General features: G+C 71.5%; 56 protein-coding genes and 4 pseudogenes (1 of these 60 only partly in view). 33 read left to right on the top strand and 27 right to left on the bottom strand.

Annotated elements, in window-relative coordinates; genetic code table 11:
• Window positions 1-123: 123 nt before the first annotated feature.
• Entirely contained in the window at window positions 124-1,236 is a 1,113-nt protein-coding gene (locus RM590_RS13885; protein ID WP_311704827.1) for an IS630 family transposase, read from the bottom strand.
• 47 nt (window positions 1,237-1,283) lie between these two features.
• Between RM590_RS13885 and RM590_RS13880 the strand changes: the two genes are divergently transcribed.
• Window positions 1,284-1,961, top strand: coding sequence for a transposase (locus RM590_RS13880; protein WP_311704826.1), 678 nt, complete (start codon window positions 1,284-1,286; stop codon window positions 1,959-1,961).
• A gap of 66 nt (window positions 1,962-2,027) precedes the next feature.
• A pseudogene (locus RM590_RS13875) lies at window positions 2,028-2,165 on the top strand (IS5-like element IS4811 family transposase); the annotation flags it as partial.
• A 138-nt stretch (window positions 2,166-2,303) separates the two neighbouring features.
• Here RM590_RS13875 and RM590_RS13870 read toward each other — a convergent pair.
• The 12 genes from RM590_RS13870 to RM590_RS13820 all read right to left on the bottom strand — a co-directional run bounded on the left by RM590_RS13870 (window position 2,304) and on the right by RM590_RS13820 (window position 15,626).
• Window positions 2,304-2,792: an Rv0361 family membrane protein gene (locus tag RM590_RS13870; RefSeq protein WP_449657242.1), complete on the bottom strand. Its 489-nt coding sequence runs from the start codon at window positions 2,790-2,792 to the stop codon at window positions 2,304-2,306.
• Window positions 2,793-2,909: 117 nt separating this feature from the next.
• Complete coding sequence (locus tag RM590_RS13865) at window positions 2,910-3,422, bottom strand: hypothetical protein (protein ID WP_311704824.1); 513 nt, start codon at window positions 3,420-3,422, stop codon at window positions 2,910-2,912.
• Between the two features lie 145 nt (window positions 3,423-3,567).
• Complete coding sequence (locus RM590_RS13860; RefSeq protein ID WP_311704823.1) at window positions 3,568-4,362, bottom strand: sensor histidine kinase; 795 nt, start codon at window positions 4,360-4,362, stop codon at window positions 3,568-3,570.
• A 378-nt stretch (window positions 4,363-4,740) separates the two neighbouring features.
• Entirely contained in the window at window positions 4,741-5,766 is a 1,026-nt protein-coding gene (locus tag RM590_RS13855; protein ID WP_311704822.1) for an arabinan endo-1,5-alpha-L-arabinosidase, read from the bottom strand.
• Entirely contained in the window at window positions 5,763-6,725 is a 963-nt protein-coding gene (locus tag RM590_RS13850; protein WP_311704821.1) for an AbfB domain-containing protein, read from the bottom strand. The genes RM590_RS13855 and RM590_RS13850 overlap by 4 nt, the downstream gene beginning before the upstream one ends.
• Window positions 6,726-6,754: 29 nt before the next feature.
• The gene (locus tag RM590_RS13845; protein WP_311704820.1) at window positions 6,755-8,275 is read right to left on the bottom strand and encodes a family 43 glycosylhydrolase; all 1,521 of its coding nucleotides are present in this window, start codon (window positions 8,273-8,275) and stop codon (window positions 6,755-6,757) included.
• 278 nt (window positions 8,276-8,553) lie between these two features.
• Complete coding sequence (locus tag RM590_RS13840) at window positions 8,554-9,594, bottom strand: porin PorA family protein (protein ID WP_311704819.1); 1,041 nt, start codon at window positions 9,592-9,594, stop codon at window positions 8,554-8,556.
• Window positions 9,595-9,827: 233 nt separating this feature from the next.
• Entirely contained in the window at window positions 9,828-10,607 is a 780-nt protein-coding gene (locus RM590_RS36010; protein WP_394813860.1) for a type 1 periplasmic-binding domain-containing protein, read from the bottom strand.
• Window positions 10,489-10,911: a LacI family DNA-binding transcriptional regulator gene (locus RM590_RS13835; RefSeq protein WP_311704818.1), complete on the bottom strand. Its 423-nt coding sequence runs from the start codon at window positions 10,909-10,911 to the stop codon at window positions 10,489-10,491. The genes RM590_RS36010 and RM590_RS13835 overlap by 119 nt, the downstream gene beginning before the upstream one ends.
• Window positions 10,912-11,010: 99 nt before the next feature.
• Window positions 11,011-11,340, bottom strand: coding sequence for an ABC transporter permease family protein (locus tag RM590_RS13830; RefSeq protein WP_311704817.1), 330 nt, complete (start codon window positions 11,338-11,340; stop codon window positions 11,011-11,013).
• A 567-nt stretch (window positions 11,341-11,907) separates the two neighbouring features.
• Window positions 11,908-12,561, bottom strand: a complete 654-nt coding sequence (locus RM590_RS13825; RefSeq protein WP_311704830.1) for an ABC transporter permease subunit — start codon at window positions 12,559-12,561, stop codon at window positions 11,908-11,910.
• Window positions 12,562-12,893: 332 nt separating this feature from the next.
• Window positions 12,894-15,626, bottom strand: coding sequence for an exo-rhamnogalacturonan lyase family protein (locus tag RM590_RS13820; protein WP_311704816.1), 2,733 nt, complete (start codon window positions 15,624-15,626; stop codon window positions 12,894-12,896).
• Between the two features lie 456 nt (window positions 15,627-16,082).
• On the opposite strand from RM590_RS13820, the gene RM590_RS13815 reads away from it, so the two are divergent.
• Window positions 16,083-16,277 (top strand): hypothetical protein, encoded by a 195-nt coding sequence (locus RM590_RS13815; protein ID WP_311704815.1) that lies wholly within the window; start codon window positions 16,083-16,085, stop codon window positions 16,275-16,277.
• A 66-nt stretch (window positions 16,278-16,343) separates the two neighbouring features.
• Complete coding sequence (locus RM590_RS13810; protein WP_311704814.1) at window positions 16,344-16,664, top strand: SGNH/GDSL hydrolase family protein; 321 nt, start codon at window positions 16,344-16,346, stop codon at window positions 16,662-16,664.
• Window positions 16,665-16,715: 51 nt separating this feature from the next.
• Here RM590_RS13810 and RM590_RS13805 read toward each other — a convergent pair whose 3' ends face one another.
• Window positions 16,716-17,180: a MarR family winged helix-turn-helix transcriptional regulator gene (locus RM590_RS13805; RefSeq protein WP_311704813.1), complete on the bottom strand. Its 465-nt coding sequence runs from the start codon at window positions 17,178-17,180 to the stop codon at window positions 16,716-16,718.
• Between the two features lie 65 nt (window positions 17,181-17,245).
• Between RM590_RS13805 and RM590_RS13800 the strand changes: the two genes are divergently transcribed.
• The 12 genes from RM590_RS13800 to RM590_RS13745 all read left to right on the top strand — a co-directional run bounded on the left by RM590_RS13800 (window position 17,246) and on the right by RM590_RS13745 (window position 29,654).
• Complete coding sequence (locus RM590_RS13800; RefSeq protein ID WP_311704812.1) at window positions 17,246-17,746, top strand: SgcJ/EcaC family oxidoreductase; 501 nt, start codon at window positions 17,246-17,248, stop codon at window positions 17,744-17,746.
• Between the two features lie 165 nt (window positions 17,747-17,911).
• Window positions 17,912-18,703, top strand: coding sequence for a DeoR/GlpR family DNA-binding transcription regulator (locus RM590_RS13795; protein WP_311704811.1), 792 nt, complete (start codon window positions 17,912-17,914; stop codon window positions 18,701-18,703).
• Between the two features lie 189 nt (window positions 18,704-18,892).
• On the top strand, window positions 18,893-20,389 hold the full coding sequence (locus tag RM590_RS13790) for an FGGY-family carbohydrate kinase (RefSeq protein WP_311704810.1): 1,497 nt from the start codon (window positions 18,893-18,895) through the stop codon (window positions 20,387-20,389).
• Window positions 20,382-21,851 carry an FGGY-family carbohydrate kinase gene (locus tag RM590_RS13785; protein WP_311704809.1) on the top strand — a complete coding sequence of 490 codons (1,470 nt, stop codon included), beginning with the start codon at window positions 20,382-20,384 and terminating at the stop codon, window positions 21,849-21,851. The genes RM590_RS13790 and RM590_RS13785 overlap by 8 nt, the downstream gene beginning before the upstream one ends.
• Before the next feature lie 28 nt (window positions 21,852-21,879).
• Window positions 21,880-22,926: an NAD(P)-dependent oxidoreductase gene (locus RM590_RS13780; RefSeq protein ID WP_311704808.1), complete on the top strand. Its 1,047-nt coding sequence runs from the start codon at window positions 21,880-21,882 to the stop codon at window positions 22,924-22,926.
• On the top strand, window positions 22,923-23,540 hold the full coding sequence (locus RM590_RS13775) for a histidine phosphatase family protein (protein ID WP_311704807.1): 618 nt from the start codon (window positions 22,923-22,925) through the stop codon (window positions 23,538-23,540). Before RM590_RS13780 ends, RM590_RS13775 begins: the two co-directional genes overlap by 4 nt.
• A 12-nt stretch (window positions 23,541-23,552) precedes the next feature.
• Window positions 23,553-24,617: an ABC transporter substrate-binding protein gene (locus RM590_RS13770; protein ID WP_311704806.1), complete on the top strand. Its 1,065-nt coding sequence runs from the start codon at window positions 23,553-23,555 to the stop codon at window positions 24,615-24,617.
• Between the two features lie 11 nt (window positions 24,618-24,628).
• The gene (locus tag RM590_RS13765; protein WP_311704805.1) at window positions 24,629-25,423 is read left to right on the top strand and encodes an ATP-binding cassette domain-containing protein; all 795 of its coding nucleotides are present in this window, start codon (window positions 24,629-24,631) and stop codon (window positions 25,421-25,423) included.
• Window positions 25,416-26,669, top strand: coding sequence for a sugar ABC transporter permease (locus tag RM590_RS13760; protein WP_311704804.1), 1,254 nt, complete (start codon window positions 25,416-25,418; stop codon window positions 26,667-26,669). Before RM590_RS13765 ends, RM590_RS13760 begins: the two co-directional genes overlap by 8 nt.
• Before the next feature lie 253 nt (window positions 26,670-26,922).
• A complete protein-coding gene (locus RM590_RS13755; RefSeq protein ID WP_311704803.1) occupies window positions 26,923-28,230 on the top strand; it encodes a glycoside hydrolase family 30 beta sandwich domain-containing protein in 1,308 nt (435 codons plus the stop codon).
• Between the two features lie 203 nt (window positions 28,231-28,433).
• Complete coding sequence (locus tag RM590_RS13750; protein ID WP_311704802.1) at window positions 28,434-29,156, top strand: VOC family protein; 723 nt, start codon at window positions 28,434-28,436, stop codon at window positions 29,154-29,156.
• Window positions 29,157-29,198: 42 nt separating this feature from the next.
• A complete protein-coding gene (locus RM590_RS13745) occupies window positions 29,199-29,654 on the top strand; it encodes a hypothetical protein (protein WP_311704801.1) in 456 nt (151 codons plus the stop codon).
• A 60-nt stretch (window positions 29,655-29,714) separates the two neighbouring features.
• Here the strand turns inward: RM590_RS13745 and RM590_RS13740 are convergent, their stop codons facing one another.
• The gene (locus tag RM590_RS13740; protein ID WP_311704800.1) at window positions 29,715-29,960 is read right to left on the bottom strand and encodes a hypothetical protein; all 246 of its coding nucleotides are present in this window, start codon (window positions 29,958-29,960) and stop codon (window positions 29,715-29,717) included.
• A gap of 215 nt (window positions 29,961-30,175) precedes the next feature.
• Here RM590_RS13740 and RM590_RS13735 point away from each other — a divergent pair, with 215 nt between their 5' ends.
• The 6 genes and pseudogenes from RM590_RS13735 to RM590_RS13710 all read left to right on the top strand — a co-directional run bounded on the left by RM590_RS13735 (window position 30,176) and on the right by RM590_RS13710 (window position 35,873).
• Window positions 30,176-30,574: a hypothetical protein gene (locus RM590_RS13735; RefSeq protein WP_311704799.1), complete on the top strand. Its 399-nt coding sequence runs from the start codon at window positions 30,176-30,178 to the stop codon at window positions 30,572-30,574.
• Window positions 30,575-31,090: 516 nt separating this feature from the next.
• Window positions 31,091-31,354 carry a hypothetical protein gene (locus tag RM590_RS13730; protein WP_311704798.1) on the top strand — a complete coding sequence of 88 codons (264 nt, stop codon included), beginning with the start codon at window positions 31,091-31,093 and terminating at the stop codon, window positions 31,352-31,354.
• A 116-nt stretch (window positions 31,355-31,470) separates the two neighbouring features.
• Window positions 31,471-31,747 (top strand): annotated as a pseudogene (locus RM590_RS13725) (ISL3 family transposase); the annotation flags it as partial.
• A gap of 369 nt (window positions 31,748-32,116) precedes the next feature.
• Window positions 32,117-33,334 carry an MFS transporter gene (locus RM590_RS13720; RefSeq protein ID WP_311704829.1) on the top strand — a complete coding sequence of 406 codons (1,218 nt, stop codon included), beginning with the start codon at window positions 32,117-32,119 and terminating at the stop codon, window positions 33,332-33,334.
• A 151-nt stretch (window positions 33,335-33,485) separates the two neighbouring features.
• Window positions 33,486-34,970, top strand: a complete 1,485-nt coding sequence (locus RM590_RS13715; protein WP_311704797.1) for a tetratricopeptide repeat protein — start codon at window positions 33,486-33,488, stop codon at window positions 34,968-34,970.
• Between the two features lie 132 nt (window positions 34,971-35,102).
• Window positions 35,103-35,873: a calcium-binding protein gene (locus RM590_RS13710; RefSeq protein WP_311704796.1), complete on the top strand. Its 771-nt coding sequence runs from the start codon at window positions 35,103-35,105 to the stop codon at window positions 35,871-35,873.
• A gap of 110 nt (window positions 35,874-35,983) precedes the next feature.
• Here RM590_RS13710 and RM590_RS13705 read toward each other — a convergent pair whose 3' ends face one another.
• Window positions 35,984-36,364, bottom strand: a complete 381-nt coding sequence (locus RM590_RS13705) for a hypothetical protein (protein WP_311704795.1) — start codon at window positions 36,362-36,364, stop codon at window positions 35,984-35,986.
• A gap of 66 nt (window positions 36,365-36,430) precedes the next feature.
• On the opposite strand from RM590_RS13705, the gene RM590_RS13700 reads away from it, so the two are divergent.
• The 3 genes from RM590_RS13700 (at window position 36,431) to RM590_RS13690 (ending at window position 38,628) form a co-directional block, all read left to right on the top strand.
• Complete coding sequence (locus tag RM590_RS13700) at window positions 36,431-37,354, top strand: SDR family NAD(P)-dependent oxidoreductase (RefSeq protein ID WP_311704794.1); 924 nt, start codon at window positions 36,431-36,433, stop codon at window positions 37,352-37,354.
• Between the two features lie 481 nt (window positions 37,355-37,835).
• Window positions 37,836-38,183 (top strand): hypothetical protein, encoded by a 348-nt coding sequence (locus RM590_RS13695; protein WP_311704793.1) that lies wholly within the window; start codon window positions 37,836-37,838, stop codon window positions 38,181-38,183.
• A 46-nt stretch (window positions 38,184-38,229) separates the two neighbouring features.
• Entirely contained in the window at window positions 38,230-38,628 is a 399-nt protein-coding gene (locus tag RM590_RS13690) for a nuclear transport factor 2 family protein (RefSeq protein WP_311704792.1), read from the top strand.
• A gap of 21 nt (window positions 38,629-38,649) precedes the next feature.
• On the opposite strand, the gene RM590_RS13685 is transcribed toward RM590_RS13690, so the two are convergent.
• From RM590_RS13685 to RM590_RS13665, 5 genes are all read right to left on the bottom strand, one after another.
• Window positions 38,650-39,759 (bottom strand): serine hydrolase domain-containing protein, encoded by a 1,110-nt coding sequence (locus RM590_RS13685; RefSeq protein WP_311704791.1) that lies wholly within the window; start codon window positions 39,757-39,759, stop codon window positions 38,650-38,652.
• A 324-nt stretch (window positions 39,760-40,083) separates the two neighbouring features.
• The gene (locus tag RM590_RS13680) at window positions 40,084-40,227 is read right to left on the bottom strand and encodes a hypothetical protein (RefSeq protein WP_311704790.1); all 144 of its coding nucleotides are present in this window, start codon (window positions 40,225-40,227) and stop codon (window positions 40,084-40,086) included.
• Window positions 40,228-40,237: 10 nt separating this feature from the next.
• On the bottom strand, window positions 40,238-40,777 hold the full coding sequence (locus RM590_RS13675) for an ATP-binding protein (RefSeq protein ID WP_311704789.1): 540 nt from the start codon (window positions 40,775-40,777) through the stop codon (window positions 40,238-40,240).
• An 85-nt stretch (window positions 40,778-40,862) separates the two neighbouring features.
• Window positions 40,863-41,444 (bottom strand): GNAT family N-acetyltransferase, encoded by a 582-nt coding sequence (locus RM590_RS13670; RefSeq protein WP_311704788.1) that lies wholly within the window; start codon window positions 41,442-41,444, stop codon window positions 40,863-40,865.
• Between the two features lie 101 nt (window positions 41,445-41,545).
• Window positions 41,546-41,995, bottom strand: coding sequence for a hypothetical protein (locus RM590_RS13665; RefSeq protein WP_311704787.1), 450 nt, complete (start codon window positions 41,993-41,995; stop codon window positions 41,546-41,548).
• 190 nt (window positions 41,996-42,185) lie between these two features.
• On the opposite strand from RM590_RS13665, the gene RM590_RS13660 reads away from it, so the two are divergent.
• Complete coding sequence (locus RM590_RS13660; protein WP_311704786.1) at window positions 42,186-43,694, top strand: helix-turn-helix domain-containing protein; 1,509 nt, start codon at window positions 42,186-42,188, stop codon at window positions 43,692-43,694.
• Window positions 43,695-43,762: 68 nt separating this feature from the next.
• Here the strand turns inward: RM590_RS13660 and RM590_RS13655 are convergent, their stop codons facing one another.
• Entirely contained in the window at window positions 43,763-45,634 is a 1,872-nt protein-coding gene (locus tag RM590_RS13655) for a protein-arginine deiminase family protein (RefSeq protein ID WP_311704785.1), read from the bottom strand.
• A gap of 130 nt (window positions 45,635-45,764) precedes the next feature.
• Here RM590_RS13655 and RM590_RS13650 point away from each other — a divergent pair, with 130 nt between their 5' ends.
• The 5 genes from RM590_RS13650 to RM590_RS13630 are packed head-to-tail and all read left to right on the top strand — an operon-like array spanning window position 45,765 to window position 49,339.
• Window positions 45,765-46,874, top strand: coding sequence for a sensor histidine kinase (locus tag RM590_RS13650; RefSeq protein ID WP_311704784.1), 1,110 nt, complete (start codon window positions 45,765-45,767; stop codon window positions 46,872-46,874).
• A gap of 26 nt (window positions 46,875-46,900) precedes the next feature.
• Window positions 46,901-47,539 (top strand): response regulator transcription factor, encoded by a 639-nt coding sequence (locus tag RM590_RS13645; protein ID WP_311704783.1) that lies wholly within the window; start codon window positions 46,901-46,903, stop codon window positions 47,537-47,539.
• A 38-nt stretch (window positions 47,540-47,577) separates the two neighbouring features.
• Entirely contained in the window at window positions 47,578-48,153 is a 576-nt protein-coding gene (locus RM590_RS13640) for a TetR/AcrR family transcriptional regulator (RefSeq protein WP_311704782.1), read from the top strand.
• Window positions 48,154-48,167: 14 nt separating this feature from the next.
• Window positions 48,168-48,857 carry a DUF4865 family protein gene (locus RM590_RS13635; protein ID WP_311704781.1) on the top strand — a complete coding sequence of 230 codons (690 nt, stop codon included), beginning with the start codon at window positions 48,168-48,170 and terminating at the stop codon, window positions 48,855-48,857.
• 2 nt (window positions 48,858-48,859) lie between these two features.
• Window positions 48,860-49,339, top strand: a complete 480-nt coding sequence (locus RM590_RS13630; RefSeq protein ID WP_311704780.1) for a nucleoside deaminase — start codon at window positions 48,860-48,862, stop codon at window positions 49,337-49,339.
• A 19-nt stretch (window positions 49,340-49,358) separates the two neighbouring features.
• On the opposite strand, the gene RM590_RS13625 is transcribed toward RM590_RS13630, so the two are convergent.
• Together RM590_RS13625 and RM590_RS13620 are read right to left on the bottom strand one after the other, a co-directional pair.
• On the bottom strand, window positions 49,359-50,051 hold the full coding sequence (locus tag RM590_RS13625) for a type 2 periplasmic-binding domain-containing protein (RefSeq protein ID WP_311704779.1): 693 nt from the start codon (window positions 50,049-50,051) through the stop codon (window positions 49,359-49,361).
• 88 nt (window positions 50,052-50,139) lie between these two features.
• Window positions 50,140-50,652 (bottom strand): annotated as a pseudogene (locus RM590_RS13620) (extracellular solute-binding protein); the annotation flags it as partial.
• 160 nt (window positions 50,653-50,812) lie between these two features.
• Between RM590_RS13620 and RM590_RS13615 the strand changes: the two are divergent.
• Window positions 50,813-51,037 (top strand): hypothetical protein, encoded by a 225-nt coding sequence (locus RM590_RS13615; RefSeq protein WP_311704778.1) that lies wholly within the window; start codon window positions 50,813-50,815, stop codon window positions 51,035-51,037.
• Between the two features lie 97 nt (window positions 51,038-51,134).
• On the opposite strand, the gene RM590_RS13610 is transcribed toward RM590_RS13615, so the two are convergent.
• Together RM590_RS13610 and RM590_RS13605 are read right to left on the bottom strand one after the other, a co-directional pair.
• On the bottom strand, window positions 51,135-52,637 hold the full coding sequence (locus RM590_RS13610; protein ID WP_311704777.1) for a glycoside hydrolase family 43 protein: 1,503 nt from the start codon (window positions 52,635-52,637) through the stop codon (window positions 51,135-51,137).
• A gap of 95 nt (window positions 52,638-52,732) precedes the next feature.
• Window positions 52,733-53,523, bottom strand: a pseudogene (locus RM590_RS13605) (cellulose binding domain-containing protein).
• 202 nt (window positions 53,524-53,725) lie between these two features.
• Between RM590_RS13605 and RM590_RS13600 the strand changes: the two are divergent.
• Entirely contained in the window at window positions 53,726-54,223 is a 498-nt protein-coding gene (locus tag RM590_RS13600) for a hypothetical protein (protein WP_311704776.1), read from the top strand.
• A 134-nt stretch (window positions 54,224-54,357) separates the two neighbouring features.
• Here the strand turns inward: RM590_RS13600 and RM590_RS13595 are convergent, their stop codons facing one another.
• Window positions 54,358-55,541, bottom strand: partial view of a PH domain-containing protein gene (locus RM590_RS13595; protein WP_311704775.1) — the 3' portion only. It continues 382 nt past the right edge of the window; 1,184 of the gene's 1,566 nt are visible here — the last part of the coding sequence; its start codon lies beyond the right edge, outside the window; it ends in the stop codon at window positions 54,358-54,360.

Raw genomic sequence — 55,541 nt, 5'->3', positions numbered from 1 at the left:
TCCGGCAGGTCACCGCCCTCACCAAGCCCCAGAAGGACCTGCTGGCCAAGCTCGACGTCCCCACCCCGAAGCAGATCATCGCGCTCGAACCCACACCCCGCTGACCAGCACGAACACCAGCGCCTAGTGTCCTGCGCCGGTAATCCGTCGGCAGAAGTGGGCGAGGGAGTCGAGGATCTCCTCGGCGGTCTTGGTCCAGATGAACGGTTTGGGATCTTTGTTCCAGTTCTTGACCCAGGCGCGGATGTCGGCTTCGAGGGCCTGGACGTTCTTGTGTGCGCCGCGGCGGAGCATCTGGTCGGACAGGAAGCCGAACCAGCGCTCCACCTGGTTGATCCAGGAGGAGCCGGTCGGGGTGAAGTGCAGGTGGAACCTCGGGTGCCTGGCCAGCCATGCCTTGATCGCGGGAGTCTTGTGGGTTCCGTAGTTGTCGCAGATCAGATGGATCTGGAGGTGAGCGGGAACCTCCTTGTCGATCCTGATCAGGAACTTCTTGAACTCCGCTGCCCGATGCCTGCGGTGCAGAGCACTGATGACCTCGCCGGTGGCGACATCGAAGGCGGCGAACAGGGTGGTCAGGCCGTTGCGCACGTAGTCGTGGGTGCGGCGCTCGGGCATGCCCGGCATTATCGGCAGGACCGGCTGGGACCGGTCCAGGGCCTGGATCTGGGACTTCTCGTCGACCGAGAGCACCACCGCGCCGTCGGGCGGGTTGAAGTACAGGCCGACGACGTCGTAGACCTTCTCCGCGAACAACGGGTCCGTCGACAGTTTGAACGTGTCGGTCAGGTGCGGCTTGAGCTGGAACTTCTTCCAGATCCGGCCGATGGTGGACTTCGACAGGCCGCTGCGGTCCGCCATCGAGGCGCGTGACCAGTGCGTGGCGTTCTTCGGGATCTCCTCCAGGGTGGCGACCACGACCGCTTCCACCTGATCGACGCCGATGGTGGCAGGCCGACCCGGCCTGGGCTCGTCGACGAGCCCGTCCAGCCGGTCGGCGAGGAACCGCCGCCGCCACTTGCGGACCGTGTCCGCGGTCACCCGCAGATCCCTGGCGACCGCGACGATCGGTGGCACCTCCTCACCCGCACACGCCAGCACAATCCGCGCCCGCAATGCCAACGCCTGCGACGACTTCGCACGGCGAGTCCACCGTTCCAGCACCGCCCGCTCGTCGCTGTCCAGCAGCAACGGCTCCAGCCTCGGACCCCGACGACGCACACCAGAAGCACTCATACAGGATCTAACGACGGATTACCGGCGCAGGACACTACCTGTCGATCATGCGCACGCCGCAGGAAAACCTCCGCCACGGTCACGCCCGCGCGGAAGGCCGCACGCTCCCCGGGCAGCCCGACGGCCACCTGGTGAGGATCATCGACTACACCGTCACCGTCCGCTCGGCACGGACCGGCCCACGCATCGAGTCATTCCGCCTGGTCACCAGCCTGCTCGACCACCATCAGGCGCCCGCACGCCAACTGGCGCAGATCTACCACGAGCGATGGGAGATCGAGAACGGCTACGCCGAACTCAAGAACCGCCTGCGCGGAGCCGGATTCGTCCTGCGCTCCCAGACCCCCGACCTCGTCTGGCAGGAGATCTACGCCCTGCTCACGGTCTACCAGGCGATCTGCGCGCTGGAAGCACGCACCGCCCAGGACGCGGGCATCGACGCGGACCGGCTGTCCTTCTCCGTCAGCGTCCACATCACCCGGCTCACCGTCGTCCGCCAAGCCGGGCGCGACGAGGCCACACTCGAAGCCTGCCGCCACGAAGTGACAGCAGAGCTGCTGGCAGCCCTCCTGCCCAGCCGCAGGAACCGCCGCTGCGACCGGGCCAAGAAACCGATCAAGAACACCTTCGAAGTCAAAAAACGCGGCACCCGCTACACCGAGGCCAACGTCCGATACACGCTCACCATCACCAAGCACCCACCGCCACCTGCGCAAACGCGCTAAGTCACCGGCATTGCAGGTCAGACCCCAGATTCACCCCTCCAGGCCGCTGAATTACGCGGAACGCAGGTGGAGAGGAGCCTGGCCTGGATAATGCACGCCCGCCGGCATGCCCGCGACTACGAGCGTCTCGTCCAGCACAGCGAGGCCCTGATCACGTGGGCGGCCATCACCCTGATGACCCGCCGCCTCACCCGTAGACGCCCCGCCTGGCCGACCACCACCCCACCGCTCCAGCTGACCCAAGCCGCCTGAGCGCCCGCACCCCGCCAGTCCTGGTCAAGGGTCGTTGCGCCCGGGCGCCATGGACAGCCCTCCCATCGAAGCAGTCCGGGAATCAGGTACCTACTCGTCGGCCGATCCGCAGTCCTTCCACTCGCCGTCCTCTTTGACCACGAAGAACCGCAGCTGGTTGTCCGGATATGCCGCAACATGCATGGTGGCGATCGCCCTCGTATCGCTGATCTGCTCGACCCCGTCAAGCACGAGTTCAACCGCGCCCACCATCCGCGGACCGGTGGCCTCGCGCAGCGATCCGTCCGGCTCGCTGTATCGGCGCCTCTCCTCCTCGCACGCGTTGGCAAAGATGTCCGCGTTGGACGCATCCGGGTCGTTCATGGTGTCGACCAACCGCTGAGCCGCTGTTTCCGGGCTGTTCCCCTCCTCTCCCAGGAAAATCACAACGGCCGCCCCTGCAACAGATATCAGCGCCACGGCACCTATGAGCCAGACGACTCTCTTCCGTAACCATATGGACCCGGATTGAGGTAAACGCGACTGATCAGCCGAGTCTGAACCGGTTTGCGAGTCCTTGGGTTCATCTGAATCGCTCATGCTTCTACCCTCCCAGGGCCGTCCACCCACCGGGCCGGATCGGAAATACAAACGAAGCTGACCATGATGCCGACCCAGCTCACGCAAGCCGCCTAACCAGCACCTCTTCCGTCCATGCTAACCGGAACCGCCATCCTCCAACTTGCAAAACTCGCTGCCAGTGCCGTCACTCCAGTCGATGTACATCGAGCTTTCGCCGCAACTCGGCAGGTACAGGAATCCGTCCCCCTGGAAGAGGTCAGCGACGCCTTCGAAGGGCTGTGGCGCGGAAGACTCCCCTGTCTGGCTCTCACTGGGATAGCACTCGAGCGCAACGGAGGGATCGGCCTCGTCGCTGATCGTTCCGTAACAGAAAGCGATCGAGACGTCAGGGCCGCCCATAGTGACGATGTCTCCACCCTGGTCAATTCTGAGGGTGAACAGGCTGCCCGAATCCATCGCCCTCCAGTCGCCTTCCAGTTCGATGTCCGCTGGCTCGGGAGTAGCTGTAGGCGAGGGCGTGGATGCCGAGGGCGTGGGTAGCGGGGTGGGCTCGGCCTGAGCGTCGGCGGTGTCATCGCCACTGGAACAGCCCGCGGCCATTAACGCCACGGCGACTGCGGCCCCAAGCGCGCGCAGCTTCTCATTCATACCCATCTAATACCACCGCCAGGTCGGGAGGGGTCCCGAGCAAGATCCACCCCGCCGCACACCGGGGGCAGGAGGGAACCTCACCTGACTGTGAGGATCGAGTCAGCATGCCGGATAGAGGGTTCGCAAACAGGCACTCATGCGGTCATGATGCCGTCGCGAACACGGCCGCGACGCGCCAGCCGCCGTCCACGGGAGCGGCGGTCAGCGTCCCGCCGCTGGCCGTGACGTGCTCGCGCAGACCGGCCAGGCCGGTGCCGCCCGGTTCGCCGCGCCGTCGCAGCGGCGACGAGGGGCCCGTTCCGGGGCCCGGCGGGGCGGTGTTGGTCACGGACACCTCCACGGCAGCCGTGCCGGACCGCCGGATCGCCACCTCGACATGGGCGGCTCCCGGGGCGTGCCGCCGGACGTTCGTCAACGCCTCGACGACGAGCCGGTATGCCGCCGCTCCCGCCGCCCGGGACAGCGCCTCGGCCGCGCCGGGCTCGGCCTCGTACTGGCACCCGGAACGCCCCTCGCCCGCGAACCGTTCGACGAGTCGCGGGAGTTGGGCGATGCCGCGGAGCGCGGACGTCGCCGCGGGGCCGCCGTCCGCGTCATGCAGGGTCCGCACCGTGCGGTCCATCGACGCCAGCGCGCTGAGCCCCGCCCGCTCGATGCGTTCCAGCGCGACGACGGCCTTCGCGGGATCGCGCTCCGCGACGAACCGCGCGGCCTGTGCCTGCACGACGATCGCGCTGACGTCGTGCGCGACGAAGTCGTGCAGCTCACGGGCGAGTTCGAGCTGCTGGAGCCGACGCGCGCGGGTCACGGCCAGCCGTGCCCGGCGGGCGGCCCAGCGGGGATACCCGCCGGCGACGACGGCCAGCAGCGCGGGCAGCGACCACAGGGCCGCGGCCCCGGCCCGTTCGAGCCAGAAGCCGGTCTCGACCAGCGCCACCGTCCACAGGGCGACCGCGCGGCGGCCAGTCCGCCGCCCATCGCGCCGGGCCGCCGCGGCGACCGGCGGACCACCGGGACCAGGACGGCCAGCAGCGCGACGACCTCGACGAGCTTCCACACCCCGGCCACGGCGACGACCGCGGACGCGACGCCGGGCAGGCCCGGCCCGTCCACCACGATAGCCGTCCCCACCGCGCCGCCACCGACCGCGGCGCCCACCACCCGCTCGCGGGCCACTCGCCTGTTTCCGCCGGTCCCTGACACACGGGCGAGCCTACGGGGGCCCCGGTGTGCGGTTCCCGCCGGTGTCGGGATCCCCTCGGCCCGGTCGCCGGCCGGCCCTCCGTGCGGGCCGGCCGGCGACCGTGGTCCTGCGTCAGTGCACGTAGGGCCAGCCGGCCGAGTCCCAGCCCAGCCAGTTGATGCCCAGCAGGGCCGTGCCGTTGTCGTTGTAGTAGTGGTAGGCGAGGATGTCGTGGTCGGAGTCGGCGAAGACGTCCTGGTGGCCCGGGCCGTGGATGCTGCCGTGGCCGGCCAGGACCTCGGTCCCGCCACCGGAGGTCATGGCCACACCGTTCCGGTCGTAGTAGGGGCCGGTGACGCTGGTGGACCGGCCGACCATGACCCGGTAGGTGCTGTCCGCGCCCCGGCAGCACAGGTCGAACGACACGAAGAGGTAGTAGTACGACCCGTGCTTGAAGATGGTCGGGGCCTCGATGGCGCCGCCGTTGCGGCCAGCGATGGAGCGGATGGTGGTGTCGGCCCGCTTGCCGGTGGACGGGTTGAGCTGCACCATCTTGATGCCCGACCAGAACGAGCCGAACGACATCCACCAGCGGCCCTGGTCGTCCACCACGAGCTGGGGATCGATGGCGTTGAAGTTGTCCGACTGCCGTGACTCGATCACCAGGCCCTGGTTGGTCCACGTGCCCGACGCGCCGGTGGGGCTGGTCGCCAGGAAGATCGCGGACCGGTTGGAGCCGAAGGTGGAGGCCGAGTAGTACATATAGTACTGGCCGTTCTGGTAGGAGATGTCAGGCGCCCACAGGTTGCGGCTGCCGCCGGTGTATGTGGTGGTCCACGGCGCGCCGTTCGGGAAGGCGCTGCCCGCGTTGCGGAACGCGGTGCGGTCGGTGGAGGTCTTCAGGGCGATGTTGTCGCCGGTGTGCGCGACCAGGTAGGTGCCGTCGGGCTTCTTGACGAACGTCGGGTCGTGCACCCCGATGTCGCCGGTGACCAGGCCGGGGTTGGGGTAGGCCGCGGCCTGGACGTCGGCGGCGGCCGGGGGCGCCCCGGCCGTGCCGACGAGCGATGTCACCGCCAGCGCGGTCGCGGTCAGCAGGGCGCCGAGCAGGCGGCGCCGAGTGGGCCGGGCCGGGCGGCGCTCGGGTTGTCCGGTCACTGTGGTCTCTCCTTTGCTGGTGGGGGATTGGGGGTGGGGCGCGGCGGCACCTGGTGACCGACGTGGAAGGTGGCGTCCTGCCGGTCGGTCGCCGGGGAGCCGCTGGAGAGGGGGTCGACGCGGAGCCGGTAGTCGGCGTGCCGGAGGTAGCGGTCGGGGAAGTTGTAGGACTTCAGCCGGTGCCAGGCCGGGGCACCCCAGTGGGACAGGAGTGCCGCGTGCTCGGCGGCTGTGAGGGGCGCGATGGTCGGGTGATTGGCGTTGAGCGGCTGGGTGTACTGCGCCTTGGTCAGCGGGGACCACTGGTCGGCGCCGTTGTCTCCGCTGCGCCAGGCGTGGAGTTCGCCGTTGACCGGGGAGTACGAGTCGCCCCACAGGAACCACTCGTCGCGGTCGTTGGCCTTCACCACGATCGGCGCCTCGATGCCGCCGCTGACGACCCCGGCGGAGTGGATGATGCCGTACTGGCCGCGGGCGGCGTCCCAGAACGCCTCCGGGGCCCAGGTGTGCGTGGGCATCGTGTGCGTCCGCAGCCGCCGGTAGCCGGTGAAGCCGCGGAGGTCGGCGGAGTCCCAGGCGTGGATGTACTGATTCTGCTGGGTGAAGTCGGTGCCGCGCAGGTCGGTGGCGAGGATGGCGAAGGTGCCGTTCTGCTTGCGCAGGATGAACGGGTCCCGCAGGCCGCCGGTCCCGGCGGTCGGGGTGGCGACGGGGTTGTTCCGGTTCAGCGGCGTCCAGTTCGGCCCGTCCGTGCTGACCGCCAGGTGCAGGGCGTAGGTGTCGGCGAGCCGCGCCGGCGACTCGGTGAAGTAGCCCATCACGTAGGCGGCGTACGTCCGCGCCACGGCGGGGGGCCCGGCCGTCGGACCGGCGGTCCGGGTGCCGGCCAGGGCGGGCGCGGTCGGTCCCGCCAGGCCGACGGACAGCGCCGAGGACAGCCCGCTGCGACGGCGAAGCATGGTGGAGTGCCTTTCGGAGAGGGCGGCGGTCACTCGCCGGACGGGGCGGGGAGCTCGACGCCGGTCCGGACCGGGGTGCCGAAGTTCGGGGTGCCGTCGGCGTTCCAGGTGAACCGCTGCGCTCGGGTGGAGCGGTTCATGTCGCAGCCGCCGGAGGCCGAGTCGTTCGCGTGGTACACGATCCAGTCCTCGGTGCCGTCGGGGGATGTGAAGAACCCGTTGTGGCCGGGGGCGTAGACGCCGTTGGCGTCGTTGCGCTGGAAGACCGGGTTCGGCGACTTGGTCCAGTGCGACCGGTTGAGCGGGTCGGTGCCGGTGAACGTGAGCAGGCCGAGCTTGTAGTCCGGTCCCCAGCAGGCACTGGCCGAATAGACGATCATGGTCCTGCCGTTGTGGTAAAGCGGCTCGGCGCCCTCGTTGACTGCCCCGGTCTGCCGCTCCCAGGACAGCGTGGGCGAGCTGATGGTGCGCCGGGCGCCGCTGGGGGTCCACGGGTCGCTCAGCGGGGTGATGGTCAGGCTCTGCGTGCCGTCGATGGCGCTGCCCAGCAGGTACAGCTTGCCGTTCACGCGCAGGATGCTCGGGTCGAGCTCCCAGGTGTTCCCCAGGTCGGCCTTGAAGTGGTACGGGCCCATCGGGTCCGTACCCTCGCTCTCCAGCACGTGCAGGCGCTGGGTGGGGTTGTAGTCCGCGACGTTCTGCCCGGCCACGTAATACAGGTACCAGCGTGGGCCGTTGGGGCCGTCGATGAGGTGGAACTCCGGGGCCCACATGTTGCAGCAGCCGTTCGGCCGGCCGGCCAGGTTGAACACCGTCGTGTCCGGCGCGGTCGCGAGGCCGCCCAGGGTGGTCGAACGGCGCATGGTGATGGTCGAGTTCCACGTGGTCGTGGCCAGGTAGTAGTAACCGTCGTGGTACTGGAGCCAGGGGTCCGGGCCGTTGCGCTTGATGGGGTTGGTGAACGTCCCCGGCGTGCTGGCGCCCAGCTTGACCAACTGCCATTGCTGGTTGGCACCGTTGAGGTCGGGCCACTGGATGACGCGAGCGCCGTCGGCCGTCGAGAAGTTCAGCACGTCCAGGGCCTTGCCGCTGTTGCGGTTGATCAGGCGCACATAGCCGTCCGGCGAGTCGACCAGCCGGAACTGCTGGCTGGCGCGGTTCTGGTCGGTCCACTGCACGATGCCCGCGCCGTCGGCGGTCGAGGAGCCGGCCACGTCCAGCACCTTGCCGCTGTGCCGGGACCGCAGCCGGTAGTAGCCGCCGCCCGCGTCGATGAACTGCCACTGCTGCCAGGCGCCGTCGTTGCGGGCCCACTGCACGATCTCGGCGCCGTCGGCGGTCGCGAGGTTGTACACGTCGAGCGCCTTGCCGCTGTTCCGGTTGACCAGGACGTACGACGCGTTCGTGTCGATGGCCGGCACGGCCGCCGCCTGCTGCGGCGTGATGGTGGTGCCGCCGCCGACGAGCAGGGCGAGCACGGCCAGCAGCAGGCCGAGGCGCTGGCGTCGCAGGCGCGCCGGTGGACGGGCCGTTCTGGCAGGGGAAGTCATAGCGGCTCCTGGTGACGTCTCGGTCGCGGGCGTGGGGGCGACGCGTTTCGGGAGCGCTCCCGACGCTGCCGCCCAGTGGCTCGACACCGTCATGAGAACGGGTGCGCTGTTCGGCATTGTGAACGGCGTTCGGAGTTCTGACCGGAACGTAGAGGGGGCCTCCGTCGCCGTCAACCCCCCGCGCGCCCGGTGGGGCAGGTGGCCGGCCGAAAAAGGGGCGGCCCACCGTCCGCGGTCCAGGGGACCGCGGACGGTGGGCCGCCAGGCGGTGGATCCGGCTACGCGGTGGCCGGCTCGGCCCCTTCGTCGTCCCCCGCCGCGCGGCCGCTGCCGCCGCGCGACTTCAGCTCGCGCCAGACGGCGAACGCGGCCAGCAGCAGCGCGACCACGACCAGGCCCAGCGGAATCACCATGCGCACCAGCCACAGCAGATTGGCCGCCGAGGCGGCGTCGTCGGCGCGCTCGGCGATGCCGTCCTCGGTGCCCTGCACCGACATGCTGCTGACCGGAGCGAGCGTCACGGGGCCGTTCGGGGTCTCGGTCTGCGCCACGATCGTCTGTTCCAGGGCGCCGTCGAGGACGGCACCGGTCTCGGAGTCGATCCACGCGACGCGCGTCACGTCGGCCGTGTAGGTCAGCGGCACCGGGTCGGGCAACTGCCCCAGCAGCGCCAGGTCCGGCCGCTGGTCCTCGGGCAGGGTCTCCGCCGCCGCGGCGAGCACGGACTGCGGCAGTGCCTCGGGCAGGCCGCCAGCGATGGCCGGGTCGCCCACCGGCCCGGCGGCCTCCATCTGGAACACGTACACGTCGCGGCCCTCCAGCTCCTCGGTCCGCTCGTAGACCGCGGGCACCTCGGTGGCCGTCGTCGGGTCCCAGAAGGTGTAGTCGCGCTCCTCGGGCTCCAGCGGCCAGGAGATCACCAGGCCCTGGTGCTCCTCGGCCTCCACGCCGTCGGGCGCGGGACGGTCGTCCAAGTCGACGCGGTCGATCGACCAACGGTGGCTGGTGGCCGACATCTCGGTGTCCTCCGGGCCCGTGACCACGACGTCGTCGCTGACGACCGCGGTGCTGCCGTCGGTCTCGACGACCTGGACCCGGCGCTCCAGGGTGATCGGCACGTCCTGGAGGAAAAGGTTGGCCATGTCGCCGGCGGCCAGCGCCTCGGCGTTCAGCGTGGACATGGTGCCGTCGTAGACAAAGGTCGAGTCCGTGTCGCCCGGCAGTTGGTGGACGGCCGGGTAGACCGCGAACCGGGTCACGGCGGACGCGGCCAGCAGCACGGCAGCCGTGCCCGACAGAATCCAGGTACTTTTTTGCATTGAGGTCTCTCCAGAGAGCGGGCCGGACGGCGCTGTACGACGAGTGACTCAACGTAAGGTCCGCTGATCGGCCCGTCAATAACTCCCTGGTAACGAAGCGGTGTTGGCCGCTCGCGGGACCTTTTTCAGCCGTTGTACGACTGGTTGTCCCGCGGCCTCGACCGGATCGGACGAGTACTGACCGGCCCCGGGCAGGAGACGGCACCCGGGGCCGGCCGCTTGTCGCCCGCGCCTCAGGGGGCTTCCTCGGGCGGCCTTGCGGGTCGTCGAGGTAGTGGGCCCAGGCGGTGACCTTGGCGTAGATGGTGGGGAAGAGCAGGGGATCGAAGTCGCGGCCGTAGCGTTCGATCTTCTCGGCTGCGGGGCCGAGGCGTGGCGCGCGAAGTCGAGCAGGGTCCGGCGGAACTCGGGCTCGCCGACGAGTTCGATGGCGACGGGGTCTGGCCGATCGTCCGCGTGTTCCGGGTGCTCCGCAGGGGACACACCGCCTTCTGTGTAAACGATTCATTCACGGCGCCGGAGGGTGGCTGGAGGCCCGTGCCACCAGGTGGGGCCGGAAGGAGTGCCGCCGGTGGCGGTGCCCGGCACCGGCGGGGCCGGGCCACGATCACCTCGCCCAGGGCGCGCCCGGCGTGGGCGTGCGACCCGGCCGACTCCAGGGTCTCCAGAGTGACGCCCGTGGTCTCCGCGACGGCGGCCGCGATGCCCGCGTGCCGGTCGCCGAGCTGCGGGGTCGTCAGGGGACCGCCCAGGAACGCGATCCGGCGGTGGCCGCGCCCGATGAGGTGCTGTCCGGCGAGCCACCCGCCCAGCCGGTCGTCCACCGTGACCGAGCAGTGGCCCTCCCTCGACGCGCGATCCACCAGCGCGACGGGCGTGCCGCGGGCCGGGAGCTCACGGAGCCGGGGGTTGTCGCCGTTCACCGGGGTGATGAGGATGCCCATGACGCGCTGCTGTTCGAGCTGAACGAGGTGGCGCTCCTCGCGGACCGGGTCGCTCCGGCTGTTGCACAGCATCACCATGGTGGTGCTCCCAGGCCACGTTCTCGGCGCCGTGCGCGACATCGATGAAGAACGGGCTCGCCACGTCGAGCACGACGAGGCCGACGGTCCGGCTCTGCCCGGCGCGCGATTGGCGGGCCACCTCGTGCCGGACGAAGCCCAGCTCGTCGATGCTCTCCCGGACCCGGTCCCGGGTGGCCGGGGACACCAGCCACGGGCGGTTCAGCACATTGCTGACCGTGCCCTGGGAGACACCCGCGTGCCGGGCGACGTCCTTGACGCGGGGCGCGGAACGGGAGGTGGTGGAAACGGTCATGGCATCCCGCCGGTCCTCGTTCTCGTCGGCATCCGCGACGGCGGCAGGGCGTTGGTCACTCCGCGTCACCCCCCGCCCGGCCCCCGCACGTTCGCTCGCTCAGCGCGTGCCGCCGGTCTGTTGCAACTGCTCCTCGTAGTCGGTGAGCGACGCGTAGCTGTCCAGCAGCCCGAATTCCTCGACCACCAGATAGGTGGGGATGATGCCGGGCGAGAACAGGACCGCGCCGAGCAGCAGCATCAGCACGGGCCGGCTGCCGGTGGCGCCGGGGCGGGCGAGCCAGTGGGCCAGGCCGGCGGTGGCGGCCAGCGAGACCAGTGTGCCGACCACGGTGACGCCGATGGAGATCAGCAGGGCGCGGGTGACGACGCCGCCGGACAGGAGGGCTTCGTACGCGTTCAGCGTGATGCCGTCGGGCCACCTCAGCATGCCGCCGCCGGCGTCGTTGATCGCCTCCTGGTCGGCCAGGAAGGTGACGATGATCGACCAGAACGGGATGACGACCAGGGCCGCCGCGATGAACAGGGTGAGGGACTTCAGGACTTGACGACTTGGGCGACGGGGCTGGGCTTTCCATCCACACCGGACGCTTGCGGTCGCGGCGGCTTCGGCGGATGGTGACCTGCTCCAATGTGGTCATTTCTGGTACACTCCGCCGCTCGCCGAAGGCGTGGGCCAGCTTGTTGGCGCCGATCACCAGCGCCACCCCGACCAGGCCCTTGACCAGGCCCGCCGCCGCGGAGACACCCCAGCCGCCGCCGATGATCCCTTAGGGCCTGTATCGAGTTCCCGCCCGGGCCCGCGACGCCAGTCACGGCACCTCGCCGCTCCCCCAGACTCCGTCTGGGAGGTGCCCCCAGCCGAATCGCGCGAATACGGCCGGGTATGAGCTGCGATCCGGTGCCTTGCTGGGGGTACCTCCCAGGCCCCCAAGGGCCTGGGGGAGCACCGCGTCTGACGCCGCGGGCTGATCCGACCGCGAACTCGATACAGGCCCTAGTTGTAGAGCCAGGTATCCAGCACTTCGCTGGCCTCCAGGCCGACCGGCCCCTGCTGGAGGATGATCTGCTCGAACCCGACCGAGAGGCTGTGTCCCCGGCGCAGGATGAGCAGCAGGATGAACAGGCCGCGCAGCGCGGGCAGCGTGACGTGGATGAGCCGCTGCCGGGCGTTGGCCCCGTCGATCGCGGCCGCCTCGTACTGTTCCTCGTCGACCCGGGCCAGGGCGGCGAGGAAGATGATGGTTCCCCAGCCGGCGTCCTTCCAGATCGACTGCGCGGTGATCAGCGACATGAACAGCTCGGGGGTGCCGATGATCTCGACCGTCGGCAGGTCGTTCCGGGCGAGGAAGGTGTTGAGCATGCCGGCATTGCCCAGCATCTGCTGGAAGATCGCGACGGCGATCACCAGGAGAGGAAGTGCGGCAGATACAGGAGTGACTGGAGCAGGCGCTTGAGCCGCTCGCCGGCCAGGCTGTTGAGGAACAGCGGCAGCAGCAGCGGGACAGGGAAGACGAGCACCGTCTGGATGACGGTGAGCTGGAGGGCGTTGATCAGGACGTTGCGGAACTCGGGGTTGCCGTCGGTGAGGAAGGAGAAGTTGCTCAGGCCCACCCGCTCCGAGTCGCCGATCCCCAGGTGGGGCTGGCAGTCCTGAAAGGCGATCACGCTGCTGAGCAGGGGCAGGTAGTGGCAGCCGAGCAGGGCCAGGGCGCCGGGCAGGCCGAGCAGTATCAGGAGCCTGTCACGCGCCAACCGCCGCAGGAGCCCCGGAGCGCCGCCCGGACGCGGCACCGGCCGTTTCTCACGCCTGGCGCCACCCCTGCCCGGGGACGCGCCTTCCACGCGACGATGGATGAATCGCTTCAAGAGAGCTCATGGAGATACGACTCCCTGCGGGGATGGAGGTGGGAACCGCGGCGGCGGGCGGTTCGACTGCGCCGCCGGCCGCCGCGGCATCGGGAGATGAGGGTGAGGGGCGGGTCAGATGTGATCGCCGACGAGCGCGAGGCACTGGATGACGGCCAGGCCGTACTGCGCGCTCGCGTTGGTGGACAGGGCGGCCTCGTTGACTGGGTTGAGAACGGCCGGGCCCTCGATGCGCTCGGAGGTGAACGGGTGGTCCTCCGGGTAGCCGGCATGGCCGGTGCGTAGCTCCCGCCAGGCGCGTGCGGCGAGGGCGTCGTCCTCCAGCCGCACGGCCGCGTAGGCGGTGGCCCGGGAGTAGGCCTGGCGGAGGTTGAGGTTGCCCCAGTCCGAGCCGGTGGCCTCGCGCTGTTCCTCCTTGGAGGCGTTGTACAGGCGGCAGAAGTTCACCCACTGGTCGGTGACCTGCTCGTCGTCGATCAACTGGAGGAGTTCCGTCATCAGCTCGATGAGTCCGAAGACGGAGCTGAGGCTGCCGATGCTGATGCTGGGCTCGCTGGGGCCGGTGAACCGGCCGGTGTTGAGGTTGTAGGTGACGTTCCCGCCCTGCGCCCAGGAGTTGGGCAGGGCGGCGATGGTGGTGACGCCGTTGATCAGCTTGGTGTGGGCGATCTCGTCGCCGCCCCGCTCCCACTCCGTCAGCCAGGCCAGCGCCAGCGCGCCCCAGTCGGTGGACTTGCCGAGGGGAAGCGCCTCGGGGTCGGGCTCGAACGGCTCCTCGGCCAGCTTGCGCCCGGGATCGAGGACGAGGAACGCCCGGTCGGCGTCGATCAGTTCGTGCAGCACGTCGCCGACCCGTTCGTCGGCGGTGAGGAAGTAGAGGAACCGTTTGTAGCCGGCGTTGCTGATGCGCACCTGCTTGGCGCTGTCGCCCCAGTGCTGCACGCCGTGCCGGGTGCCCAGGCCCTTCCACTCGCCGATGTGGTACATGTCCACCTCGCCGGTGTGGCGGGTCATCGCCTCGGCGAAGCGGAAGGCCGTGGCGTCGCCGGTGCGCAGGTAGTGGTACCACAGCCACAGGTCGGTCGACAGCTCGGAGTTGTCCCAGGCGTAGCCGCCGATGTCGTAGCGCCAGGTGTGCCGGTCGCCGTCGTAAGCGTGCATGACGTCGCCGTAGTCCCAGAAGCCGTACCAGGAGCGCTGGTCGACCTCCTCGACGTAGAAGCGGTGCATGAAGGCGAGGTTGTCCTCCAGCTCCTCCTTCTCGGCATTCGAGCGGTCCACCGGGGCCCATGAGCCGAACACCCCTGCCGCGTGGTTGTGTTCGGGGCCGCTGGCCAGCAGCGGCGGGGTGGCGTTGGCGTCGGCGAGGGCAGTGAAGCGCTCGGCGGTCGGGGTCGCCTCCAGCGCCCAGAACGTCAGCTCGGTGGTGCGGGCGACGCCGTAGGGGGTGCCGAAGCCGGGCTCGTAGTCCTCATAGGTGATCTCCAGGCCCTCCAACTGCTCGGGGTAGGTGTCCTGGCCCATGCCGTCGTGGTAGAAGCGCAGGTCCATCGCGCCCGCGCGCGGGGACCACATCCACACCGTCGCCTGCGCGGTGTCCGTGGCGGCGCCCGTGATCTCCAGCTCCGTGGGGTGCAACTGCCAGAAGTTCCGCATGCCGAAGGCCAGTCCGCCACTGGGCGAGCCGACATACCCGAGTCCGCGGGCGCGCCGTCCGCCGTCCACCCGGACCCATGAATGGCCCCGCTCGGTCCGCTTGTGGATCTCGAAGCCGTGCGCGTTGAGCTGGTGCAGGCTGTAGTCGCCGAACGTCGGGATGTACTGCAGGCGGGTGGTGACGCGCTGGTCCCAGGTGGCCGGGTCCGGCGTGGCCTGGCCGGCGACCTGGGCCTGCCGGACCGCCGCGCCGGGGTCGCGGCGCAGGCCGGTGATGCCGCGCACCGCCTCGGAGAGCACGCCGTCGCCCGGGCCGGCGAACCGGACGTGGCGGTCGTGCGGCTCGCCGCGCATCGGCACGTCGAAGCGGACGCCGAGGCCGTTGACGAAGTCCCGTTCCGCGTCCCCGTCGTAGATGAAGGTGTGCACCATGCGGATCGCGTCGGAGCCGGCGTACAGGTAGAACCGCACGATGAACGGCAGCCAGGCGCGCCGGTCGTTCTTGTGCTTGCCCTTGACCTTGACGACGGCGCGGACGGGACCGTCCTGCTCGACGGTCACCTCGTCGATGGAACTGACGAAGGACTGGTTCCTGATCACCTCGGCGTGCTCGGTGCTCGGCTTGTCCTGCCGGGAGGCGATCAGACGGCCGCCCTCGGCGATGACCGTGTCGCCGCGCCGGATCGACTCCACCAGTTGCTCGCCGCCGCGCCGGAAGGACACGGTCATCACGCCGGTGTCCACGGTGATCCGCCGTCCGCTGGTGCTCACGGTCACGGGCGAGTCGGGCCGGGCGGCCCCGCCGGGGGCGAGCTGGTAGGTCTCGGCGCGCGGGTCGGCGCCGCTGACGGCGTGGGCGGTCCACTTGACGGAGCCGTCCGGCCACCAGCCGGTGGGCCAGGACTGGACGGGTATGGCCTCGCCCGCGTCCGACACGAGGGAGAACTCCTGCTCGGGGGCGAGGGCGCCGCGGGGCCAGGGAACGCCCCAGGTCGTCCCGGCGGCCAGCTCGGCCGGCGTGCCGCCCTCCAACCACCGCACGGTGACGGGGTCATGGCCGCCGAGCTCGGCGGGGCCCGACGCCTGGCGCGCCCCCGGCTCGGCCGCCGCCGCGCCGCGCGAGGTCAGCAGGGCGGTGGCCCCGGCGGCGGCCGCCGAGGCAAGCACTCTTCGTCGACTGATGTGAACCACGGTGTTCAACTCCTTGCGTGCCGAGCTGGGAAACGCGATTGCCGGAGGGCGGCGGGAAGGTGACGGCTCCTTCCGGAAGCCGATGCGCCTGCACTTTGGCGCAACTATGCGCACCAGTCAATACAAATGGACGGAACTCTTCATAAGTGCTCAGAAGCGCTGAAGCATCGTCGCCCCGGACGGAGCGGGCGTCGCAGACGCCGGAGAAGGACCGGACCTTCGCGCCATAGCCGTCGAGGTGGCCCACTCATACAGGGCACTTCGCCGGTCCGCCGTCGCGGATCGCAGTGCGGACGCCGGGGGCATCGGGTCACCGTTTCCGGCAGTCACATTCCGCTACGTTTCAATTAGCGCCAAGCTATTACATATTCAATCACAATTGTGCACACTGAGCGCGCCGAAGGCTCACCCAAGCGTCCCTCCGAGGGACCCAGAAGCCCGGAGGAGCCTGCCCCGATGCCGACGAGATCCCGCTCCGCTCTTCGCGGAACCGCCGGCGGCGTTGTTCTGCTGACCGCCCTGACCACCCTCACCGGCCTGCTGACCGCTCTGGCGCAGGCGCACTCCCCCGCCGACCAGGGGCTGCCAGCCGACTGCACCGGCACCGCCCCGCTCGCCATCTCGATGTCGCGGCGGGTACCTATGACGTGACGGTGTGGCTCGGCGGGGAGACCCGCTGGGGGCAGGAGTTGCCCCAGTTCTTCCGCGGCGGGCTCGGTGTCCGACTACGCAGACGGCGGCGAGAGCACGCAGACCTTCCTGGACCGGCCGGAGCTCTTCGACACCCTGGAGACGCACATCCACCGCGGCGACCTGGCCCTCATCCAGCTCGCCCACAACGACAAGACGACGACGTTGACCGCGCTGACCGGGGAACTCGTCGAAGGACTGGGGGTCACCGCGTCCCGGGACCTCTCCCTCACCAACGTCAACGGCGACAATGCCCATACCTCCGTCCACGGTGCCCGCACGTTCGCCGGCCCGGTCGTCGCCGACCTGGAATCCCAGGACCTGGTCCACGCCCGCGTCGCCCGCTGACCTCTCCCCGCCGCGGACGACGGACTGATCCGTCGCCGTTCGGTCCGAGGGTCACTTCTCTTCCCTGAGGGCGCGAGTGGCCTCCCGCTGTATGACCGCGGAGCGACGCAGGAAGCCGAGGATCACGGCCAGCTCCGCGTCGGTGTACTCCTCGTACAACTCGGCCAGTTGAGCCGCGAACGGCTCGAAGAGCGGCGCGAACCGCGCGTGGGTGCCCGGGTCGATCTCCACGTTGACCCGCCTGCGGTCCTGCGGATCCTTCCCTCTGCGGGCGAACCCCTTGCGCTCGAGCCGGTCGATCAGTCCGGACACGGAGGCCGGTGCCAGCCCGGTGAGCTCCGCCAGCTCGCCCGCGCTGAGCGCGCCCGACCGCTGGAGCAGGTCGAGTGTCTTCTCCTCCACCGCGCTGAGGTCCATCCGGGCGCTGATCGCCGCGTGATACATGACGGCCGCGTTGCTGTGCACCCGTCCCGCGTCCCGGAGTTCGGCGAGAAGTTCTTCCCTTGACAGTCCCATGTTGGCTCCATATATTTAGTTCGGCCGAACGAAATATACCAGAGACCGAAGGGGCGAGGGAAGGCATGGACAACACCCAGGAGGACCAGATCCGCGAGCTGTTCGCGGAGTACTGCCGGACGTGGACGGAGGGGGACTCCGCCGGCTTCGGGCGGCTGTTCACCGAGGACGCCGACTATGTGTCCTACGACGGCAGTTGGGCGGCAGGCGTCGCCCGGTTGCGGGAGAACCACGACAAGCTGTTCCGCGGCGTGATCGCCGGATCCGCGATGGTGGGCGAGATCGAGTCGCTGCGCTTCGTCACCGATTCCGTGGCCGTGCTGGTGGGGAACGGATCGGTTCTCATGCCCTGGCGCAGCGAGTTGCCGAAGCGACGGCTGTCGCGGCAGATCATCGTCTGCGTCCGCACACCGGAGGGCTGGCGGATAGCGGCGATACAGAACGGCCGGCAGCGACCGGTGACCATCCCGGAACCGGACTCGATGCCGTCGAAGATGTCGCAGACCATGACTCGGCTGGCACAGCGTTTCGGCGTCGGCCGGGCGCGCGAGGTCACACTGTCCTGACGGCGTGGACCGGGGTCCGCCGCCCCGGTCAACGATCGCCTCCGGTGGGAAGTGGCCGCGCCGACCCGGTTTCAGCGGTCGCCGGGGCCCGAACGGCGCCGTCGGGCTGGGCCGTTCGCGGCGCCGGGCACGCATGCGATGCTGGTTGGTGTGGTGAGTGATCCCATGGCTGCCGAAGGCGCGCGGCGCAACCCGGAGTTGCGCCGGGTGGCGATGCGCCGGCAGGTGGCGGAGGCGGGCTTCGTCCGCGTGGACGCGCTGGCCGAGCACTACGGCGTGAGCATCATGACCGTGCACCGCGACCTCGACGAGCTGGAGAGGCGTGGGTTCCTGCACAAGGTGCGGGGCGGCGCCACCAGTGCGCCGACCACCACCTTCCACGGTGACCTCGAGCACCGGATGCAGGCGCAGGTCGAGGCGAAGCTGGCCATCGCGCGCGAGGTGCTGGCCAGCGAGGTGGAGCCCGGTCAGGTCATCGCGCTGGACGACAGCACGACCTCGCTGATGCTCGCCCGGCTGCTGCCCAAGCGCGCTCCCCTGACGGTCGTCACCCATTTCCTGCCCATCATCCGGGCGTTGGCCGCTCAGCCCGGCATCGAGCTGGTGGGTCTCGGCGGCACCTACGACGCGGCCTACGATTCCTTCCTCGGCCAGGCGACCGCCGACGCCGCCGCGGATCTGTTCCCCGACGTGCTGTTCCTGTCGACGACGGCGGTCGCGGCGGGGGTCTGCTACCTCCAGTCGCTGAGCACGGCGATCACCCGCCGGGCGCTGATCGCGTCGGCCGCCCGCAGGGTGGCGTTGATCGACCACACCAAGTTCGACCGCCGGGCGCCGCACCGGCTGGTCGCCATCGCCGACCTCGACCGAGTGGTCGTCGACGGCGGCACGGCGCCCCAGACGGTCCGCGACCTGCGGGCGCGGGGCGTCCATGTCGACGTGGTGGACGACGCGTAATCCCAGCCTTGTCATGTGAAATTCACATACCCGGCCACCGGCGATGACGGGGACTCGGCGCCACTGAGCTGCTGTTTCGCCGTCACCGCGGGTCGGTACGTTCAAGATCAATGTTAAAAGTTGCGAAATCCTGGCGGCCTGCCTGTAATACGCCTCACATCGGAGCTCCTCAAGGAAGAGGTGCGAGACGTGGCGCTGAACGAACCGGTCGCGATATGCGTGGACGCAGGCACCACGATGATCAAGGCGGTGGTGTTCGACTCCGCCGGGCGGGAGCTGGTGGTCTCGCACCGCGCCACCAAGGTCCGTCACCCGCGGCCGCGTTGGGCCGAGCAGGACATGGACGAGGTGTGGAACGCGGTCGTCGCCGCGGTCACCGAGGCCGTGTCCCGGGTCTCCCGCCCGGTGCGGCTCCTGGCGCTGACCGCGCAGGGCGACGGTGCCTGGCTCGTCGACGGCGCGCACCGCCCGGTGCGGCCCGCGGTGCTGTGGAACGACGGCCGCGCGGCCGACGTCGTGCGGCGGTGGCGCGGCGACGGCGTGCTCGAGCGCGCCTTCCACGACAACGGATCCCTCACCAACGCCGGGCTGCCCAACGCGATTCTGCGGGCGCTCGCGGCCGGGGAGCCGGACGCGATCGACGCCGCGCACGCCGTGCTGACCTGCGGCGGCTGGCTGTTCCTGCGGCTGACGGGCGTGCTCGGCATCGAGGTCTCCGACGCGTCCGCCCCATGGCTGGACATCCGCACCCGCGCCTACTCCGAGAACCTGATCGAGCAGTACGAACTGGCCGAGCACCGCCGGCTGCTGCCACCGCTGCTGACGCGGGAGCAGCAGACCGGGGAGCTGGCCGAGGAGGCCGCCGGGGAACTCGGCGTTCCCTCCGGCACGCCCGTGGTGCTCGCGCCGTACGACATCGTCTCCACCGCGCTGGGCAACGGCACCGCCGCGGCGGGCCGGGCAACCTGCGTGCTGGGCACCACTTTGTGCACCGAGGTCCTGATCGACGGGCCGGACACCACCGGGCAACCGTCCGGGCTGACACTCGACTTCGGCGAGCCGCGTCTGCTGATGCGCTCCTTCCCCACCCTCGCGGGCACCGGCGTGCTGGACTGGGTCGTCGAGCTGCTCGGCCTGCGCGACCACGACGAACTCTCCGAGTTGGCCGCGCGGGTGCCGCCCGGTGCCCAGGGGCTGCGGGTGCTGCCGTACCTGTCGCCCGCCGGGGAGCGGGCGCCGTTCCTCGACCCGGCGGCCAGCGGGCTGATCACCGGCATGGTCTTCACCCACGGGCGCGAGCACCTCGCCCGCGCGGTGCTCGAAGGGCTGGCGCACGTCATCCGGGACTGTCTCGACGCCGCGCCGCACCGGCCGGTCGAGCTGGGCCTGTGCGGCGGCGGCGCGGCAAGTGACCTGTGGTGCCAGCTCATCGCGGACGTCACCGGCGTGCCCGCGGTGTGCACCGAGGACACCCAGGTCGGGGCGAAGGGCGCGCTGCTGTTCGCGCTGACCGCGCTGGGCGAGTACGCCGACCTGACCGCGGCAGCCTCCGCGCTGGTCCGGCCGCGGCGGCGGTTCGCGCCTGCCGCCGGAGCGCGCGCGTTCCACGAGAGCGAGCACGCGGAGTTCCTGGCCACCAGGGAACTGGCCGCCACGCGCTGGGCGGGGTGGCGTGCCCATGTCTGAGCCGGTGTGGATCGGGGTCGACCTGGGGACGCAGAGCGTTCGCGCGCTCGTCGTCGACGGTGCGGGCCGCACGGTGGCCGCGGCGTCCCGTCCGCTGCGCGGCCGGCGGGAGGGGGCGCGGCACGAGCAGGATCCCGCCTCGTGGTGGGAGTTGACCGCCGACGCGCTCGCCGAACTCGCCTCCGCTCTCGCGGGCCGCGCGGTCGGCGCGCTCGCGGTGTGCGCGACCTCGGGCACCGTGCTGCTGACCGGCCCCGACGGCCGCCCGACGACCCCCGGCGTGATGTACGACGACGCCCGCGCCGGCACGCTCGCCGCGGTGGCGCAGGAGGCCGGCGCCGCGCTGTGGGGGCGGCTCGGCTACCGGATGCAGCCGACGTGGGCGCTGCCGAAGGTGCTGTGGTGGCGTGACGAGGGCCTGCTCGGCGGCGGCGCGCGGCTCGCGCACCAGCCGGACGTGGTGGCCGCCGCGCTGGTGGGACACCCCGTGGCCAGCGACTCCAGCCATGCGCTCAAGACCGGCTACGACCTGATCGAGGAGCGCTGGCCGACGGAGATCCTCGCGCGGCTGCGCGTCGATCCCGCGGTCCTGCCCGAGGTGGTGCGGCCGGGCACCGTGCTCGGCGAGGTGTGTCCGGCCGCCGCCGCGCGCACCGGGCTGCCGCCGGGCACGCCGGTGGTCGCCGGCATGACCGACGGCTGCGCGGGACAGCTCGCCGCGGGCGCGCTGGGGGTCGGCGAGTGGAACTCGGTACTGGGAACGACCTTGACGCTCAAGGGAGTCAGCGCGGCGCTGCCGCACGATCCGACCGGCGCGGTGTACTCGCACCGGGCCCCGCACGGCGACCTGTGGCTGCCCGGCGGCGCGTCGAACACCGGGGCCGGCGCGGTGCGCGCGCTGTTCCCCGACGCCGATCTCGACGCGCTGACCGCGGCGGCCGCCCGGGTCCGCGACGTGCCGGCGTGCTACCCGCTGGTGGGCCGCGGTGAGCGTTTCCCGTTCGTCGCCCCGCGGGTGCGCGGGTTCCTCGGCGACGGTCCACTGGCCGTCCACGAGGACCGGCCGAGGGCGTTCGCCGCGGTGTGCACCGGGGTGGCGCACATCGAGCGGCTGTCCTTCGATGTGCTCGCGCGGGCGGGCGCCGACGTGGGCGGGCCGGTCACGTTCACCGGCGGCGCGGCCCGCAATCCGTGGTGGAACCAACTGCGCTGCGACATGCTCGGCGTGCCGGTGCGGGTGCCGGAGAACCCGGAGTCGGCGCTGGGCATGGCCGTGCTCGCCGCCGGCGCGCTGTCGGGCGACATCCCGGCCGCCGCCCGGCGCCTGGTGCGGTTGCGCCGCACGCTTCAGCCGGACCTCACACGAACCGCGGCGCTCACGCCCGCGTACCACTCCTTCGTCGACGGACTGGTCGAACGAGGCTGGCTCGACCCCCGGTTCGCGGAACGTCGTGCCGGGTGACTCAAGGCGACTCAGGGAGGGAACGACCGTGGCCGAACCGATCCCGGTGCTGGTGGCCGGTGACCATTTCGTGCGCAACCGGCTCCTGATCGACGCGCTGCACGCCGAAGGCGGCCCGGCGGCATGGCAGGTGCGCGAACTGGAACTGCCGTGGCCCCGCGTGCCGTTCGGCCGCGTGGCCGAGGTCGACGAGGCGTCCGGCTCGGAGGAGCGGATGATCGAGGCACTGGGCCCGGCGCGGGTGTGCCTGACCCAGATGGCTCCCCTGACCCGCCGAGTCCTGGCCGCCTGCCCGGAGTTGGAACTCTTCGCGGTCTCCCGCGGCGGCCCGGTGAACGCCAACCTGGCGGCGGCCGCCGAGCGCGGCGTCGCGGTCACGTTCGCGCCCGGACGCAACGCCGAGTCCACCGCGGAGCACACGCTCGGCCTGATGCTCGCGGCGATGCGCCGGATCCCCCGGGCGCACGCCGGCATGCTGGCGGGCCGCTGGGACAGCGAACTGTTCGCGTACGACGCCACCGGGCTGGAAATCGCGGGCAGCACCGTCGGCCTGGTCGGCGCGGGCGCGGTCGGCCGCCGGGTGGCGGCGGCGCTCGTCGCGCTCGGCGCCGACGTCCTCGTCAGCGACCCCTACGCCGACCCGGCCGCGATGCCGGCCGGGGCGCGGCTGGTGCCGCTGGAGGAGTTGCTCGAACGCTCCACGGTGGTCTCGCTGCACGCCAGGCTCACCGACGAGACCGCGGAACTCATCGGCGCCGCCGAACTGGCCGCCATGCCGCGCGGATCGGTGCTGGTCAACTGCGCCCGCGGCGGTCTGCTCGACTACGCCGCGCTGGCCGCCGCGCTGCGGAACGGGCACCTGTTCGCCGCGGGCCTCGATGTCTACGACGTGGAGCCGCTGCCCGCCGACCACCCGCTGCGGACCGCGCCGAACGTGGTGCTCACCCCGCACCTGGCGGGGGCGAGCCGGGCGGTCGCCGAGCGCGCGGCCCGCATGGTCGCGGCCGAGGCGGGCCGCTGGCTGCGCGGCGAGCCGCCGCTGCACCACGCCAACCCGGCGGGGGTGGCCCGTTGACCGGCCGCGTCCTGCTCGTCCGGCACGCGGAGACCGTCTGGCACGCGGACAACCGCTACGCCGGCGCGCGCAGCGATCCCGATCTCACCGAAAACGGCCTGCGCCAAGTGGCGGCACTGGCCCAGGGCGCGCTCGCCGAGGGCGTCCAGGTGGTGGTCAGCTCACCGCTGCGCCGCGCGGTGCGGACCGCCACACCGGCGGCCGAGGCGGTCGGGGTGCCCCTGCGGGTGGTGCCCGACCTCCGCGAGGTGGACTTCGGCATCCTGGAGGGTCACACGCTGGCGGAGGCGGATCCGGAACGCGCGCGCCGGTTCGTCGCCGACCCGGCCGCGCACCCCTTTCCCGGCGCCGAGCCGCCCCGGAACGCCGCCGCGCGGGCCGCGGCGGCACTGCGCGACGTCGGCGCCCGGTACCCGGAGAGCACCGTCCTCGTGGTCGGGCACAGCACCGTGCTCCGCCTGGCCCTGTGCGAACTCCTCGGCCTGCCGGTCGCCGCCTACCGACAGCTCATCCCCCGGCTGGACAACGTCGCGGTCACAGAGATCAGGCTGCCCGCCGACGCGTCCCGGAGCGTCTCCCTCCTCTCGCTCAACCGCACCTTCCCGCCGCCCTGAAAGGAAAGCACCGTGCGCCGACCGCTCACCGTGGCCGCTTCCGCCCTGCTCGCCCTGTCCGCCGCGACCGCCTGCTCCTCGGAGGGCGAGGGCGGCGGGGGCGGTGGCAACGCCGAGAACGCCAAGATCGCCTTCCTGATGCCGGACATCGCCTCCACCCGCTACGAGCTCTACGACAGCCCGCTGTTCGAGGCACGGATCAACGAGCTGTGCGCCGACTGCGAGGTCATCTACAACAACGCCCAGGCCGACGCCTCCCGCCAGCAGCAGCAGGCGAACTCCGCGCTGGCGCAGGGCGTCAGCGCCATCGTCCTCGACCCCGTCGACTCCAACGCCGCGGCCAGCATCGTCAACTCCGCGCGGTCACAGGGCGTTCCGGTGATCGCCTATGACCGGCCGGTCGTGGGCACCCCGGCCGACTACTACATCTCCTTCGACAACGAGAAGATCGGCGAGAGCATCGGGCAGTCGCTCGTGGACCACCTGGAGGAGACCGGCGCGGAGGGCGGGCTGCTCCAGGTCAACGGCTCGCCGACGGACGCGGCCGCCGGCCTGATCAAGGACGGCATCCACAATGCGATCGACGACAGCGGCTACGAACTGCTCGCCGAGTACGACACCCCGGACTGGCAGCCCTCCGACGCGCAGGAGTGGGTGGGCGGCCAGATCACCAGGTTCGGCGACGACATCGCCGGCGTGGTAGCCGCCAACGACGGCACCGGCGGCGGCGCGATCGCCGCGTTCAAGGCGGCCGGCGTGCCGGTGCCCCCGGTGACCGGCAACGACTTCGAGGTGGCGGCGGCGCAGCGGATCGTGGCCGGCGACCAGTACAACACCATCTCCAAACCGATCCAGATCGTCGCCGAGGCGGCGGCCGAGGTGGCCTACCAGTTCGTCACGGGCGAGGAACCGGAGGGCGAGACAACGTTGTTCGACACGCCCGCGCGGCTCTTCGAACCCACCGTGGTGACACGCGAGAACCTGGCCGATGTGCTGGCCGACTCCGACCAGATCTCGGTCTCGGACATCTGCACCGCCGAGTACGCCGAGGCGTGCGCCGAGATGGGCCTGGGCTGAGAGGAGTTGGCATGTCAGCTCTGTCAACGGCGACCGAGCCGATCCTGTCGCTGCGCGGGATCAGCAAGCGCTTCGGCGCGGTCGCGGCGCTCACCGACGTCGACCTGGACGTGCTGCCCGGGCAGGTGGTCGCCGTCGTCGGCGACAACGGCGCCGGCAAGTCCACGCTGGTCAAGGTACTGGCGGGCGCGCATCGCGCGGACACCGGCTCGATCACCTTCGCCAACCGCGAGGTGACGATCACCAGCCCGGCCGACGCGCACGCGCTCGGCATCGCCACCGTCTTCCAGGACCTCGCGCTGTGCGAGAACCTGAACGTGGTCGAGAACCTGTTCCTCGGCCGGGAGCTGCGCCGCGGCCGGCTGGACGAGGTCGCGATGGAGATCAGGTCCTGGGAGCTGGTGCGCCAACTGTCCGCGAAGATCCCCTCGGTTCGCGTCCCGGTGGCGTCGCTGTCCGGCGGGCAGCGGCAGACCGTGGCGATCGCGCGCTCGCTGCTCGGCGACCCCAGGATCATCGTCCTGGACGAGCCGACCGCGGCGCTCGGCGTCGCGCAGACCGCCGAGGTGCTCAATCTGATCGAACGGCTGCGCGACCGCGGCCTCGGCGTGATCATGATCAGCCACAACATGGAGGACGTACGCGCGGTCGCCGACCGGGTGGCCGTGCTGCGGCTCGGCCGCAACAACGGAGTCTTCGACGCCGCCGGCGTCTCCTCCGAAGAACTTATCGCGGCGATCATCGGCGCGGCCGACAACGTGGTGTCCCGCCGCACGAACCGAAGGGAGGACCCCGGCGATGAGTGACGTCAAAGCCGCCGAAGCGGCCGCCCCGCTCGACCTGCTCGACGAACGGCTGAGCAGCGGCGCGGGCCTGCGGGCCGCGCTGAAGGACATCCTGGACCGCATCCGGGCCGGTGACCTCGGCGCGCTGCCGATCTCCCTGGGCCTGGTGGTCATCTGGCTGGTGTTCCAGGCGCTGAACCCCCTGTTCCTCTCCAGCGCGAACCTGGTGAACCTGCTGATGGACAGCGTCTCGGTCGGCGTCATCGCGCTGGGCGTGGTGTGCGTCCTGCTGGTGGGGCAGATCGACCTGTCCGTGGGGTCGGTCAGCGGCCTGTCCGCGGCGCTCACGGCGGTCACGTTCGTCGACGCGGGCTGGCCGATGCCGCTGGCCATGGCGACCGCGATCGGAACCGGTGCCGCCATCGGCTGGGTGTACGCGCAGATGGTCACCCGCCTGGGCGTGCCGAGCTTCGTGGCGACGCTGGCCGGGCTGCTCAGCTTCCTCGGGGTGCAGCTCTATCTGCTCGGCGACACGGGCGCGATCAACCTGCCCTATGACTCCGGACTGGTTCACTTCGCCCAACTGGCCTTCGTGCCCGCGTGGTTGTCCTATGTGCTGGTGGTGGTCGCCGCCGGGTGGCTGTTCGCCACCGGTTACGCGCTGGCCAGGACGCGCCGCGCGGCCGGGCTCTCCGCGCGGTCCACCACGCTGCTCGTGGCGCGCAGCGCGGCCGTGCTGGCCGGACTCGGGTTCGCGGCCTGGTACCTCAACCAGGGGCGGGGCATCGGCTGGATGTTCGTCGGCTTCACCGTCCTGGTGCTGGTGATGAACTACGCACTGACCCGCACCGGTTGGGGCCGCTCACTGTTCGCGGTCGGCGGTAACGCGGAGGCGGCGCGCCGGGCGGGGATCAACGTCCGGCGGATCTACACCACCGCGTTCGTCCTGTGCTCGTCGCTGGCCGCGCTCGGCGGGCTGCTGGCCGCCTCCCGGCTGGCCGCGGCGAACCAGGCCAGCGGCGCGGGCGACGTCAACCTCAACGCGATCGCCGCGGCGGTGATCGGCGGCACCAGCCTCTTCGGCGGCCGGGGCAGCGCGTTCTCCGCGTTGCTCGGCATCCTGGTGATCCAGTCCATCTCCAACGGCCTGACGCTGCTCGACCTGGACTCCTCCTTCCGGTTCATCGTCACCGGACTGGTGCTCGCACTGGCCGTGGCCCTGGACTCCGCGGCCCGCCGCTCGCGCGCCGCCCACGGCCGCGCCTGACCCCGCGCCCGGCCGCCGTCGGGATGTCCGGCTCTCCCCGGACGGACATCCCGACGGGTTGACGGTGTTGAGCGGGGCCGTTAACGTGCGCAGCAATTCGGCATTTTGCACATCGTTCGCAATTTCGAACACCCTTTGAGGGCGGTCCCCCACAGGCCGAGGCGATACCCGCATTCGCTCCCCGTAAAGGCACGTCCCCAGTGGCGCCCTCTATGGGAGCGCTCCCACCCCCCACACCCGTTCAGGAGGAACAATGACGTCGAACCGGAACGAATCCAAAGCCACAGGCCCGGAATCGCCAACTCGGAGGGCCGTTCTGGCGACCATGGGCGCCCTGCCGGTTCTCGCGGCCGCGACGCCGGCCGCGACGGCGTCCGGTGCGCCATCCACGCTGGCCGCCGTGGTCATCAACCCCTCGGCGGCGCGGCAGACGATTCGGGGCTTCGGCGGCATGAACCACACGGTCTGGATCAGCGACCTGACGGCCGCCCAGAGAGACACGGCATTCGGCAACGGCGAGGGCCAGCTGGGATTCTCCGTGCTGCGCATCCCCGTCCACGAGAACCGCGCGAACTGGAGCCGTGAGGTGGCGACGGCGCGGCGCGCGATCGAGCATGGCGCGACCGTCATCGCGTCGCCGTGGAATCCCCCCTCTCACATGGTGGAGACCTTCGTCCGCGGCAGTCAGACGGACGCGCGGCGGCTCCGTTACGACATGTACGGCGCCTACGCCCAGCACCTGAACGACTTCTACGTCTTCATGCGGGACAACGGGGTCAACCTGTATGCCATCTCGGTGCAGAACGAGCCCGATTACGCGCACGACTGGACGTGGTGGACGCCGACCGAGATGATCCGGTTCCTGCGGGAGAACGCCGGCTCGATCGGCACCAGGATCATCGCGCCGGAGTCCTTCCAGTATGTGAAGAGCTTCTCGGACCCGATTCTCAACGACGCCGGAGCGATGGCCAACCTGGACATTCTCGGCGCTCACCTCTACGGCACGCCGTACGGGAACTTTCCCTATCCCCTCTTCAGGGAAAGGGGCGCCGGCAAAGAACTCTGGATGACCGAGGTCTACTACCCGAACAGCAGCGATTCGGCGGACCTCTGGCCCCAGGCGCTCGACGTGGGGGAACACATTCACCGCGCCCTGGTGGATGCCGAGTTCCAGGCGTACGTGTGGTGGTACATCCGGCGCGCTTACGGCCCCATGCGGGAGGACGGGCGCATCAGCAAGCGCGGTGCCAGCATGGCGCACTTCTCGAAGTTCGTCCGCCCGGGACATGTGCGGATCGACGCGACCTCAAGCCCTCAGTCGAACGTCTACACGTCGGCGTTCAGGGGCAGTGGTTCCCAGGTGGTCATCGTCGCCATCAACAAGGGCACGGCGTCGGTCAGTCAGTCGTTCACGTTGCAGAACAACACCTCAACCAGGGTGTCGTCCTGGGTGACCGACGCGAACCGGACCCTCGCGTCCCAGGCCGCGATCAGTGTGTCGAACGGCACCTTCACGGGCCAGCTTCCCGCTCGGAGCGTGACGACGTTCGTGACCGCGTAGGGCGAACGGCCCTCGTTCCACGGCGGCGTGCAGGTGAACACGCCGCCGTGCACGGGGCCGCGAGCGTGCGCGCGTGAGCGGTCGCCCACCGCGTTATCCGCGTTGCGCCGCGGCGCCCAATCGCCTTAGGTTACTTCCCTCTTGAGCGGGGGGACGTGCCCTGTCCGCGGCCACGAGTCAGCAGATCGGAGATGCGGAACGGGATGACTGCTCACCTCCACGCGCTCTGCTTCGATGCGAACGACCCGCCCCGTCTGGCGCGCTTCTGGGCCGGCGTCCTGGACTGGGAGTTGGTCGACGACCCCCGCGACGGCATCGCCCTCCTGCCGAGCGATGACACCGGGTTCCGGATCCGGTTCCTCCCGACCCAGGAGGAGAAGACCGAGCAGAACCGGATGCACTTCGATCTGACGAGCACCTCCCTCGACAACCAGCAGCAGACGGTGGCGACAGCACTCGAACTCGGCGCCCGGCACATCGATGTCGGCCAACGCCCGGAGGAGGGCCATGTGGTGCTCGCCGACCCCGAGGGCAATGAGTTCTGCGTCATCGAGCCGGGCAACAACTTCCTCGCCGACTGCGGATTCATCGGAGCGCTCGCGTGCGACGGTTCGCAGGAGGTCGGATACTTCTGGAGCAAGGCGCTGGGCTGGCCGTTGGTCTGGGACCAGGACCAGGAGACCGCGATCCGCTCGCCGCATGGCGGCCCGAAGATCACGTGGGGCGGTCCGCCGCTGATGCCGAAGTCGAGGAAGAACCGGCTGCGTTTCGACGTCGCTCCGCCTGCCGAGGGAGATCAGCAGGCGGAGGTGGACCGTCTCGTCTCGCTGGGGGCGATACTGATCGACATCGGCCAGGACGAGGCCGGCTGGGTGGCGCTGGCCGATCCCGACGGCAATGAGTTCTGTGTCGTGCCCCCTCGCTAGCCCGGCCACGGCGTCCCCTCGGGTCACGATCTCCGGCTCGGCATGACGCTACGGTCGCCGGGTGGCGAGTCCGCGAGATGGCACGAGTGCCCGCTGCATGGGCGCGGCGTCCGTCCCGAGTACCTGGTCGGGCGGTGGCTGGCCCAGGTGTTCACGTCCCGGCACCGGAACGGCGCGGGGCCCCCATCCGGGCCGTTGGATGCCTGGCTGATCGACGGCGAGGGGGGCTCCACGCGCATCACGATCGGCACGGACTGGTGTCTGATCGTGGAAACGTCGGCTCCCCATGAGGGGTATGACATGGGTGAGTGGGGCCGCGTCGAGGTGGCACCGGTCCACACCGAGACGCCGTTCGCGAATCACGTTGGCGAGACGGTGCTGGCCATCCGCGAGGAGGGCGCCCCGGCCACCGGGCGGCTCGCGCTGGAGATCACATTCCCCTCCGGCCGGGTCCGGTGCGAGAGCTGGGCCGGAGATCTCCGTCTGTCCACTGGCTGAATCATCGGTCTGGCTTCGGGGCTGTCGATCCACAGGGCTCCGTCGTGGACCAGGAGCCGGTTAGCCATAGCTCACCCACACATCTCCGGCCTGAGGGCTGGCCGGTGCGGTGGACCCGGCGAACAGCCGGGACGTACCGAGGTTGGGTGCAGACAGCGGGCCGGCCGCGATGACCGACAGCGGGACAGCGGAGCCATGGCGGTCGATGCGGACGGCGCCGTCGCGGTGCACACGCGTCAACTCCGCGCCGTCGCCCGTGCGCCGCGGTCGCAGCCCCCAGCCATCCGCATCGGGAGCGTCCGGCACCTCGACAATGACTCCTTGGAGCCCGCACCACGATTTTTGTGACGGGTACACCGCGTGCAACGGGTCGGATCTCGGGTCCGCGCCCCACCCGCCCGTCAACGGGCACACGGACTGGTGGACCGAAGACATCGGTTCGCTCGACGACAAGGCCGTCGGCGACTCCGGGCCGGTGGCCCCAAGACCCAGGTCATCGAGTGCATCATTAAGCTTGAACCGTGATAGGCAAGAGAACATGCGGATGGTGGCTCGCCGCCGCCGTGACCGCTTCCGCGGTACTCACCGCGGGGTGTACGGCCTCGGTCGACCCCGACGAGCTGCCCGGCGTGTACCGCAACGACGAGACCGGCGGCGAGATCCTGCTCGATTCCGACGGGACATTCTCTGCCACTGATGTCTCGACAGACGGATTCTCCGGCCCCGCCGACTTCAGTGGCCAATGGGAGTTCGTCGACAGCCAAACCTCCAGCGACTTCATCTACCTGTCGGTCGATGACGGGGGACTCGGCATGACCGTTGGCGTCCAGCTCTACACGAAGGGCCGGGATACGGTGTATTTCCACTTCGATCCCGACGGGCCGCCGACGCTGGAGCTCACCAGGGTGGCCGCGCCGTAGAACCTGCGTGCCGATGTCGGCACGTGGTGGCACCACACCCGACGGCGGCGGCCGATCCGGGGAAGGCCCTGATCGGGTCGACCCACCGGAAGCCGTCGTTTCGCACGCGCCTGAAGTCGAGGGGTATGAATCCGGCGCGAAGCGCTTGCACGCGTCCAGTCCTTCGGACGGGCCGGACCAGCCGGGCACGCACAGGAGGACTTGAGCCGCCCGGAGCCGCGCGGTGTGCGGACCTGCACCGCCATGTGGTCGGGGATGCCGGAGATGCCGTCCTGGCCTGTCCATGCCTCGTACCGGGTATCGCCCCGTTGTTGTGCATGTCTTACAGGAACGTGCCCGGCTGAGCGAAGTCGGCCGTCGGTCGCGTGTTCCACGGCGTGGCTGTGGCGGAGGGCATGTCGAAGGGGAGTCGGTGGCTGGCGGTGATCCCACCGTCCCGTGCGGGCACGTCGATCTCGTAGAGCACCATCTCCCCCACGTCGCCCGGCCGGCGCTGCGGCTGCGGAGCGACGGGCAGTGCTGATCTCCGCCCGAGGTGGCAGCTACGGTCCCGGCGCGCCCAACCACGGCTTCGACTACGTCGTGCCCACCACCGAGGCGGTGCTCGGACGAGAGGAACTGCTGGGACTCGATGTCGCCACCGTGGTCCCCGAGCTGACCATGGCACCCCACACACCGTCCCTGGCTGAGCTTCTCCCGATGCACGAGGCATCCATGGCCGACGCCCACGACCGTGCTCGTGAGCTCGCCGCGACGATGGCCACTCCGACCGCCGCCTGAAATCCCCGGACCGTCACGCACCACAACACCCGCGACGGCGCTGAACGGCCCTACGCCGTGACGGGACGCCCGGCTGGAGAGGCCGCGGCCGATCCAGAACTTCACGACTTGTCCGAACACCTTTACCGGTCACGATCCGGCGGTACCGGTGCTGCGGCTGCGCGGGGCGCCAGGACACCCGTCGAGCGGCCGAGTCGCGAGCCAAGTTGCCGCGTCTCGGCGTCGCGTGGAACACCGCCAACGACGCCCGTCCTCGCCGAGGGCAAGCGAATCCTGATCGATGACGACCGTCGATTCGATGGCGGCACCGCGATCGGCGTGGATGAGCATGTGCGGCGCCACACTAGTCGCGGCGACAAGTACGTCACCGTGATCATCGACCTCACAGATGTGGCTCGCCAGCACCTGCATTGAGGAGACCGACCTGCCTGGCTCGGGGAACGCAAGGCGGCGGCAGGCGAGCCGGTCGTCGCGGCGCCCTGCCGCATACACGATGCCTCCGATGCGATGAAGAGAAGCGTCGCGGACTTCGATGCGATAGGCCATCGGCACCTTCCGTGGACGGGCGCGGTGCTCACGGGCACCGCCATGGTGTCGGTGCGCCACGGCCACCGGCGGCGGTCCGAGCTGGTCTGCTGGGTCCGCCACCCATTCCGGGTGGCCGGCCGAGCGCGGGCGGCGACGAGAAGTCCCTTGTCGGGTTCACCGGCCGAACCCCATGATGTTTACGTGAACATCCGACAGGACGGCGACGCGCGGCGGATGCCCGCCGGGCTCGTCGCGCTCGCGCTCGGCAGTTTCGGGATCGGCCTGACCGAGTTCGTGATCGCCGGCCTGCTGCCCCAGGTGAGCCGTGACCTGGACGTCTCCGAGGCCGCGGCCGGGTGGCTCATCTCGGGATACGCCCTGAGCGTCGCGATCGGCGCGATCCTGCTGACCGCCGCCACCACCCGACTCCACCGCAAGGCCGTCCTCGTCGGGCTCGTGGCGTTGTTCGTCCTCGGCAACCTGCTGTCCGCCGTCGCGCCCACCTACGACATGGCGCTGCTCGGCCGCGTCGTCGCCGCCCTGTGCCACGGCTCCTTCTTCGGCATCGGCTCGCTCGTCGCCCGCCGCCTGGTCCCGCCGGAGCGGGCCTCGCGCGCGGTCGCCGTGATGTTCGCCGGGCTGACGGTCGCCAACGTGCTGGGCGTGCCCTTCGGCGCCCTGGTCGGCGAACGCTGGGGCTGGCGCGCCACGTTCTGGGCGATCACCGGTATCGGCGTGCTGGCGGTGGCCGCCATCGCCGTGTGGGTCCCGGCCTGGGCGGGCGCCGTGGACGAGGCCCACCGGGCGGCCGGTCTGCGCCCGCAGTTGCGCGCCTTCCGCTCCTGGCAGGTCTGGCTGACGCTGGCCGCCACGGCCCTCAGCTACGGCGGCATGTTCGGGGCGTTCAGCTACATCGCGTACACGTTCACCGAGGTCACCGGCTTCTCCAGCGCCGATGTCGCCTGGCTGCTCGTCGTCTACGGCACCGGCCTGGTGATCGGCAACGTCGCCGGGGGCCGGGCGGCCGACCGCGACCGGGACCGCACGCTGATCGTGTCCCTGGCGGGACTCGCCGCCACGCTCACGGCGTTCGGGCTGCTGGCCGACGGGCGGGTCGCGTCGGTGGTCCTGATCTTCCTGATGGGCGTGTTCGGGTTCGCCAGCGTGCCCGGCATGATCACCCGTGTCACGGACGCCGCCGGTGGCGCGCCGCTCGCCGCCAGCGCCAACGTCTCGGCCTCCAACGTGGGCAACGCCCTCGGCGCCTGGCTCGGCGGTCTCGCGATCAGCGCCGGCCTGGGCTACACGGCACCGCTGTACGTGGGCGCCGCGGTCGTGGCGCTCGGCCTCGCCGTGATGGTGGTCACCGCGCGCACCGGGCGTGCCGCCCCACCTCCGGCGGCCGGGCACGCCCGGCCGGACCGGGAACGCCGGCCGAGCAGGAGCCGGTAGCCGTCCGGGGCCGCCGGGCGCGGTGGTGGTGTGCGAGCGGCGGCTGGCACACTTCCGTGGCCGCGCGCTGTCGGTTACTCTCACGGCGCGCTGTGTCTGGGGCGGGCACCGGGGAGGGGCCGGCGGCTCGGCGGCGGAGGGGGCGGGATTGATGGTTGTCGATGCGCCGTTGTCGCCGGACGGCCGACGACGGGGGCTGGCGGCGGCGCTGCTCAACGTCAGTGGCCTGGGCGCGGGTTACATCTATCTGGGGTTGTGGGCCCGGGCGGTGGGCGCGTGGCTCGTCACGCTGGCCGTCGTGTTGGCGGCCAACGCGCTCAACGCGAGCGACACGGCCCTGTTCTGGAGCGGGGTGTACGTGGTGTGGCTGGCCGCCATGGTCGCCGATGGCCGGCGACTGGGCCGCCGCCCGGCCGATGTCCGCACGCTCTTCGCACGGCGCTCGCGCCGGTGGCTTCCGCCGGCGGTCGCCGCGGCCCTGCTGGTGCTGGTCGCGACGGGCCTGGCGATCCACCGCGGCACACCGGCCGACGAGCTGGCGAAGGCGGAGCGGGCCCACGCGGACGGTGACTGCGAACGGGCCCGGGTGCACTACGACCGGGCGGCGGCCGGCCGCTACGAGTTCACCCTCAGCCAAGCGGTGGCCGACGCGCGGGCCGGGCGCGTCTCCTGCCGTTTCCTGCTCAACGCCGAGGCGGCGGCCGACCGGGAGGCGTTCACGGAGGCGATCGCCGACTACAACATCTACCTGAACCGTCACGACGGCGAACCGCCCTGGCCCGGCGCCGAGGCCCGGCTGGTCGAACTGCGCCTGGCCTACGCCGACATGCTGCTGGCGGAGGACACGGGCGAGGGATACGCCGGCTATCAGACGGCGTTCGAGCAGTACCTCACGGTCCGGGACGAGCACGGCGAGGTGCCCGGCGCCGAGGAGGTCCCCGCGCGGCTGGACGCCATGTACGACGCCGCCACCGCTCCGATGGCCGACGGGCGCCCGTGCCAGACCCTCACCGCCCTGGAGGCTCTGCTGCCCCTGCCCGAGACGCGGGAGGCGCCGGCGGCGGACGAGCTGGCGGGGCGCGCCGAGGGCGCGCTGCCCGACGCGTTGTACGCGTGCGGCGAGGGGCGGTACGCGGACGAGCAGTACACCGAGGCCCGGGAAGTCCTCGAACGGATGGTGGGGGACTACCCGGAGGACGAACGCGCCGACCGCGCCTCCGAGTTGCTCATCGCGATCGAGATCGGCCTCGCCCAGGGGGGATCGCCCGGTGAGCTTCCCCCGCCCACGGCGGCGGGCAGCGCTCCCGGCAGTTCGGTCACGGTGGAGATCGTCAACGACTCACCCGAGCCGCTGGAGGTGCTCTACAGCGGTGCGGAGACGGGGACGGCCAGGGTGGAAGCCTGTGACGGCTGCACCACGCACACGGACGTCCTGGAGGGCTTCGGCGGCTCGGGCTGCACAACGGACCTCGACCGGCCCGCCCTCACCCTGGAACTGCCGCCCGGCAGCTACGAGTTCGTCGTTCGCGCCCGATCGGACACCTCCGTCACCCCGTTCTACGGAAGCTGGGCCCTCGCCGCCGGGACGGCGTACAGCGACTGCTACTACATCTCCGAGTCGTCCTTCGGCTTCTGAAAAACGGGCCGATGCCCGGCGAAACGCCCTCGGTGCGCCGGGGGCGTGGTGCGGCCGTGCTCTTCGTCGAGTTCTGGTGTGGACGGGACGCATGAACACGCGGGACAGTTGCTACGTCCATGACATCCCTTCATGAGTGAGGACGCACCCATGTTCCCGTCACGGATCTCCCCCGCGCTCTCCACCACGGCGCTGACCCTGCTGGCCATCGGCTCGGCCATCACGCCGGCCAGCGCCACCGGCGCGGACGCCGACACCACGGCCACGATCACGGCCGACTGGAGAGGCCAGTCCCTCATCTACCGCGCCGGCGCCGGGCAGGCCAATGATCTCCAGATCATGGACATGCCCCCCAGCGCGGACGTGCGCCGGATAGCGTTCAACGACGAGGTCCCCATCCGGGCCGGTGACAACTGCACGCAGCCCGACCCCAACGACGCGACCCGCGTCGTGTGCGAGCTGCCGGCGAACGCCGACCTGCCCGGCGGCATCCGGGTGCTGCTCGGGGACGGCGACGACCAGTTTTTCAGCGACGCGCCGGGGGTCTCCACCGTGCACGCCGGCGCGGGCGACGACGAGCTCCATGCCCATTCGGCGCGCGTGGTCCTCGGTGCGGGCGGCGACGACATGCTCATGGGCGGCGTCGTCATGGACGGCGGCGACGGCATGGATCACCTGATGGGCGACTACCGCGACCAGTACCTCTGGGGCGGCGCCGACAACGACCACATCGAGGCGTTCGGCGGCGACGACTTCGTGTCCGCCGGCTCCGGCGACGACCACGTCGACGGCGGCGAGGGCGACGACGTCCTCTCCGGCGGCCGGGGCGACGACATGATCGTCGGCGGGCCGGGCACCGACCGCGTCTGGGGTGGCCCGGGCGCCGACGAGATCACCGAGTAGCCCACCGCCGGTCCGGGCGGGTACCGGCGCGTTTCGATCGGAACGCGCGGGGCGCGAGGCAGGCGCACGAACGGCACCGCCTCGCGCCCGGCCCCGGCGGAGCGCGAGGGTCAGCCGGCGGGGTCCAGTTCGCCGGCGGGCCGGACGTCGTCACCGCGCTCCGCCGCCGCGCGCCCGGTGGCGAGCCGCGCGGGACGCAGGCGGTGGATGACGGCCACGAGGACGAGGGTCAGCACCAGCAGCCCGGCCCCGATCACCCACTGTTCGGGCCACAGGCCCGAGGAGGCACCGTCCGGGGTGCGGCCACCATCGGCCCCGGTGATGATGACGACCGCCAGGCCGGCGACGGTGGCCACGACCGCGAGCCGGCCGGCCAGGCGAGCGGTCAGCGGCAGCGGACGCGCTTCCCGGCCGGCCCCGCGAAGCCGCAGCCGTTCGCTGGGCCGCGCCGGCGCCAGCAGCCGGATGAACAGGAGCGTGGCGAGAGGCATGTGCAGGGCCCACACCAGGGTGCGGAACGAGCCGTCGTACCAGACGTTCGTGCCTTACAGCAGGGTGTGCCACACACTGAGCACATAGACGACGATGAGTCCGGGCGGACCAGCGCAGAGTGGCTCGGCCTGGAGACGACCCGTGCGCTCAGCAGGGCCGGCGCGTCCGTCACCGTCGGCTCGCGCGACCCCTCCCGCGCGGCTCCCGCCCTGGACGGGACCGAGCGCGTCGAGATCGCTCGACTGGACCTCCTCGACCCGGCGTCGATCGACGCCTTCGCCACCCGGTACCTCGACTCCGGCCGTCCGCTCCACATCCTCGTCAACAACGCCGGAATCATGGGCGGCGAGCTGGTGCGCGACGCCCGCGGCTATGAATCGCAGTTCGCCACCAACCATCTCGGCCACTTCCAGTTGACTCTGGGCTTGCTGCCCGCGCTGCGCGCCGCTCACGGCGCCCGAGTCGTCAACGTGTCATCCGGTGGCCATGTGCTCTCCGACATCCGCTGGGACGACCCGCATTTCACCGCCGGCTACGACGGCATGCTCGCCTATGGCCAGTCCAAGACCGCGAATGTACTCTTCGCCGTCGAGCTGGACCGGCGCTGGGCCGAGCAGGGCATCCGCGGCTATGCCGTGCACCCGGGCATTGCGTTCGGCACGAATCTGGCACCCTGGATCACCGATGCCGAGCTGCGGGCCATGGGAGTGATCGACGAGTCCGGCCGGCCGGTCGTCGACCCCGACCGCGAGCTGAAGACGCCGCGACAGGCGGCCAGCACCAGCGCGTTCGCGGCGACCAGTCCCCTGCTGGCCGAGTTCGGCGGCGTCTATCTGAAGGACAACGACATCGCACCGCTGAATGAGGCCCCGTCGGCCATCGCCTTCGGTGCCGAGCCGGTCGCCGTGCCCGGCGTCGAGCCGCACGCCGTCGACCCCGAGTCGGCGCGGCGGCTCTGGGAGCTGAGCGACCGGCTGCTCAAGGGATGACGGACAGCCGCGGCGAGCTCACCGGAACGCCCCGACGGCGGGCCCCCGACACACGTCGTGAGCTGTGAGTACGCGGTCCAGGACCTGCCCGGCGTCCTGGGCCTCGTAGGGCGGGCCCACCACCGTGACGCCGCGGGGGGAGGCAGTCGGCGGTGAGCGGTCGCCCGCAGGCGCGTGGCCCGCGCCAGAGACTCCAGCACCTCCAAGTCCGCCGCACGGCCCGAAACGACGGTCTGTCCGGGGGAGTTGAGGACGGAGAGCCGTAGGGTGCGACCGCCCGCCGCCCGGCACAGGTGGGCGGCGCGCCGGGCGCTGCGCCGTCGGGAGCTCACCTTCGACGTCGTCGCGCTGATCTGCGCGGCACTGCTCTCCTGGCAGGACCCGCTGCTCGACACCTCCGCCCTGCACAACCACTATCTGCTGCACGCCCCCCGGTTGGGGTGGGTACATCCCGCTCTTCCGGCACCACACCGGCATCGAGGTGCAGCCGCTGTTCACCCGGTTCGGCTACGTCGTCATGATGCCGACCGTGTTCCTGCCCTGCCGGCTCACCGCCCGGGTGGCGCGCGGACGGCCGGGGTGGGGACCGGTTCGGGTTGAGGTGATCGGCTTCGGCGCGCTCTTCTGCGGCCCTCGGGCCATGGCCCGCCGAACGGCCCTCGCGGGCGGTACGCCGCACCCGTTCCGCGGCCTGCCGGGGGCGGCGGGCGGCCAGCGGTCCGTGCTCCGTCTCCTGGCGGGGAACGGCTTCGTCAACGCGCTGCTGCTCCTGTGGATGCTCAGCATGATCGCCTTGTCCGCCCACGGTGACTGGTTCGGCGCGGCGTGAAGTAACTTCGTTCGGTGCGGGGCCAGTTGACGGAGGAGGAGCGACCATGACGAGTTTTGACGGACTCGGCGAGGCCGAGGCGCGGGCCTTCACCGCGCGGTGGCTGCCCGCGTGGACGGGGAACGACCCGGAGCGACTTGCCGCCTTCTACGCGGACGACGCCGTCTACCGCGACCCGGCCGTTCCCCGGGGCGTGCGCGGGCGGGAGGAGATCCTGTCCTACTTTCGGCGGCTGTTGGGGCGGTATCCGGAGTGGGTGTGGACGAACACCGCGGCCCGGCCGCTGGACGGGGGGTTCCTCAACTACTGGCACGCGGTGATCCCCACGGCGGGCGGCGTCGTCGAGTGCGACGGTGTGTGCACCGTCACCTTGCGGGACGGTTTGATCACCAGGAACGAGGTCTTCTTCGACCGTTCCGTGCTGCTGTCCGCGATGAGGTCCTGACGCTCTCGCCCGGCCTTGGTGTCACGGTCGGGGGCGGTTCCGGCCGAAGACGGCGCGCGCCACGGCGAGGGCCTTCTCGACGGGCCGCATCTCGTCGGCCGTGGTGACGTTCAGGCATAGCACCACGCGGCGGCCGCCGTCGCGGGTGGCGAAGGCCATGCTCGTGTAGCCGCGCAGCGAGCCACCGCCGCCGTGGATGCCGGCCGGCCCGTCCCAGCCGGGCGCGGCGAGGTGCTGGACTCCCAGTCCGAAGCCGAACCAGGGCACTTCGGGGAGCCGTTGGGGGTGCGGGGTGAGCATCTCGTCGAGCAGGGGCGCGGGCACGAGCCGGCCGGACAGGAGTGCGGCCAGGTAGGTGTCGAGGTCGGCGGCCGTGGCGACCATGGAGCCGGCCGCGTCCCAGACGGAGGCGTTGATCTGGGTGATGTCGATGAGCCGGCCGTCGGTGGTGCGGGTGTAGCCGTGGGCGTGCGGGGTGGGCAGGGCCGGGTTGCCGCCGGGGTGGAACGTGCCGGTCATGCCGAGCGGCCCGGTGATGCGGCGGGTGACCTCCTCGTCCCAGCGGCGTCCGGTCACGGCGCGGACGAGCAGGCCGAGGAGCACGTAGTTGGTGTTGGAGTAGCCCAGGCGGGTGCCGGGCTCGAAGGCCGGGGGCCGGGCCAGCGCCGCCGTCAGCAGTTCCTCGGGGGTGTGGCGGCGGTAGCGGTCGCGGATGAGCCGGTCGGCATCGACCGTGACCCGGGGCAGGTAGTTGGGAACGCCGCTGGTGTGCTGCAAGAGCTGCCGCACGGTGATGGGCGGGTAGTGGGCAGGCAGCAGGCCCGCTACGTGCTGCTGGAGGGGGGCGTCCAGGCCGATGCGGCGCTCGGCGACGAGTTGCAGGACCACGGTGGCGGTGATCGTCTTGGTGATGCTGCCGATGCGGAAGAAGCCGCGCGGATCGACCGGTTGGGTCCGGTCGGCGTCGGCGTGGCCGGCACGTGCCCCCCAGACGCCGTCGGGCGTGGTGACCCGGATCAGCCCGCCGAGGGCGCTGTCGTCGATGACCCCCTCCAGGGCCTGGCTCACCGCCCGCCGGTCCAGCGGCGGTGGAGCGGCGTCGCCGGGCGTCCCGCCGTTTCCCGCCGTCACCGGGAACCGCCCCGGGCCGGGGCCCCGATCACGGCGGCCACCCCGGCCGCCACGGTTGGTGGCGTACCCCGTCCGGCCCAGTTCCGAGGCCGGCGCCGCCGCGGCCCCCGGAGAGGGCTGTGACGGCCGTCAGAGCCGCCCGCCGCAGGAGCCGGCACGTTCAACGCGGCACGCCGCGCATCCCGCGGCAGCCCCGCGGGCGGCGCCACCCGCGCGTTCGGCACCCGCACCGGCTCGGACAGCGCACACGCCGGGAGGCAGAACCGCCATGGTGATCGCCTGGACAAGAGAAGCGCACACACGATCCCATTCTGGGCAACACAGTCACATTTCGCCCGGAGAGCGCCGTGGCGTGCGCACCGCCGGTCGGGTGGCGGCTTGCAGCCGGACGTGCAGGTCGGTGGCGTCGTCGGGGAGCAGGGCGGAGGTCGGCCCGGCGAGGAAGATCGCCCGGTAACTCCGCGACACGCCGGGACACTTATCGCCGGCCGAGCCAGCCGGAGGCCGCCGCGACTTCCGCCGCGATGTCGACGACCGAGCGGCCGTCGGTCGCCACCCGGATGGTGCCGGGCGGCACCCGCTCCTCCAGCATCGGCCCCTTGACGGCACTGGTCTCCAACTCCCGCTCCAGCCGCGAGCCGAGCTCCCGCCCCTTCAGCCGCTCGACGACCGTCTCGTCCGAGGCGGTGAGCAGGACACGGATGATGCGCGCGTCCGCCCCCAGAACGCGCTCGAACATGCCCGCGTGCTCGGGCAGTACGCACACGGTTCGGGTGTAGATCAATCGCCGGTGACCGAGGCGAGCGTAATTCGCCCAGACCGCCGCCAGATTGCGCTCAGTGATCGCCATACGGTCCGGGTCGCCCTCCGGTGCGGGGTGGACCTGCCCCATGAAGTCGCCCTCGACGATCGCGTGGGCAACCTCGGCGGCGCACAGTTGCGCCGAGACCTCCCAGCCAATCGTCGACTTACCGACACCGGCCCGGCCTCCGATGAGGAGCGCGTCCACGTGATCCATGACGGCAGCGTCCCAGGACACATGCGCCGGGCGTAACCCGGCAACGGCGGTGACCGCCGGCAGAGGACGCCGGGACAAGCCTTGCTCAGCGCGCTCGCCCAGCGTCCTCGGCCGTCCTCGCCCTCCATTGGGCCGCCGTCATCCGCCAGACGACATCAACCCCCACTTCCCCGGGAGCGACGGGCCCTTCAGGTGCTTGTACGCGTTCGACCTCGGTGAATCCCAGGCGAAGGGCGACGGCGCCGCTGGCGCGGTTGGCGGCGTCGTGACGGATCTCGATGCGGTCGATGTCCGGCAGCAGGAAGCCCTGGCGGACCAGAGCCGCGGCGGCCATCGTGGCCAGCCCCCGTCCGGTCCACTGGGGGTGAAGCCAGTAGCCGATCTCCAGGCCGCCCTCACCGATGCGGCGGAAGAGGCCGCAGCTCCCGATCACCGCCGCGTCCGACGTGATCGCATAGCCGAACGCCTGCCCGCTCTCCCACTCCTCCTGGTTCCGGGCGAGGAAGTGAGCGGTTTGCTCTTCGCCGCGGTTGGCCGCCCAGGGCATCCACGGCAGCAGATGGTCCAGAGACTCATGGATCGCCCGTTCCAGGGCACCACGATCACTCATGCGCCACCGGCGTAATTCAACCCGGTCGGAACGGAGAATTTCGGCGGGTTCTTCCATGCACCGGATGCTCTCGCAGCCAGTTGGGCCCGAACAACGCGTTATCAACCGCTCGTTGCCCAACCGGCCCCGGTCAAGACCGCGCGCGGGACAGGCAGCCGTCAGGTGCCCGTGCCGTACTCGGTCCCCATCAGCACGAGCGTGGCTCCCAGGCATACGAGGGACAGGAATCCGATGATCCACGCCGTCATGAGCCGGTCGGTCTTGATCTTGAGGTCGGGGTTCTGCCGTTGGGCGATGGAGGCCTCGATCAGCCGGCCGCGGACCGGGTAGAGGGCGATCGGGATGGCGGCGAACGCGACGCTGTACAGGAAGAGGAACACCGAGGCCGGTTCGGAGCCCAGCCGGGTCGCCAGCAGGACGACGGCAGCGAGCACCAGGGCCACGGCGTACGACGTCCGCCCGCCCTGCTCGGTCTGCTGAACGGGCGTGCGCCGCTGTTCGCCGGCGGCCTTCAGCTCCTTGATCATGGCTCGCATCGTGACCATGAAGAACGCCGTCGCGGCCACCGCGATCAGACCCCAGCCGGACTCAGATATCGACAACGGCATCTTTTTCACCTCATCTGCCAGCCGCTGACCGTATCAGCCGCACCGTCGGCCGGTGTTGGGCACCGTGCCCACCGCCGGTGTCACAAAGCCTGGTCAGATCCCGTCAAGGTTGTGGACCACATCCGGCGCCGACCGGTGGGTCAGGATGGGGACAACACCGCCCATGAACGGCGTTCCAAGGGGAGGGAACATGGCGGTCGGGATCATCGACGCGGGGCGCGAGCCGGCCCATCAGCTCACGTTTCTCAAGCAGTTGGACGAACTTCTGCGCCGCCTGCGGCGGCAGGCGTCCCGGGACTCCGAGGCCGATCCGCGGGAGGTTCTGGACTGGCTGCACCGCCAGACCGGCGTGGACGTCGCGCTGGTCGCCGACGCGGGGACCGTCGAGGCGGTCACCGCCGGCTTCCCCCGCGACGTCCTGGCCGCGGAGGCGCTCACTCCGCTCCTGGCGCGCCTGGCCCGCGGCGACACGAACGCCGCCGCCACCCAGGTCGGCGAGACCCGGTTACGCCTGGAGGCCCTCGGCCCCCGCGCCCCGCACCCGGTGCTGGTCGTGGCCGACCCGGGCCCGGTGCCGCAGGACGCGGCCGCGCTGATCTCGCACACCGGCAGCGTCCTCGACGTCCTGCGCCGCGTCAGGGAAGCCGACACCACCTCGCGCGGCTACCACCGGAAGGCGCTCCAGTTGCGCTTCGCCGTGTTCCAGGCCCTGATGGCGGGGGACCCCGCCCTGGCCCGCCGCATGACCGTCGGGTCCGTTCCGCCGCTGCTGGACGCCGGCCGCGTGCGGGTCCACCTGCTGTACTGCGGGTCCGACAACCGCGAGCAGATCGCGCAGACCTACCAGGACGCCTCCGGCTTCCACGGGCCGGGCCTGATGGTGCCCTGCCCCGTCTTCAACGGGAACCTGATCTGTCCCATCGCCGACGACCCGGGCGCGACCGACGCCGCCCGCCAGGGGGAGGTGCTGCGCCGCCTGGTCCGCCAGAACCCGAACTACGCGCTCGGCATCAGCGACCCGCACCCGCTGCGGGAGACGGCCGACGCGTACGGGCAGGCCGTGCACGCCCTGGCCGTCGCCCGCCACACCCCCGGCCGGGTGCTCGCCTACCGGGGCCAGGTGCCGCTGGCCCGGCTGCTGCCCCGCCGGCAGGCCCTCGCCTGGGCCGGCGACTTCCTGCGGCCGCTGGCCGCCCTGCCGAGGACCACGATCGACATCATCCGCCTGGCCGTGACGTTCCATCGCACCGGCGTGGCCCGCCTGCAGGGCATCAGCCGCAACACGGTCGCCGCGCACGTCCGCCGCGCCGGCGAGCTGCTGGGCGTGGACCTGGGGAACGCCCGCGCCCGTGCCGCCGTGGACCTGGCCCTGTCCCTGACCGGCCCCGACGGGGCGGCGGAGCAACGGCCGGCCCCCACCCTGGACGCGTTGCTCCGCACCCCGGCCGCCACCGCCTGGGCCCGGGCGTTCCTCGGGCCGCTTCAGGAGGTCGACCGGGTCCACACCACGGCGCGCACCTGGATCGAGGTCAACACCGACGCGCAACGGACGGCCCAGCGCCTCGGCGTCAGCCGCAACACCGTCCGCCACCATCTGCGCACCGCCGAACGCCTCCTCAACCGCGACCTCCTCACCACCGGCTCCGGCCTGCACGACCTCGTCCACGCCCTGCACGCCACCGACGCACTGCCCGCCTGATCCCGTGTGCCGGGCGGTGCACGGGCCCAGGCGGGAACCGAAGTGGCAGGGAATCCCGGCTCTTCGCCTCAGGACCGCCCGGGCGAGCGCCACCAGGGCCGCGCCGCCGAGAGGTCGCGCAGGGCGTTGGTGACGCAGTGGATCTCACCGCCCACGGTGCCCACCGCGTGCGCGTAGTCCCACTCCTCCACCCAGGCCACCCGGACACCGACGGCCGCCAGGGCCTCCTCGGCGGCACGCTGGAAGACGTCCTCGCCGGTGGCGTCGGCCGGGGCGTGGGGCACCGGTGCGAGGAAGGTGCGGGTGCCGGTCGCCACGCCGTTGGCCACGGCCGGCAGGTGGTTGGCGACGATGTCCTGGCGCGGGTGGCCCGGCACGTCCAGGCGGGTGAAGAGCGCGGGCACCCGGACGATGTCCTCGGCGCTCAGGCCGAGTTCGCGGGTCAGGAGCTCCAGCGCCCGGTCGATGCCCGCCGCCGCCAGCCGGGTGCCGGCCGTCAGCCGCTCGTCGTCGAGCAGGGCGTCCGCGCCGGCCTCGGTGAGCAGGTCACGGCCCAGCTCGGGGTCGGCCACGACGGCGGCCCAGCCGCGTTCGGTGCCGGCGGGCACGAAGGACAGGAACTCGTCGATATGGCCGACGGCCAGCCAGCTCGTGTCCACGGCCAGCGGTTCCTGCTCGTGCTGGGCCTGGAGCAGCCGGGTGAACGTGGCGTCCGGCGCGGCCAGTTCGAGGTTCGAGCCGTACAGCACCCGCCCAGCCGGGAATCGTTCGTCCGGCGGGGCGACCAGGAAGTTGCCGGTCGAGCTGAACGAACCCCACAGCGCGCTGTGTTCGTCGTCGCCCACGCGGTCCGCGTCGTACTGCTGAAGGACGGCCGTGCCCGGGCCGCGCAGCACGGTGAACGCCGAGCGCCCGGCGTCGCGCAGCGGGAAGTCCGCGCTGCTGCCCTCGGGCATCACGTCGGCGGAGCGCAGCAGGACCCGCATGCGGTGCGCGGTGCCGTCGGGGCCGGGGACCGCGAAGTAGCCGGTGATGAACTGGTCGCGCATCCAGCGGTCGCCGCCGGTCGGATACTCCAGCAGGTCGTCGTTGAGCCCGGCCCCGGCCAGCGCCGCGCCAAGCTCCGCGCGGAAGACCTCCTCGCCGTCCTCGACCGGGCGGGCGGGGACCTCCGGGTCGTAGCCGTGGCGCTCGGCGTCCTCAGGCGTGGTGCCGTTGTCGCTGATCACCATCCGGTCGATGGGCAGCAGGTCGTGGGTGAGGATCAGAGGCGCGACGCGCAGCCGGGCCGTGTCGCCGCTGGTCCGGTCGCCGTCGACCACCTCCAAGGTCACGTCGATCAGGCCGTCCCACTCCGCCGGATCGCGCACCAGGTCACGGGCCTCCAGCGCCAGGCGGACGCCGGAGCGCAGTTGTTCCCCGGTGAGCCGGGTGTCCGGGCCGAGTGGCGTGTACTCCCCGTGCCGGTGGAGGAACAGGCGAACGTGCGGCGCGGCGGCCGCGTTCACGGTGATCGTGGCGAACGCGTCCGAGCCCGCCCGTGGCAGCGCGGCCACCCGCAGCGGCGCCAGGTCGAGGGCGTCCAGTGGGCCGTTGACCCGCTCGTCGGACGCGTCGTGGCAGGCGGCCAGTTCGTCGTCGGTGAGCCGGGAGCCGTCTTCGGCGAGGGTCGGGCAACGCCCGGCGCTGTCGTCGAGGTTGGGCATGACCAGCGCGCCCCGGTCGTCGGTCCAGGCGCTCCGCCCCCGCATGTCACCGCCGTTGAGCCGGCCGTCCCGGTTGGTGTCGGCGAACAGGGTGGCGCCCGGTGGCGTGGCGGCCCCGGCGCCGGAGAGCTGAACGACGGCGATGCCCGCGACGGCGGCCGTCGCGGTGGCCGCGGCGGCGACGGCGAGCGGCCGACGCCGAGGTATGCGGCGAGACGTGGTTGCTTGTGACATGGGCGTCAGCCTCTCGGGGCCGGTGCCGGGCGCGGATCGGCACATCGACGGGTATCGCGGCCCGGTCCTCGGCCCTGATCTCTGCCTTTTGGCAGAGGCGGTGCCGGTGGCCGACTCGTAGCCTGACGGGATGCGCATCTCGGTGGTGGCCCGCGGCGGTTTGGCGGCCGGGTCGGCGGTGTGGGCGGTCGTCGCGCTGCCCGTGGCCGGCCCGTTGATCACGCTGCCCGCCGCGCTGGCCGCCGGTTCGGCGCTGCTGCGGCGGTGGGATGTGGGGCCGTCGGCCGCCGTCGTGTCGCTGGCCGCGACCGCCGGCTACCGGGGCCCGGCGGGGAACGAGGTCGGGCCGTGGTGGCTGGTGGAAACCGCCGGGCTGCTGGCGCTGCTGGTGCCGGTCGCCCGGCGCGCCGCCGGTTGGCGCGCGTGGGCGGGGTGCGGGCTGCTGGTCACGGCGGTCGCCGTGCTGCCGCTGCGCATCGGCCCCCGGCTCGAACCGCCGTCGGACGCGGCGGAGTTGGCCGTCATCTGCCTGCTGGCGGCGTTGGCCGGTGTCACCGTCCTGGCGGCCGGGCGATACCTGGGCGCGCTCGACGGGCGGCGGGCGCGGGCGGTGGCGGAGGCGCGCCGCGCGCAACGGCTGGGACTGGCCCGGGACTTGCACGACTTCGTGGCTCACGAGGTGAGCGGGATGCTCGCGCAGGCCCAGGCGGGCCAGGTGGTGAACGCCGGGGACGCGGCGGGGGCGGTCGCGACGCTGCGGCGCATCGAGGAGGCCGGTCTGCGGGCGATGCGGACCCTGGACCGGACCGTGCGGATGCTGGACGCGGAGAGCGCGGGCGGGGCCGACGAGCCCGACGGGCCGGCCCTGACGGCTCTGGCCGCCACGGTGGCGCGCTTCCGGGAGGGCAGTCCGGGCCTGGTGGAGCTGGAACTCGACCCGCGGGTCGGCGAGGTGCCGGCGCTGGCGCACCGGGTGGTGGTGGAGGCCCTGACGAATGTGCGCCGCCACGCGCCCGGGGCGACGGAGGTCCGGGTCGCGGTGCGGCGCGAGGGGGCGGCGTTGACGGTGAGCGTGGTCAACTCCGCGCCGGCCGGCTCCCCCTCCCGGGCCGTCGCACCCGGTGGGGGCCGGGGCTTGGAGGCGCTGCGCCGCGGCCTCGCGGCCCAGGCCGCCACCCTCGCCGCCGGCCCGACCGGGACGGGCGGCTGGCGGACCGCGGCCACCTGGCCGGACGCCTGACCGCCCGACCCGTGAGGATGGACGGCATGGCGATCACGTTGCTGGTGGCGGACGATCAGGAGCTGGTGCGGCACGGGTTCCGGCTGGTGCTGGACGCGCAGCCGGACATGACGGTCGTCGGCGAGGCCGCCGACGGGCTGGCGGCGGTGGAGATGGCCCGCCGGCTGCGGCCGGACGTGGTGCTGGCCGACATCCGGATGCCGGGCCTGGACGGCCTGGAGGTGGTGCGGCGGCTCGCCCCGGACGGCCATCGCGTGGTCGTGGTCACCACCTTCGACGACGACGCCTTTCTCGGCCCGGCGCTGTGCGAGGGGGCCGCCGGGTATCTGCTGAAACGGTCGGGCCCCACGCTGCTGGTCGAGGCGGTGCGGGCAGCGATGGCCGGTGACACCCTCGTCAGTCCGTCGCTGACGGCGCGGCTGCTGCGCGGGCTGCCCCTGCCGGACCCGGCGCCCGTGCCGGACCCCTCCGCCCTCACGGCGCGGGAGACCGACGTTGTGCGGCTGGTCGCCCGGGGGCTCACCAACGCGGAGATCGGCGCCGAGCTGCATGTCACCCAGGGCACGGTCAAGACCCATCTGGCGGCCGTGCAGCGGAAGTTGAACGCCCGGAACCGGGTCGCCGTCGCCGCGTGGGCCTGGGCCTCCGGGCTGGCCCGCCCCTGAGAGCAACGACTGTACCTACTAGTATGTATATTGCTCGCATGAGCACTGCGGACCGCCTCATCGAGAGCACGCGCGAACTGCTGTGGGAACGCGGTTACACCGGCACCAGCCCCAAGGCGATACAGCAGCGGGCCGGGGCCGGGCAGGGCAGCATGTACCACCACTTCACCGGCAAGCCGGACCTCGCGCTCGCCGCGATCCGCCGCACCGCCGAGGAGATGCGCGCCAAGGCGGAGGAGCAGTTCTCCGCCCCCGGGACCGCCGTGGACCGCGTCACCGCGTATCTGCGCCGGGAGCGGGAGGTCCTCAGGGGCTGCCCGATCGGACGTCTCACCCAGGACCCGGACGTCATGGCCGACCCGACGCTTCGGGCGCCGGTCGACGAAACCCTGGCCTGGCTGCGCGAGCGCCTCGCCGGGGTGCTGGCCGAGGGGCGCGAGCGCGGCGAACTGGCTGCCGCGCTGAACCCGGAGGCCGTCGCCTCGACGGTCGTCGCGGTCCTGCAGGGCGGCTACGTGCTGGCCGGCGCCGCCGACTCCGTGGCGCCGTTCGACCAGGCGATCACCGGGGTACTGAGCCTGCTGGCCGCCCACGTCTCCCCCGCCGACGAGTAGAGGGGCCGCCCTTCATGTACGCGAAGCAGTACGAGATCACCCTGCCCGCCGACTACGACATGGCAATCATCCGCAAGCGGGTGGCCGACGGCGGTCATGTCCTCGACGACCGCGCGGGACTGGGCCTGAAAGCGTATGTCATCCGCGAACGCGGCATCGACGGCTCGCCCGTCAACCAGTACGCGCCGTTCTACCTGTGGAACGACGCCGGCGCGATGGCCCACTTCCTCGTCGGTGGCGGCGGATTCCAGAACATCGTCCGGGACTTCGGGCGTCCGGTCGCACGGCACTGGGCCGGCATCGCCTGCCACACGCGCCCCGCCCGCACCTCGCCTCCCCGGGCGGCCTCGCGCCGCCTCACCCCACTGGCCACCGGCCCCGGCGCCGACACCACCGGGTTGGCCCTGGCCGGGCTGATCGAGCAGGAGGTGGAACAGCTCCGCGAATTCGCCCGGCACGACGACGTCCACACCGCCGCCCTGGCGTTCGACCCCCATCACTGGCATCTGATGCGGTTCGTCCTGTGGCGGGACACCGCGGCACCGGACGCGACGGCCACCGAGCGGTACGAGGTGCTGCACCTGTCCTCCCCCGGCCTGGCGGGGCTGCCGGAGGGACGCGCCTGGTCGCACGGAAAACCGATGGGCTTGTGCGTACGACGGGACGTACCTTGCCCCGGGAAATCAGCCGGAGGAGGACCGTGACGATGGTGAACGACACCGAACTGCCGCACCTGCGCCGTTGCGTGGAGCTGGCGACCGAGGCGCTGGAGGCCGGAGACGAGCCGTTCGGGTCGGTTCTCGTGGGCGGGGACGGTTCGGTCCTCGCCGAGGACCACAACCGCGTCGCGTCCGGTGACCGCACGCGCCACCCCGAGTTCGCGCTGGCGCGCTGGTCGGCGGCCCACCTGACCCCCGGGGAGCGGGCGACGGCCACCGTCTACACCTCGGGCGAGCACTGCCCGATGTGCGCGGCGGCGCACGCCTGGGTGGGCCTCGGGCGCATTGTGTACGTGGCGTCGTCGGAGCAGTTGTCCTCCTGGCTGGCCGAGTTGGGGGTCCCGGCTCCTCCGGTGCAGACGCTGCCGGTCAACGAGGTCGCGCCGGGCGTGGTGGTCGAAGGGCCGGTGCCGGGCCTGGACGAAGAGGTCCGGGCTCTGCACCGCCGCTTCCATGGGGACACATGACCGCCCGCGCGCGGCGCGGTCAGGCGGCTCCTTCGCCCTCGTCCAGGAGCCGCTGGTAGAAGTCGCGCAGTTCGTCGCCGCCGTTGCGGCGCCAGTCCTCCACGGCGTCGCGGGCGTCGCGGATCGACTTGCGGCCGCGCACCACATCGTCCTCCAGGTCCGGGATGCCGTCGTCGATGTTGGCCAGGCGCGCGGGCTCCTGGACCTGCCGGCCGGCGAAGAGAGCTTCCTTGCCGAAGGGGAAGTTCCGCTGCTGCCAGGCGGTGAAGTCCTCGACGACCTGCGGCAGGTCGGGGAAGGCGAGGAAGCTCCCGGGCGAGCAGATGAAGGTGTAGCTCTCCGGGACGACCTCCGCGTTGCCCTGCTCGGTGCGGACCGGCAGCCCGTCCTCCAGGGTGTAGTGGGTGCCCTCGATGCCGTACTGCCTCAGCCGCTGCTCGACGGTGCCGTAGGGCGCGGCGGCGAAGTTGGCGATTTCGACGGCCGCGCGGACGCGGTCCTCGGGGAGGTCCTTGTTGACGAACGTCCAGATGCTGGAGCCGTTCCGGGACCACAGCACGGGGTCGCCGCCGTCCGCCGCGAAGTAGTCGAAGGCGTTCATGCGGAAGTCGGGGTTCGTCTTCCGCTGCTCGACGGAGGTGGTGTACCAGGCCCCGTCCCCGCCGCTGAGCATGAGGGACTCGCCGGACGCGAACCGGAGCGTGGGGGTCACCGGCGGCGGCCACCGCCTCGGGGTGGACCACCTCCGCCTCGTACAGGCGGCGGGTGAATTCCAGGGCCTCCAGGTACTCCTCGGACTCGATCCGGTTGACCAGCCGGCCGTTCTCCTGCTTCCAGAGGGGGACGACCCCGTACATGATCTGGGCGAACCACTTCATGTCCTCGCAGGCCCACACGTGGTTGCGGGCCGAGGTGATGTCCTTGGCAGAGTCGAGGAGTTCCCAGGCGCTGGTGGGCGAAGTCCAGCCGTTGGCCTCGAAGATGTCCTGCCGGTAGAAGGGGACGACGCCGCCGTAGACGGTCTGGGGCATGGGCAGCCCGCGCAGCGCGCCGCCGAAGACCGCGGGCTGCCAGGCATCGGTGGGAATGGCGGCGAGGTTCGGGAAGTCCAGCACGGCGTCGCCGGAGAGGAACGGGCCGAGGTCGGCGAAGCGGCTGCTGATGGCCTGGGGTATCTGGCCCAGGATGTTCCAGGACGGAACGCACACCAGGTCCGGGATGTCGCTGCCGGCCAGCGTGGCGGCGAGCTTGTCGCCGTACGTGTCACCGGCCTGCGTCTGCCAGTTGACGTGGACGCCGATGCCCTCGTCCATCGCGGTCCAGAAGTCGTTCCCCGCCTGGGGCGGGGTTCCCCACAGCGGCGTCATGACGGTGAACTCCGCGCCGCCGCCCCGGGGCGTCCGCACCGAGACGCCCAGTTCGTCGTCCGGAATCCACCGTGTGTAGCCGGGGCTCGAGCCGTTTTCGCTGGCGATGTCCGGCTCCACCGCGACGTCGGAGGCGCGGAAGGCCGGCAGGATGGACTGGAGTTCGTCCTCGGAGACCCGCCCCACCTGGCCACCGCCGTTCCCCCCGCCGCCGCACGCCGACAGCAGCGGGATGCCGCCGACCGCGGCGGTGGCGACCGCGGTGGAGGTCAGAAAGCTTCTTCGGCTCAGTCCTGAGCGTGAGTTCGGCATGGCGTTCAACAACCCCTAAGACTTACGAAAGTGAACAGGGTCGAGGGGCGGGAATTCGATGCGCGTGCAGGCGCCATCGCCATGGCCGGCGATTCGCGCCCGAGGCTCCGTTGGGTTCAGTGGTCGAGCGGCTCGTAGTCGAACCAGTCGACGTGGACGGTGCCTTCCGCGGCGTACATCCCGATGACGCGGCCGGTGAAGCCGCCGGCGACTTCGGTGGACAAGTAGCGGCCCTCGAGCGTCGCGAGCCCGGCGAACGTGCCATCCGGTTCCTCGACGCCGAGGGTGAGGGAGTCGGGGCCGGTGCGCGCGTCGTTGACGGTCCGGGTGACGGCGGCCTCGATCCCGAGGACCACCGGACCGGCGGACACGGCCCGAGCCGCCACCACGGTGCGCAGCGGGCCGACGCGGGCGAGCACGCGAATCTCGCCGGACGTCGCCTCGATGTCGTAGTGGTGCCGCTCGTCGAGGCGGACGGCCAGGCCGCCGCGTCCCCCGGCCGGGTCGATCATGGCGCGCACTCGGCAGGAGAGGTGCTGCTGGCGCCGGCCGACGAACGTCACATCCGGGTCGTCGAGCGAATTCCCCCGGGCGTGCAGCGTCAGCCAGCCCGCTCGTTCCTTGGTGGTGCAGCTCTGCTCGGGGCGTTGGCGCGGCGAGATCCAGCACGGTGCCAGCTCGCTGAGGTCGAAGTCGTCCCGGACCGGTGCGGCGGGAGCCGGCTGAAGCGGCCAGGGGGGCGCGGGCATGTCGGGCGACAGTTCGCCGACGACCGGCCAGCCGTCGGTCCAGGTCACCGGCGCCAGGAAGGTCTCGCGCCCCAGGACGTGCCAGCCGGGGGTGCCGCCGCGCGCCCGCACCCCGAGCAGCACCATCCACCACGAACCGTCGGGCCCCTGCACCAGATCCGCGTGGCCGGTGTTCTGGATGGGGTGGTCGGTGCCCCGGTGGGTCAGGATCGGGTTGTCCGGGCATGGCTCGAACGGGCCGTTGGGCGTGCGGCCACGGGCGATGGCGACGCCGTGGCACCGCTCAGTGCCACCCTCGGCGATGAGCAGGTACCAGTAGTCACCGATCCGGTACAGGTGCGGCGCCTCGGGGGCCTTGGCGCCGGGAGCGCCGGACCACAGCCGGCGCTGCGGACCGAACGACTCCCCGGTGTACGGGTCGATGCGGATCTGCCCGATCCCGGCGACGGTGCACCAGTAGTTGCCGTCGTCGTCCCGGGCGAGATCCGGGTCGATGCCCTTGACCCCCGGCAGCCGGATCGGGTCGGACCAGGGGCCGGCCGGGTCGGTGGCGGTGACCAGCAGGTTGCCACCGTCGTTCACGTTCGTGGTGATCAGCCAGAACCGGCCGTCGAAATGGCGCAGCGTGGGAGCGTAAATCCCTCCGGAGGACTGGGTTTCGGACGGCAGACGCAGTTGGCTCGGCCGTTCCAGGACGTTGCCGATCTGGTTCCAGTGCACCAGGTCCCGGCTGTGGAAGATGGGCACGCCGGGGAAGTATTCGAAGCTGGAGCACGCGAGGTAGTAGTCCGCGCCGACCTTGCAGACGCTGGGATCGGGGTGGAACCCGGGGAGAACGGGATTCCGGACGGTGTTGCCTGTCGCGGGCATGCTCGACACCCTCATCAGTTCCTTTCCTCGGTGGGATCGCGCAGTGCCGGCGCGGACCTCGTCGTTCGTTGTGCGTCACCCGGCGGGCGGCGCGCCTACACGTCGGTGAACGTGAAGCTCTCCGGTGCCGTGTTGGTGTTGTTCGTGCTGCCGATGAATCCGATGGTCACCGAGCCGCCCGCCGGGATGGTGCGGGAGTAGTCGGCGGGGCGCACGGTGACCGCTGCGCCGGTCTGGGTGTGGTGCCGTTCCACATGTTGTTGATCGTCTGGCCGTCGGGGAAGGAGAACGCGAGCTGCCAGCCGCTGACTTCGGCCGTGCAGGAGCGGATCTCGCCCTGGAAGCCGCCCTGCCACTCGCCGGCGACCCGGTAGGCGACGGTGCACGGCGCGGCCGGACCGTCGGCGGCCATGGTGACGTCGACCGTCGCGGAGCGTGCCGAACGGTTCCCGGCCGCGTCCCTCGCGTAGACGGCGAAGGTGTAGTCCGTGCCGGGCGAAAGACCGGTCAGGGTCACGCCGTTGGTGGTGGCGGCCCTCGTCTCGGCGGTGCCGTTGACGCGCACGATCTTGTAGCCGGTGACGCCCACGTTGTCGGTGGAGGCCGTCCAGGACAGCGCGGCGGTGGTGGCCGTGACGTCCGCGGCGGCCGGGGCGCCGGGGGTGGTCGGCGCCCGGGTGTCGGCCGCGCCGCCGGCCCGCAGTTGCACGACGACGATGGAATAGGCCGGTACCGTCTGGCTGTTCGCGCTGCCCGCCGTGGCCGAGCCGATCGAGGTGGCGTTCTGCAGGTGCGAGTACACGGTCGGGGTGGCCGAGGACGGGGTGAACTCCTCGTAGGACAGGTCGACCGTGGCGTCGTTGGCGGGGTCCTTGTTGATGAGCATGACGTTCAGGTCGCCGTTGGCCTTGCGGACGGCGTGCGCGGCGCTGGAGAGGATGCCGCCGTCGTCGTAGTCGGTGGCGCCCTCGACCTCGGTGATGTTGCTGCAGTCGGTGCCGTTGTGCAGGTTCCACCAGTCGAGGGTGAACGCGCCGTGTTCCATCCAGGTCAGGTACTCGTCCGGCGACACCATCGACTTCGTCATCGTGCACTCCTACCCCGGTGGTGCCAGCGCGGATGAGGCCCTGGACCGGGTCGCCCGGCTGCCCGGCCAGCTCCGCGAGGTCCGCCGCCAGATCGACCGCTATGCCGGGGAGCGCTCGGCCGAGATCGGCATCGCGCTCACCGAGGTCAACTCGAACGTCCAGCAGAACAGCCGCCCCAACGGCCTGTTCGCCGCCGAGGTCTACATGACGGCCCTGGAGAACGGCGTCTTCAACGTCGACTGGTGGAACACCCACAACGGGCCGAACGAGGTGAACACGGTGGACGGCGAGACCGACTTCAACGACGCCGGCCTGCTCTCCAGCGGCGGCTGCATCGGGGACGTCTGCCAGCCGCCGCTCCACACGCCGTTCCACCCCTACTACGGCATCAAGTCCCTGACCAACCTCGGCGGCCTGAGGCCGCCCGTCGGTGATTCCTCCGGCAGGCGCAGATCGAGGAGATGCCCCTCGCTGTGCTCGGGCTCGACCGGGGCATAGGCGATGTCTGTCAGCAGAAGAGTCCCTCCTCATACCAGGCAACCGCTGGCGGCGTTGCCCGGGAATCGTATGGTGCGCCAGGGGCATGGGGCCCGCGAATAACGCGTCGGCCGGCGCACACGGCAGGCGCCGTCTCATGGTTCGCGGTCGGCGGTGTGCGCCGGAATCTTCGTGGTCTCCAGCTCGCGGATGATGCGGGTCAGGTCGGCCGGGGCCGCCGCGAGGCGGATCTGCTTGCCCGCGTCGTCGAGCTCGGCGATGTGCCAGCTTCTGGGGACGGTGTCGCCGTCGCTGCCCCGGGCGCGCCGCACGTTCCTGACGCCGAGCCGCTCCACCGGTATCCGCTTCGCCGCGAACCGGCCCGGGCCCGAGTGCGGTACTACCGCGGGCGGGCCGCTCCCGAGGACGATGTGGGTGCCGAAGCCGTACGGGTTGTAGTCGGTGTGCTCCAGGAAGCGCGCGGCCAGGAACACCTCCCCCTCCCCTTCCTCTCCCATGGACTTCCCGGTCGCTCCGCCCTCTCCGGGCGTACGCACCCGGGTGGCGCGCCAGGCCCGGACGAAGAGTCCCAGCGTGGCCAGCGAGCCCGCGGCCGCCCACGCGATCGGCTGCGGAGAGGTCAGCAGGGTGGTGGGGTGGAGGTAGCAGAGCGGCAGCAACCACAGGGCGGTACCGGCGAGGGCGCCCGCGAACGGAAGGGCCGAGGGGACGACCTCGTCGGCGGGCAGTCGGCGTCCGCGCAGGCGCAACAGCACCAGGGCGCCGGGGTAGCCCGCGGCGAGGGCCAGCGCGGCCGCGATGACGGCCACCTCTCCGGCGCCGGGGACGTGCTCGCGCCACACGTGGCGCTCGCCGGCGACCTCCCGCACATCACCGCGCCAGACGGTGAGTTCGACGGTGTCGCCGGGCCGGAAGCTCTGGGCGGCTTCCCGGGACACCGCGACTCGTTCCAGCGGCCGGCCGTCGGTGAAGTACAGCCAGCTGCTCCGCCTGGCCCGGTTGGACGGGGCGGCCTCGGTCCGCGCGATCACAGCCGACAGGGTGGTCAGGCACTCGCCGAGCTCACCGGCGGGCGTCTCGGCGGCGCACGGGCCGGCCGACTGCCACGCCCGCTCATCCGACGCGACGTTCGGGACCAGCCACGCGGCCCCGCCCGCGCCCCCGAGCAGCAGCACGCACAGGGCCAGCGTCCCGGCCCGGCCATACCCGGCGGTGCGGTAGGTGACGACGGGGACATGGCTCGACTCCGGGGCTCCGTAACGGCGGTGCAGCGCGCGGAGCGCGTTCAGCTTCGCGTCGAAGTCCGGGTCGGCGGCGG

It is taken from the genome of Streptomyces litchfieldiae, from assembly GCF_031845365.1.
GTDB lineage: Bacteria > Actinomycetota > Actinomycetes > Streptomycetales > Streptomycetaceae > Streptomyces > Streptomyces litchfieldiae.
Note: the sequence above shows the minus strand (reverse complement) of the source record. Positions and strands in the feature narration are given on the sequence as shown.

What these genes read in the sequence shown, in the direction of transcription:
- RM590_RS13885 (WP_311704827.1), bottom strand. Translation starts at nt 1,236, where the DNA reads ATGAGTGCTTCTGGTGTGCGTCGTCGGGGTCCGAGGCTGGAGCCGTTG.
- RM590_RS13880 (WP_311704826.1), top strand. Translation starts at nt 1,284, where the DNA reads ATGCGCACGCCGCAGGAAAACCTCCGCCACGGTCACGCCCGCGCGGAA.
- RM590_RS13870 (WP_449657242.1), bottom strand. Translation starts at nt 2,792, where the DNA reads ATGAGCGATTCAGATGAACCCAAGGACTCGCAAACCGGTTCAGACTCG.
- RM590_RS13865 (WP_311704824.1), bottom strand. Translation starts at nt 3,422, where the DNA reads ATGAATGAGAAGCTGCGCGCGCTTGGGGCCGCAGTCGCCGTGGCGTTA.
- RM590_RS13850 (WP_311704821.1), bottom strand. Translation starts at nt 6,725, where the DNA reads ATGCTTCGCCGTCGCAGCGGGCTGTCCTCGGCGCTGTCCGTCGGCCTG.
- RM590_RS13845 (WP_311704820.1), bottom strand. Translation starts at nt 8,275, where the DNA reads ATGACTTCCCCTGCCAGAACGGCCCGTCCACCGGCGCGCCTGCGACGC.
- RM590_RS13840 (WP_311704819.1), bottom strand. Translation starts at nt 9,594, where the DNA reads ATGCAAAAAAGTACCTGGATTCTGTCGGGCACGGCTGCCGTGCTGCTG.
- RM590_RS13835 (WP_311704818.1), bottom strand. Translation starts at nt 10,911, where the DNA reads ATGACCGTTTCCACCACCTCCCGTTCCGCGCCCCGCGTCAAGGACGTC.
- RM590_RS13830 (WP_311704817.1), bottom strand. Translation starts at nt 11,340, where the DNA reads ATGCTGAGGTGGCCCGACGGCATCACGCTGAACGCGTACGAAGCCCTC.
- RM590_RS13815 (WP_311704815.1), top strand. Translation starts at nt 16,083, where the DNA reads ATGCCGACGAGATCCCGCTCCGCTCTTCGCGGAACCGCCGGCGGCGTT.
- RM590_RS13805 (WP_311704813.1), bottom strand. Translation starts at nt 17,180, where the DNA reads ATGGGACTGTCAAGGGAAGAACTTCTCGCCGAACTCCGGGACGCGGGA.
- RM590_RS13800 (WP_311704812.1), top strand. Translation starts at nt 17,246, where the DNA reads ATGGACAACACCCAGGAGGACCAGATCCGCGAGCTGTTCGCGGAGTAC.
- RM590_RS13795 (WP_311704811.1), top strand. Translation starts at nt 17,912, where the DNA reads ATGGCTGCCGAAGGCGCGCGGCGCAACCCGGAGTTGCGCCGGGTGGCG.
- RM590_RS13785 (WP_311704809.1), top strand. Translation starts at nt 20,382, where the DNA reads ATGTCTGAGCCGGTGTGGATCGGGGTCGACCTGGGGACGCAGAGCGTT.
- RM590_RS13765 (WP_311704805.1), top strand. Translation starts at nt 24,629, where the DNA reads ATGTCAGCTCTGTCAACGGCGACCGAGCCGATCCTGTCGCTGCGCGGG.
- RM590_RS13760 (WP_311704804.1), top strand. Translation starts at nt 25,416, where the DNA reads ATGAGTGACGTCAAAGCCGCCGAAGCGGCCGCCCCGCTCGACCTGCTC.
- RM590_RS13755 (WP_311704803.1), top strand. Translation starts at nt 26,923, where the DNA reads ATGACGTCGAACCGGAACGAATCCAAAGCCACAGGCCCGGAATCGCCA.
- RM590_RS13750 (WP_311704802.1), top strand. Translation starts at nt 28,434, where the DNA reads ATGACTGCTCACCTCCACGCGCTCTGCTTCGATGCGAACGACCCGCCC.
- RM590_RS13745 (WP_311704801.1), top strand. Translation starts at nt 29,199, where the DNA reads ATGACGCTACGGTCGCCGGGTGGCGAGTCCGCGAGATGGCACGAGTGC.
- RM590_RS13720 (WP_311704829.1), top strand. Translation starts at nt 32,117, where the DNA reads ATGCCCGCCGGGCTCGTCGCGCTCGCGCTCGGCAGTTTCGGGATCGGC.
- RM590_RS13715 (WP_311704797.1), top strand. Translation starts at nt 33,486, where the DNA reads ATGGTTGTCGATGCGCCGTTGTCGCCGGACGGCCGACGACGGGGGCTG.
- RM590_RS13710 (WP_311704796.1), top strand. Translation starts at nt 35,103, where the DNA reads ATGAGTGAGGACGCACCCATGTTCCCGTCACGGATCTCCCCCGCGCTC.
- RM590_RS13705 (WP_311704795.1), bottom strand. Translation starts at nt 36,364, where the DNA reads ATGCCTCTCGCCACGCTCCTGTTCATCCGGCTGCTGGCGCCGGCGCGG.
- RM590_RS13690 (WP_311704792.1), top strand. Translation starts at nt 38,230, where the DNA reads ATGACGAGTTTTGACGGACTCGGCGAGGCCGAGGCGCGGGCCTTCACC.
- RM590_RS13675 (WP_311704789.1), bottom strand. Translation starts at nt 40,777, where the DNA reads ATGGATCACGTGGACGCGCTCCTCATCGGAGGCCGGGCCGGTGTCGGT.
- RM590_RS13670 (WP_311704788.1), bottom strand. Translation starts at nt 41,444, where the DNA reads ATGGAAGAACCCGCCGAAATTCTCCGTTCCGACCGGGTTGAATTACGC.
- RM590_RS13665 (WP_311704787.1), bottom strand. Translation starts at nt 41,995, where the DNA reads ATGCCGTTGTCGATATCTGAGTCCGGCTGGGGTCTGATCGCGGTGGCC.
- RM590_RS13660 (WP_311704786.1), top strand. Translation starts at nt 42,186, where the DNA reads ATGGCGGTCGGGATCATCGACGCGGGGCGCGAGCCGGCCCATCAGCTC.
- RM590_RS13655 (WP_311704785.1), bottom strand. Translation starts at nt 45,634, where the DNA reads ATGTCACAAGCAACCACGTCTCGCCGCATACCTCGGCGTCGGCCGCTC.
- RM590_RS13650 (WP_311704784.1), top strand. Translation starts at nt 45,765, where the DNA reads ATGCGCATCTCGGTGGTGGCCCGCGGCGGTTTGGCGGCCGGGTCGGCG.
- RM590_RS13645 (WP_311704783.1), top strand. Translation starts at nt 46,901, where the DNA reads ATGGCGATCACGTTGCTGGTGGCGGACGATCAGGAGCTGGTGCGGCAC.
- RM590_RS13640 (WP_311704782.1), top strand. Translation starts at nt 47,578, where the DNA reads ATGAGCACTGCGGACCGCCTCATCGAGAGCACGCGCGAACTGCTGTGG.
- RM590_RS13635 (WP_311704781.1), top strand. Translation starts at nt 48,168, where the DNA reads ATGTACGCGAAGCAGTACGAGATCACCCTGCCCGCCGACTACGACATG.
- RM590_RS13630 (WP_311704780.1), top strand. Translation starts at nt 48,860, where the DNA reads ATGGTGAACGACACCGAACTGCCGCACCTGCGCCGTTGCGTGGAGCTG.
- RM590_RS13615 (WP_311704778.1), top strand. Translation starts at nt 50,813, where the DNA reads ATGTCCGGCTCCACCGCGACGTCGGAGGCGCGGAAGGCCGGCAGGATG.
- RM590_RS13610 (WP_311704777.1), bottom strand. Translation starts at nt 52,637, where the DNA reads ATGCCCGCGACAGGCAACACCGTCCGGAATCCCGTTCTCCCCGGGTTC.